Source organism: Aeromonas sp. HMWF015, from assembly GCF_963878965.1.
Classification (GTDB): Bacteria; Pseudomonadota; Gammaproteobacteria; order Enterobacterales; family Aeromonadaceae; genus Aeromonas; species Aeromonas veronii.
Window position 1 is genome coordinate 1 of record NZ_CAWNZT010000294.1, and the last position, 47,607, is coordinate 47,607.

47 protein-coding genes are annotated in these 47,607 nt (G+C 60.5%); 17 read left to right on the forward strand and 30 right to left on the reverse strand.

What is annotated here, in order from left to right; genetic code table 11:
• Positions 1-530 precede the first annotated feature (530 nt).
• The 9 genes from AACS18_RS15010 to AACS18_RS15050 all read right to left on the reverse strand — a co-directional run bounded on the left by AACS18_RS15010 (position 531) and on the right by AACS18_RS15050 (position 8,481).
• On the reverse strand, positions 531-2,168 hold the full coding sequence (locus tag AACS18_RS15010) for a methyl-accepting chemotaxis protein (RefSeq protein WP_108612618.1): 1,638 nt from the start codon (positions 2,166-2,168) through the stop codon (positions 531-533).
• Positions 2,169-2,444: 276 nt separating this feature from the next.
• Positions 2,445-3,305: a TIGR03899 family protein gene (locus tag AACS18_RS15015; protein ID WP_019444767.1), complete on the reverse strand. Its 861-nt coding sequence runs from the start codon at positions 3,303-3,305 to the stop codon at positions 2,445-2,447.
• Between the two features lie 104 nt (positions 3,306-3,409).
• Positions 3,410-3,883: a DUF3299 domain-containing protein gene (locus AACS18_RS15020; RefSeq protein ID WP_026034852.1), complete on the reverse strand. Its 474-nt coding sequence runs from the start codon at positions 3,881-3,883 to the stop codon at positions 3,410-3,412.
• 31 nt (positions 3,884-3,914) lie between these two features.
• Positions 3,915-5,162: an ABC transporter permease gene (locus AACS18_RS15025; RefSeq protein WP_108612588.1), complete on the reverse strand. Its 1,248-nt coding sequence runs from the start codon at positions 5,160-5,162 to the stop codon at positions 3,915-3,917.
• The gene (locus AACS18_RS15030; RefSeq protein WP_005335686.1) at positions 5,156-5,845 is read right to left on the reverse strand and encodes an ABC transporter ATP-binding protein; all 690 of its coding nucleotides are present in this window, start codon (positions 5,843-5,845) and stop codon (positions 5,156-5,158) included. Before AACS18_RS15030 ends, AACS18_RS15025 begins: the two co-directional genes overlap by 7 nt.
• Positions 5,846-5,849: 4 nt before the next feature.
• Positions 5,850-6,452 (reverse strand): DUF2796 domain-containing protein, encoded by a 603-nt coding sequence (locus tag AACS18_RS15035; protein WP_108612589.1) that lies wholly within the window; start codon positions 6,450-6,452, stop codon positions 5,850-5,852.
• A 31-nt stretch (positions 6,453-6,483) separates the two neighbouring features.
• Positions 6,484-6,783 (reverse strand): DUF2607 family protein, encoded by a 300-nt coding sequence (locus AACS18_RS15040; protein WP_108540380.1) that lies wholly within the window; start codon positions 6,781-6,783, stop codon positions 6,484-6,486.
• A 44-nt stretch (positions 6,784-6,827) separates the two neighbouring features.
• Positions 6,828-7,370 (reverse strand): YtfJ family protein, encoded by a 543-nt coding sequence (locus tag AACS18_RS15045; RefSeq protein ID WP_064335472.1) that lies wholly within the window; start codon positions 7,368-7,370, stop codon positions 6,828-6,830.
• A gap of 220 nt (positions 7,371-7,590) precedes the next feature.
• On the reverse strand, positions 7,591-8,481 hold the full coding sequence (locus AACS18_RS15050; RefSeq protein ID WP_005335678.1) for a hypothetical protein: 891 nt from the start codon (positions 8,479-8,481) through the stop codon (positions 7,591-7,593).
• A 139-nt stretch (positions 8,482-8,620) separates the two neighbouring features.
• Between AACS18_RS15050 and AACS18_RS15055 the strand changes: the two genes are divergently transcribed.
• On the forward strand, positions 8,621-8,968 hold the full coding sequence (locus AACS18_RS15055; protein WP_108612590.1) for a hypothetical protein: 348 nt from the start codon (positions 8,621-8,623) through the stop codon (positions 8,966-8,968).
• 29 nt (positions 8,969-8,997) lie between these two features.
• Here the strand turns inward: AACS18_RS15055 and ppa are convergent, their stop codons facing one another.
• The 3 genes from ppa to AACS18_RS15070 form a co-directional block, all read right to left on the reverse strand.
• The gene (gene ppa / locus AACS18_RS15060) at positions 8,998-9,528 is read right to left on the reverse strand and encodes an inorganic diphosphatase (RefSeq protein ID WP_005335667.1); all 531 of its coding nucleotides are present in this window, start codon (positions 9,526-9,528) and stop codon (positions 8,998-9,000) included.
• Positions 9,529-9,744: 216 nt separating this feature from the next.
• Entirely contained in the window at positions 9,745-11,325 is a 1,581-nt protein-coding gene (locus AACS18_RS15065) for a DUF3369 domain-containing protein (RefSeq protein WP_108612591.1), read from the reverse strand.
• Between the two features lie 109 nt (positions 11,326-11,434).
• Positions 11,435-12,316, reverse strand: a complete 882-nt coding sequence (locus AACS18_RS15070; protein ID WP_021229560.1) for a LysR family transcriptional regulator — start codon at positions 12,314-12,316, stop codon at positions 11,435-11,437.
• A 158-nt stretch (positions 12,317-12,474) separates the two neighbouring features.
• On the opposite strand from AACS18_RS15070, the gene AACS18_RS15075 reads away from it, so the two are divergent.
• Both AACS18_RS15075 and AACS18_RS15080 read left to right on the forward strand, forming a co-directional pair.
• Positions 12,475-12,861 carry a DMT family transporter gene (locus tag AACS18_RS15075; protein ID WP_108612592.1) on the forward strand — a complete coding sequence of 129 codons (387 nt, stop codon included), beginning with the start codon at positions 12,475-12,477 and terminating at the stop codon, positions 12,859-12,861.
• Positions 12,858-13,178, forward strand: coding sequence for an SMR family transporter (locus tag AACS18_RS15080; RefSeq protein WP_005335659.1), 321 nt, complete (start codon positions 12,858-12,860; stop codon positions 13,176-13,178). The genes AACS18_RS15075 and AACS18_RS15080 overlap by 4 nt, the downstream gene beginning before the upstream one ends.
• A 78-nt stretch (positions 13,179-13,256) precedes the next feature.
• On the opposite strand, the gene gloA2 is transcribed toward AACS18_RS15080, so the two are convergent.
• The 3 genes from gloA2 to hrpB all read right to left on the reverse strand — a co-directional run bounded on the left by gloA2 (position 13,257) and on the right by hrpB (position 18,556).
• Positions 13,257-13,658, reverse strand: coding sequence for an SMU1112c/YaeR family gloxylase I-like metalloprotein (gene gloA2 / locus AACS18_RS15085; RefSeq protein ID WP_108612593.1), 402 nt, complete (start codon positions 13,656-13,658; stop codon positions 13,257-13,259).
• A 58-nt stretch (positions 13,659-13,716) separates the two neighbouring features.
• Positions 13,717-16,035, reverse strand: a complete 2,319-nt coding sequence (mrcB, locus tag AACS18_RS15090; RefSeq protein WP_108612594.1) for a penicillin-binding protein 1B — start codon at positions 16,033-16,035, stop codon at positions 13,717-13,719.
• Positions 16,036-16,108: 73 nt separating this feature from the next.
• Complete coding sequence (gene hrpB, locus AACS18_RS15095; RefSeq protein ID WP_108612595.1) at positions 16,109-18,556, reverse strand: ATP-dependent helicase HrpB; 2,448 nt, start codon at positions 18,554-18,556, stop codon at positions 16,109-16,111.
• Between the two features lie 178 nt (positions 18,557-18,734).
• On the opposite strand from hrpB, the gene thpR reads away from it, so the two are divergent.
• The 10 genes from thpR to AACS18_RS15145 all read left to right on the forward strand — a co-directional run bounded on the left by thpR (position 18,735) and on the right by AACS18_RS15145 (position 27,483).
• The gene (gene thpR / locus AACS18_RS15100; protein ID WP_108612596.1) at positions 18,735-19,277 is read left to right on the forward strand and encodes an RNA 2',3'-cyclic phosphodiesterase; all 543 of its coding nucleotides are present in this window, start codon (positions 18,735-18,737) and stop codon (positions 19,275-19,277) included.
• A complete protein-coding gene (gene sfsA, locus AACS18_RS15105; protein ID WP_108612597.1) occupies positions 19,274-20,017 on the forward strand; it encodes a DNA/RNA nuclease SfsA in 744 nt (247 codons plus the stop codon). The genes thpR and sfsA overlap by 4 nt, the downstream gene beginning before the upstream one ends.
• Positions 20,018-20,136: 119 nt before the next feature.
• Entirely contained in the window at positions 20,137-20,586 is a 450-nt protein-coding gene (gene dksA / locus AACS18_RS15110; RefSeq protein WP_005335644.1) for an RNA polymerase-binding protein DksA, read from the forward strand.
• Between the two features lie 111 nt (positions 20,587-20,697).
• Positions 20,698-21,606 carry a tRNA glutamyl-Q(34) synthetase GluQRS gene (gene gluQRS / locus AACS18_RS15115; RefSeq protein WP_108612598.1) on the forward strand — a complete coding sequence of 303 codons (909 nt, stop codon included), beginning with the start codon at positions 20,698-20,700 and terminating at the stop codon, positions 21,604-21,606.
• 147 nt (positions 21,607-21,753) lie between these two features.
• On the forward strand, positions 21,754-23,220 hold the full coding sequence (gene pcnB / locus AACS18_RS15120; RefSeq protein ID WP_108612599.1) for a polynucleotide adenylyltransferase PcnB: 1,467 nt from the start codon (positions 21,754-21,756) through the stop codon (positions 23,218-23,220).
• Between the two features lie 11 nt (positions 23,221-23,231).
• Positions 23,232-23,741, forward strand: coding sequence for a 2-amino-4-hydroxy-6-hydroxymethyldihydropteridine diphosphokinase (folK, locus tag AACS18_RS15125; RefSeq protein ID WP_005354659.1), 510 nt, complete (start codon positions 23,232-23,234; stop codon positions 23,739-23,741).
• Entirely contained in the window at positions 23,738-24,532 is a 795-nt protein-coding gene (gene panB / locus AACS18_RS15130; protein WP_005335640.1) for a 3-methyl-2-oxobutanoate hydroxymethyltransferase, read from the forward strand. Before folK ends, panB begins: the two co-directional genes overlap by 4 nt.
• A 201-nt stretch (positions 24,533-24,733) precedes the next feature.
• Complete coding sequence (panC, locus tag AACS18_RS15135) at positions 24,734-25,591, forward strand: pantoate--beta-alanine ligase (RefSeq protein WP_108612600.1); 858 nt, start codon at positions 24,734-24,736, stop codon at positions 25,589-25,591.
• Between the two features lie 24 nt (positions 25,592-25,615).
• Positions 25,616-25,966 (forward strand): putative quinol monooxygenase, encoded by a 351-nt coding sequence (locus AACS18_RS15140; protein WP_108612601.1) that lies wholly within the window; start codon positions 25,616-25,618, stop codon positions 25,964-25,966.
• A gap of 149 nt (positions 25,967-26,115) precedes the next feature.
• Positions 26,116-27,483 (forward strand): cation:dicarboxylate symporter family transporter, encoded by a 1,368-nt coding sequence (locus tag AACS18_RS15145; protein WP_181363292.1) that lies wholly within the window; start codon positions 26,116-26,118, stop codon positions 27,481-27,483.
• 83 nt (positions 27,484-27,566) lie between these two features.
• Here the strand turns inward: AACS18_RS15145 and AACS18_RS15150 are convergent, their stop codons facing one another.
• The 3 genes from AACS18_RS15150 to AACS18_RS15160 form a co-directional block, all read right to left on the reverse strand.
• A complete protein-coding gene (locus AACS18_RS15150; RefSeq protein ID WP_108612603.1) occupies positions 27,567-28,094 on the reverse strand; it encodes a rhodanese-like domain-containing protein in 528 nt (175 codons plus the stop codon).
• Between the two features lie 4 nt (positions 28,095-28,098).
• Positions 28,099-28,518 carry a MauE/DoxX family redox-associated membrane protein gene (locus AACS18_RS15155; RefSeq protein WP_108612604.1) on the reverse strand — a complete coding sequence of 140 codons (420 nt, stop codon included), beginning with the start codon at positions 28,516-28,518 and terminating at the stop codon, positions 28,099-28,101.
• 119 nt (positions 28,519-28,637) lie between these two features.
• Positions 28,638-29,045 (reverse strand): hypothetical protein, encoded by a 408-nt coding sequence (locus AACS18_RS15160; RefSeq protein WP_108612605.1) that lies wholly within the window; start codon positions 29,043-29,045, stop codon positions 28,638-28,640.
• Between the two features lie 245 nt (positions 29,046-29,290).
• Between AACS18_RS15160 and AACS18_RS15165 the strand changes: the two genes are divergently transcribed.
• Complete coding sequence (locus AACS18_RS15165; RefSeq protein WP_108612606.1) at positions 29,291-31,393, forward strand: hypothetical protein; 2,103 nt, start codon at positions 29,291-29,293, stop codon at positions 31,391-31,393.
• Between the two features lie 59 nt (positions 31,394-31,452).
• Here the strand turns inward: AACS18_RS15165 and AACS18_RS15170 are convergent, their stop codons facing one another.
• From AACS18_RS15170 to hpt, 3 genes are all read right to left on the reverse strand, one after another.
• Complete coding sequence (locus tag AACS18_RS15170; protein WP_005362866.1) at positions 31,453-32,226, reverse strand: ABC transporter permease; 774 nt, start codon at positions 32,224-32,226, stop codon at positions 31,453-31,455.
• Positions 32,223-33,140, reverse strand: coding sequence for an ABC transporter ATP-binding protein (locus AACS18_RS15175; protein ID WP_005335620.1), 918 nt, complete (start codon positions 33,138-33,140; stop codon positions 32,223-32,225). The genes AACS18_RS15170 and AACS18_RS15175 overlap by 4 nt, the downstream gene beginning before the upstream one ends.
• A 111-nt stretch (positions 33,141-33,251) precedes the next feature.
• Positions 33,252-33,782: a hypoxanthine phosphoribosyltransferase gene (hpt, locus tag AACS18_RS15180; protein ID WP_005362861.1), complete on the reverse strand. Its 531-nt coding sequence runs from the start codon at positions 33,780-33,782 to the stop codon at positions 33,252-33,254.
• 201 nt (positions 33,783-33,983) lie between these two features.
• On the opposite strand from hpt, the gene AACS18_RS15185 reads away from it, so the two are divergent.
• Positions 33,984-34,598, forward strand: a complete 615-nt coding sequence (locus tag AACS18_RS15185) for a TetR/AcrR family transcriptional regulator (RefSeq protein ID WP_005335617.1) — start codon at positions 33,984-33,986, stop codon at positions 34,596-34,598.
• A 73-nt stretch (positions 34,599-34,671) separates the two neighbouring features.
• Here AACS18_RS15185 and AACS18_RS15190 read toward each other — a convergent pair whose 3' ends face one another.
• Together AACS18_RS15190 and mpl are read right to left on the reverse strand one after the other, a co-directional pair.
• Positions 34,672-35,283, reverse strand: coding sequence for a flavin prenyltransferase UbiX (locus AACS18_RS15190; protein ID WP_108612607.1), 612 nt, complete (start codon positions 35,281-35,283; stop codon positions 34,672-34,674).
• Positions 35,280-36,650, reverse strand: coding sequence for a UDP-N-acetylmuramate:L-alanyl-gamma-D-glutamyl-meso-diaminopimelate ligase (mpl, locus tag AACS18_RS15195; protein ID WP_108612608.1), 1,371 nt, complete (start codon positions 36,648-36,650; stop codon positions 35,280-35,282). Before mpl ends, AACS18_RS15190 begins: the two co-directional genes overlap by 4 nt.
• Before the next feature lie 258 nt (positions 36,651-36,908).
• On the opposite strand from mpl, the gene AACS18_RS15200 reads away from it, so the two are divergent.
• Positions 36,909-37,610 carry a phosphatase PAP2 family protein gene (locus tag AACS18_RS15200; RefSeq protein ID WP_108612609.1) on the forward strand — a complete coding sequence of 234 codons (702 nt, stop codon included), beginning with the start codon at positions 36,909-36,911 and terminating at the stop codon, positions 37,608-37,610.
• Between the two features lie 70 nt (positions 37,611-37,680).
• Here the strand turns inward: AACS18_RS15200 and galE are convergent, their stop codons facing one another.
• The 7 genes from galE to barA form a co-directional block, all read right to left on the reverse strand.
• Positions 37,681-38,694: a UDP-glucose 4-epimerase GalE gene (gene galE, locus AACS18_RS15205; RefSeq protein WP_108612610.1), complete on the reverse strand. Its 1,014-nt coding sequence runs from the start codon at positions 38,692-38,694 to the stop codon at positions 37,681-37,683.
• Between the two features lie 94 nt (positions 38,695-38,788).
• On the reverse strand, positions 38,789-39,778 hold the full coding sequence (locus AACS18_RS15210; RefSeq protein WP_108612611.1) for a hybrid-cluster NAD(P)-dependent oxidoreductase: 990 nt from the start codon (positions 39,776-39,778) through the stop codon (positions 38,789-38,791).
• A 111-nt stretch (positions 39,779-39,889) separates the two neighbouring features.
• A complete protein-coding gene (gene hcp, locus AACS18_RS15215) occupies positions 39,890-41,539 on the reverse strand; it encodes a hydroxylamine reductase (RefSeq protein WP_108612612.1) in 1,650 nt (549 codons plus the stop codon).
• A 289-nt stretch (positions 41,540-41,828) separates the two neighbouring features.
• Positions 41,829-42,296, reverse strand: a complete 468-nt coding sequence (locus tag AACS18_RS15220; protein ID WP_021229540.1) for a Dps family protein — start codon at positions 42,294-42,296, stop codon at positions 41,829-41,831.
• A gap of 155 nt (positions 42,297-42,451) precedes the next feature.
• Complete coding sequence (locus tag AACS18_RS15225) at positions 42,452-43,339, reverse strand: N-acetylmuramoyl-L-alanine amidase (protein ID WP_108612613.1); 888 nt, start codon at positions 43,337-43,339, stop codon at positions 42,452-42,454.
• 34 nt (positions 43,340-43,373) lie between these two features.
• On the reverse strand, positions 43,374-43,853 hold the full coding sequence (locus tag AACS18_RS15230; RefSeq protein WP_108612614.1) for a YehS family protein: 480 nt from the start codon (positions 43,851-43,853) through the stop codon (positions 43,374-43,376).
• Positions 43,854-43,942: 89 nt separating this feature from the next.
• Entirely contained in the window at positions 43,943-46,660 is a 2,718-nt protein-coding gene (gene barA, locus AACS18_RS15235; RefSeq protein WP_108612615.1) for a two-component sensor histidine kinase BarA, read from the reverse strand.
• A 153-nt stretch (positions 46,661-46,813) separates the two neighbouring features.
• On the opposite strand from barA, the gene AACS18_RS23525 reads away from it, so the two are divergent.
• A partial coding sequence (locus tag AACS18_RS23525) for a TRAM domain-containing protein (RefSeq protein ID WP_258228726.1) occupies positions 46,814-47,607 on the forward strand: 794 nt, incomplete at its 3' end.

The window sequence follows — 47,607 nt, forward strand, 5'->3', positions numbered from 1 at the left end:
TTTCATGTTTTGTATTGTCAACGTCTATGTGATAAAGAACACTGCTAATAATCCTTTTAATCTTTATCTTACTTTCATGTTCTAAAACTTCCATTTCGTTTCCTCAAATGACTATTAATAAATTGGAATTAGAATGTTCACTATTTTGTAGCAGCACGGATTGTGCAGCATTTGCATATTGACACCACCAGACAAGGCTACCGCCCCCTGAATCCCAGCCTCCAGTCTGCTGCTTTTTACCTGCGATTTGGCACTGGCTTGGCTCATGGCTGACTCCGACAAGAGGTTGCCAAGCGGCTATGTTACCGAACGGGGCTGGGGTGAAAAGCACAAGCGGGTCGTTTCCTGAGCAAGATCAATAAATTAATCATTAATGGGTTTAAATGTGGTCACTCAACCGCTTGGGCCCATCAGCGCAGATGGAAATCGGACAGTGAAATGGCAGTGTCGCCGTTTGTTGGCGGGCATTAAAAAACCCTATGGGCCCAAAGGCCCATAGGGTTTTTCTGCGGTGATTGTTGGTGTAGTGGTTATCTGGCTTGGCGTACCGGCACGGCGCGGGTGGTGGCCACTTCGTAGCGGCTCTGGCTTGTCGGAGCGCCCTTCTGGAACTGGCGTACCAGCCGGTCGAGATCGCTTAACTGATTTACCAGCTGGGTGATGCCGTGCACGGCGTGTTGGCTGCCGACGCTGGAGTCATCGGCCAGGGTCTTGATGCTGAGCACGTTGCGGTTGATCTCGGCGGTAACGTGGGACTGCTCCTGCACCGCCTGGGCAATCTGGCTACTGCCGGAGGCCACCTGCTGCAACATGTTGTTGATCTGCTGGAGTATGTTGCCGGTAGCGGTGGCCTTCTGCTGGCAACTGTCGGCAAGTTGGCAGCCCTTCTCCATCGCTTGCTCAGCCTCGCCAGAGCTGTTTTGCAGCTCGGTGATCATCTTCTGGATCTCGCTGGTCGAGGATTGGGTCTTGATGGCGAGGGTCCGGATCTCGTCGGCCACTACCGAGAAGCCGCGACCCGCTTCGCCAGCCCGGGCCGCTTCGATGGCGGCGTTAAGGGCCAGCAGGTTGGTCTGGTTGGCGATGTTGTTGATCACATCGAGGATGCCGTCGATATCGCGGCAGTGGCCGACCAGCGCACTGATCACGCTCTTGGAGGTGATCAGCTCGCTGTTCATGCCTGCCACGGCAGCTACGGTTTCGGCCACGCTACTGTTGCCGCTCTTGAACAGCACGGCCGTTTTATCCAGCAGGCTGGAGGAGTCAGTCGAGCTTTGTGACACCTCGCGAATGGATTCCGACATTTCGGTCACGGCAGTGGCTACCTGATTGGTTTCGGCCTGCTGCTGCTGCAGGTTGTCGGTGATGGATTCGGCGTTGCGCAGATCCCCCTCGGCGGCCTGCAGGATCTTGCTGCAAGTCTGCTGGGTGCGGGCCAGCACGGCGTTGAACTCGGCCTGATTCATTACCATCGAGAGTTCTATGGCGGCGATATTGTCCACCTTGTTGGTGTAGAGCAACTGCATCAGCGGGTTGTCAAAGCGGCTGCGGGCCATCTTGTTGAGCTTGCCGAGGCGACGGGAGAGGGCATTCAGGGTGATGGCCGCTATCGCCAGCGGCAGGGCGGCCAGCGCCAGTTGCCAGTTCATATCGTGGCTGTAGCCCAGGGCAAACATGGCGAGCAGGCTCAGCAGCAGACAGAGGTTGATAGCCAGGGTATGGGAGAAGGTGGGCAACTTGAGCGCCAGCGGCAGCTTGTTGTTGCGCAGGTCGGCATAGACCTTCTCGGCCCGCTGTTTGATCTCCTCGCTCGGGGCGGTGCGCACCGACTGATACTCCACCACCCGGCCGCTGGCATCCTTGATGGGGGTGACAAAGGCGCTGACCCAGTAGTGATCGCCATTCTTGCAGCGATTTTTCACCGGCCCCATCCAGCTCTTGCCATCCCTGATGTGACCCCACAGATCGGCAAAGGCCTGTTTCGGCATGTCAGGATGACGCACCAGATTGTGGTGCTCCCCCTTCAGCTCGTCGAGCGAGAAGCCTGCAATATCGCAGAACTCATCGTTGGCGTAGGTGATGCGGCTCTCCAGATCCGTGGTGGAGATCAGGCTCTGGTGGTCTGGATAGAGACGTTCTCTTTGGGTAACCGGTTGATTGATTCTCATGGCCTTGCTCCCGAGCTGTGGTGGTTGAATTTTGATCTGCATCAAGACATCTGCAAGGGGCGGGCCAGCTGGCAAAAAATAATGATTGATGTGTTATTAGCGAGGTTTGGAGAGGAAAAACGCGTGGTTGTTTGCAATATGCAACGGATCTGACGGAGTGTGCCTCTGCGGCATCTGCAATTTGCAACCTATTCTGGGCAAGCTCATAAGCTTGGAGCCAGCAGCTTGATGAGAAGGAACCATGAACCGACGGGGCATCCGCTGCCCCGCCAGAGATCAGGGGAGAGGGTCGGGAGCGGGTGAGGAGGGGGCGCTGACGAGCTGCATCACTTCAATCTGGATACCCTGCACCAGCACGGTTTTCAGATCCTGCAGGTACTCCTCCAGCGGCGACTCTTGCAGCAGTTGGGCGAGCTCGTTGCCCACCGGGGTGAGCCGGTAGTAGAGCAGGGTGATGTTGTTCTGCTTGCACTGCAGCCGCCAGCGCTGGTTGCCAAACTCCAGCTCGACCCCATCGGCGGGCAGCGGGCCGGACTCCAGCTCCGCGCGATGCAGCAGTCCCAGCTCAAACAGTTGCAGCAGGGCGTTGTAGGGCAGTCGGTATTTGCCAAGGCCAAGGCGCGTTGCCTTGGCGCGACTCAGCAGGGTGGCCCCCTTGTGCAGCCCCAGCAGCAGTCGCTGCTCGTCGCTGCCGGTGTAGTGGCAAGTCAGTGAACAGATGCGCTGAAACAGCTGGGCCTCGCGCTGGGTCATCTCTTTGAGGGTGGCGAGCGCCCGTATGGAGAAGCGGCCCGGGGTGGCGACTTCCAGCGCGAAGATCCGCCCCCATAGCTGCTGCATCGGCACCATGCTGATATCTTCCGCCAGTTGCAGGAAGCGGGTCAGCCAGTCGCTGTCCATCTCGCCGCCAGCAGCGGTCTCTTCGCAGTGGCGGGAGGCCATCACCATGATGGCTTCCAGATTGCGCTGGCGAGCGGCCTGATCCGCCAGATGGCGAAAGGTGGCGCGCTGTTCGAAGGTGCTGTCGCTGTTGCGGGTGAGCATGCCGTCGATGCCGCGACTGCGGGCCAGACGCAGGGTCTGCTCCTGGCTGCTCAGGATCGAACTCTCTTTTTTCGGGGGGGGGAGGTCTGCCATGCTGACTCCATTCGCACAGGTTCTGGAGCTGAATGTTACTCCAACCGGGATGCCAAGATAACAAAGCGGCCTCCGTGGAGGCCGCTTTTTTTGCAATGAGAGGATTACTCCTCGTAGACGCTCACCTCGACCGCTTCCATCGAATAGGAGGCGGTGGCCATCTCGTGGCTGGAGCTGACAGTGCGCATCTTGCCTTTCACCCAGATGGCATCCCACAGATCATCCACCGGTGCACCCTTGGGGTAGCTCACATAGATCACCTGATTGGTGGGGGGCGGCGGCACATGGATGCAGGCACCGAAGTAGGGCACCAGCAGGAAGGCGGTGATCTTCTTGGCGTCCCCTTCCAGCGGCACCACGAAGCCCGGAATGCGCACATCCTGGTTGTCCAGCTTCTTGTTTACCCCACCCACCGGTTGCGGCACCGACATGGGATCTTCGTGATTGACCTGGGGTGGTGGCAGCAGTTTCTCCCCTTCCGGGATGAGCACATCCCAGTCGATGGTCTTGTAATCGGCGGCCAGGGCGGGCAACACCAGCAGGCTGGCGAGCAGCGCCACAATTTTCCACTTCATCATCTGTCCTTCTGTTTCGATTTTGGGCGTCTCGCTAGACGCGAATGCTCATGCCATCGCTCAGGCTGTAGCGGTAAGCGCGGGCAGCAGGAAGCAGGCCGATCACCATGCCTGCCAGCCAGACTACCCCCAGCAACTGCCACTCGTAGGTGCTCGGCAGCCCCAGACTCAGTTGCAGGCCATAGTGGCTGAGCAGCCAGGGCGAGGCAAGCCCCTGCCCCAGATAGAGCACTGCGACCCCGAGAGCGATGCCAACCGTGGTCAGCGCCATCGCTTCCAGCGCCAGCAGCAGGAACAGATGGGCAGGGCCCGCACCGAGGGATCGCAAGATGGCGAGCTCCCGGCGCCGCTCGTTAAGCCCCGCCAGCAATGTGGTCAGCATGCCGATCAGGCCCGCCACCACCACGAAACCGGCGATCACCGACAGCGCGGTTTCCGCCACGCTCATCAGGCTCCACAGCTCCTGCAGGGCGGCCCCCGGCAGGAGCGCCATCAGCGGCTCTTTGGGATAGGTGTTGACGCTACGCTGCAGCTGGAACGCCAGGATCCGGTTGCTCAAGCCCACCATAAAGGCGGTGATGGTTTTCGGGGTGAGATCCTGCGCCAGCGCCTGCTCCGGCGTCACGTTCTTGCTGTGGCGGCCGGTATCCCAGCCCAGATGGATCGCCTCTATCCCCGCCAGCGGCACATGGATGGTGCGATCAATGGGCGTGCCGGTCGGCGCCAGAATGCCCACCACCTTGAACGGCAGGTTGTCGTGCTGGCTGAACGAGGTGTTGCCAGCGCCGTGGGCGATGACGATGGATTGGTCAAGGTGATAGCCGAGCTTCTCGGCCACCTGGGCGCCAAGCACGGCTTCAAACGGCGTCTCAAACGGCCGCCCCTCGCGCATTTGCAGCGACTGTTGCTGACCGTACTTCAGGTGAGTGAAGTAGTCCCCATTGGTGCCGAGCACCCGAAATCCCTTGTGGGAGTCGCCAAGGGAAAGCGGGATGGTCCAGGCGACGCCCGGTTTCTGTTTGATGGCCTGATAGGAGTCCCACCCCACGTTGTTGGTGGGGTTGCCGATGCGAAACACCGAGTAGAGCAGCAGGTTCACCTGACCGGAGCGGGCGCCGACGATGAGATCGGTCCCCGAGACGGTGTTGGAGAAACTTTCGCGGGCCTGGGTGCGCACCCGCTCCACCCCGAGTAGCAGGGTGACGCTGATGGCGACGGCCAGCAGGGTTAGCCCGGCGGTAAGGCGGCGGGCCCAGAGACTTTGCAGGGCGAGCTTTAGCATGATGCCCTCCGGTTGAGCTGTTGCAGGTTTTCGACCCGCGGGAACAGGGGTTCGAGATAAGGGTCGTGGCTGACGAAGATCAGGGTCGAACCCTGCTTGTCGCACTCCTCGAACAACAGCTTGATAAAGGCCGCCCGGTTGTCGGTGTCGAGGGCCGAGGTGGGCTCGTCGGCGATCACCAGTGGCGGCGAGCCGATCAGCGCCCGCGCGGCGGCAACCCGCTGCTGCTGGCCGATGCTGAGGGCATGGACGGGACGATGCAGCGCGTCGTCCGGCAGTTGCAGCTCCGCCAGCAGACGGCGCGCCTCCTGCTCCGGACTCCCTTGCAGGCGGGCCCGTTTGGCGGGCGAAAAGGTGAGGGCAGCGGTCACGTTGTCCTGCACCGAGAGAAAGGGCAGCAGATTGAACTGCTGGAAGATATAACCCAGATTGGCCGCCCGGAAGTGGTCACGGGCACGGCCAGAGAGCCGGGCCAATGGTTGGCCCAGCACCTCCAGGGTGCCGTGGTTGGCGGTCTGGATCCCGGCCAGCAACCCGAGCAGGGTCGACTTGCCGGAGCCCGATGGGCCCTTGATAAAGACCCGCTCACCCTCGCGGATGGTGAGGGCGGGCAGATCGAGTACAGCGTCGCCACCTGGCCAGGCAAAGGCCAGATCGCGGATCTCAACCACGGCTTTTTTCATGGCGTTACCAGCTCAGCTTGTTGGCGGATGGGGTCAGCTCGCCTGCGGTCTGGCCGGTGGGCAGGATCCCCTGCACGCTCAGCTTCTCAAGGCTCGGATAGACGCTGAACAGGGTCGCCTCAAGGCCGGTCAGTTTGGCCGGTGTGGCGCAGGTGTAGGTGTACATGGCGCCCATATCGGCGTGACCCGCTTCGTCATGATCATGGTGGTGTTCATGTTCGTCGCTGGCAGCCTTGTCATGGTCATGGTCATGGTCATGGTCATGGTCATGGTCGTGATCATGCTCTTCTTTGGCAGCTTGCAGCTCCTGCTGGGTCAGTTTGCAGCCAGCGGCCGGGTCGAAGCGGAACAGGGCATCAGGCTGCTGGAGGCGGGCGACCGCCTTGGCATACTGCGCCTTCTCTTCATCGCTCTTGGCGGCGTGCTCGAAGCCCACCAGATCGGCTGCAGGTGCCTGCAGCTCGATCATCAGTTGGTCACCATCGACCACCAGATTGAGGTGGCCGTGGCCATGCTCGTGGGCGCCGTGGCTGTGGCTCTCGTGTTCGTCGTGATTTGCGTGTGCGCCAAAGGCCGCTGCGGCCAGCAACAGAGTAACTGCTTTCATCTTTAATCCTTTTTCAAAATAAATAGCTAAATTAAACAAAGGGATAGAGAGAAGCAGAGGCGGGCGGCGCGCGGATGGCATAGCTGTGAAGCGTGGCGGTATCCGCCGAGCGTTGCATGGTTGCAATAACAGGCAGAACAGAGGTCGAACCGGGGAAACAATAGGGGGTAGCGGTGATGACCTGCTTGCCATCCAGATGGAGGGCGCAAATCAGGCAGTGATGGTCATCGTGGCCGGGCAGGGCGGATTCAAACTGGTGCCGGGCAAGGGCAGGCTGCAGCCATAACCAGCCCAGCAGCAAGATCCAGATTTTCAGCTTGATACGACCCATAGACCCTTATGGAAAGGGCGCCATCAGCGCCCTTTCTCTCTGACTTAGAGATGGGACTTGATGAGCCCCATCACGGTAGCAATGTTGTTGGCATCGAGCTGGCCATCTTTGGCAAACAGCACCTTGCCCTCTTTATCCAGCAGGATGATCGCCGAGCTTTCCGGCGTCAGATCCCAGGCGTTGCGCGCCATGCCCTTGGCATCCAGCACCATGGCGGACCAGGGGAACTCTTTCTTGCTGTCCTCGGCACTGCTCTTCACGAAGCCGGAGGTACCCCAGATGGCGTCATTGCTGTTGATGACGGTAACGGTCTGGTACTTGTCTTGCGGCAGCTTGGCGGCCTTGATCGCCTCGATCATCGGGGCGTTCAGCTCCTTGGCACTGGAGCGACCGGCAATATGCTGGATCAGGAACACCTTGCCGGTGAGCGAGGTGCTCTGCCACGGCTGGTAGCCGATATCCTTGCCGTTCAGTACCAGCTCACCCTTGTCGCTGATATTGACCAGCGGAACCGGGTTGCCATCCTTGAAGTTGTGAGCAAAGACCAGAGATGGCAGCAGCGCCAAAGTAAGTACGAGATGTTTCATCCTGATGACACTCCATTTGTTATGTTATAACGAGTTTCGGATTGAGGGAATGGGCGAGCTTCATCCTAAACTGATCGGATCTGTTTAAAAAGTGTTAAATAAGATCGCGATTCAGAAGCGTCGGCGCCCCGCCAGTCAGGGGGTTTGCTGGCAAGGGCGGCTAGGATGGCATGACATCGATAAAAATCAATGAATTGGCTGCTGGTCTGAGCTGTCTGCGTCAGTAGAGCGACTCGCTGATGAGGGGGATCTTGGCCATGGTCATCTGCTGGGCCAGCAGGGACGAGCCGGTCAGCAGCACATGGCGCTGATTGTTGATCACCACCACATCACCGGGTACGCCACTGTCTGCCGTAATGGCCAGCCAGGCAGGGGAGACGCTGCCGATGCTGATATCCGGATAGATGATGCTGAGCACATATTGCGGCGCCAGCTCCGCCAGCAGACTGGCCATCAGCAGCGCCTTCTCGTCGCTGTCGGCCTTGTTATCTTGCAGTGCCTGCAGCGGCGGCGCGAAGTGATCCAGCTGCTCCGGCTGGGTCGGGATGGCGTTCAGCCACTCCTGCAGCAGGCTGACGCTGGTGGCGAGATCCTTGGCGGCAAACTGCTGTGCCAGCGGCTTTAGATGCCCCTTGAAGTGGTAGAAGAGCTGGGAGTAATCGGGTCGCACGCAAGGCAGCTTGCGATTGGCCGGATGGACGCAGGGTATCACCCTCATCTGGTAGAAGGCATCCTCCTGATACTGCTGGTAGGCTTGCCAGAACAGCAGCGATTCCATGCTGTCGTCCCGCAGGGTGAAGGCCTGCTCCAGATTGCGAAACTTGGTGGCGGTTTCGGGGCTGCTCTGATTGATCAGGTTGATGCTGTTGTAGAGCCGCGGGCTGATGTAGGCGTAAAGGGTCTCCAGCGGATTGGTGAGAGAGGCCTTCAGCAGGCTCATCTCGTGGCGACTGGCGGCCATCACCTGATCGTCGGTGGTCAGCTGGAAGTGCTTGCGCTGGCCATCGGTGGATTGCCACTGCCAGCTCATGTTGATTTCGCTGGCGTTGCTTGTAGCACCAAGAGTGGTGCAGAGAGTGAGGCTGAGCAACAGCGCGGGGGTCAGCTTCATGGTGGTGCTTCCTGCCGTGGACGATAATTAACAACTAGGTGAGCCGGCACCACTTTGGTGATGTTTCGTTTTGTGATCTGGATAACAGATTGATGTGACTTTTAATTTAATTGTGAAATTAAGTCACTCTGGAGGAGTTATGAAGCCTTGGATCATAGTGCTGTCGGGGTTGCTCAGCCTGCCAGCCATGGCGGGTCAGGTGATTGTCAACAAGGGGATGTCCGTTGCGGATACCTTTGCCCTGCGCGATCAGTTGGCGCGCGAACACGAATGGCAGGAGTGGCTGCGCTACCAGCAGGCCATCAAGTGGCTGGAGGTATTGCCAGTCAACTGCGAGCTGATGAGCCAGCCGGGCGGCGGCTATCGCTGTGGCGGTCATTACTATCGTCCCTACCAGAAAGATGGCCGTGAAATATACATTCAGGGCAATCCTGCCGAAGATGCAGCCGGTCAGCTGCCGCAAACACCAACAAAAAAGGCGCCATAAGGCGCCTTTTTTTACAAACCGAGTGACGCTTACTTGGCAGCGTAACGCTCGGCAGAGGTCTTGATCTCGGCTTCGGCAGCGGCCTTGTCGCCCCAACCTTCCACCTTGACCCATTTGCCCGCTTCCAGCTCTTTGTAGCGCTCGAAGAAGTGCTGGATCTGGGCTTTCAGCAGTTCCGGCAGATCGTTCACATCCTGGATGTGGTCGTATTGCTTGGTCAGCTTGGAGTGCGGTACAGCAACGATCTTGGCATCTTCGCCAGATTCGTCGGTCATCTTCAGCACGCCAACCGGGCGGCAGCGAATGACGGAACCGGCCAGCAGCGGGTAGGGGGTCGGAACCAGTACGTCGACGGGGTCACCATCCAGAGAGAGGGTCGCGTTCACGTAGCCGTAGTTGCACGGATAGAACATCGGGGTAGACATGAAGCGATCGACGAAAATAGCACCGCTGTCCTTGTCGACTTCGTATTTGATCGGGTCGGCATTCTGCGGGATTTCGATGATGACATAGATATCGTCGGGCAGGCTCTTGCCAGCCGGTACCAGGTTCAGGCTCATGATAATTCCTTCGTTGTTAGTATCAGGTTTGCAGGCCGATATTATAGCGATGTGATGTTAAATGACCATATTTCAGCGGCTATCGCTAACAAAGAAGGGGGATGTTTCCGGTTTGCGGCGCTTTGATGTGTGCGGGATGCAACAAAACGGCTGTTTTGATGCCCTCCCGCTGACCTTGGTCACCGGCAGGGCATGTGGAGTTGCGAGCAAAGAGGGTCAGAGCGAGTAGGGGAGTCTCGACTCGTTGACCAGTCGCGACAGGGCTGTCACTACATGAGGGTCAAACTGGGTGCCGGAGCGGGACTGGATATACTCCATGGTCTGCGCCAGCGTCCAGGGCTCCTTGTAGGGGCGCTTGCTGAGCAGGGCATCGAATACATCGACTACCGCCACAATCCGCGCCGACAGCGGGATCTGCTGGCCAGCCAGCTGCTGCGGGTAGCCCTTGCCATCGAAGTGCTCATGGTGGCCCCGGGCGATCTCGGCGCCGAGAGAGAGGTAGCTGGTTCCCTCCACCATTTCACCCGCCTTGTGCAGGATATTGGCGCCGATGCCGGCATGCTGCTCCATGATGGCCCGCTCTTCCGGGTCGAAACGGCCGGGCTTGTGCAGGATATGATCCGGGGTGCCCACTTTGCCCACATCGTGCAGGATGGAGGCCATGCCGATCATCTCGACAAACTCCGGGGTCAGCTGCTCAGGATAGGCCGCCATCTTCTTCAATTCGGCCACGATGGCATCCGAGAGCTTCTGCACCCGCAAGACATGCTCGCCGGTGTCGGAGTCGCGAAACTCCGCCAGCGCCGCCAGCGCCACCACGGTGGCCTCCTGGGCGCGCAACAACTGGTTGTAGAGATAGAGGTTGTCGTAGGCCGCCGAGATGCGCTGGCAGAAGACATCCAGCAGATCGCACTCGAGGGGATCGAGAGGCTGGGTCGGGGTAAAACTCAGCACGAACTCGCGACCATTCTGGGCGGCGATATAGAGGGAGTCCTGCGGGTGTTCAAAGCTGTTGCAGCGCGCCGCCAGTGCCTTCATGACCGAGTCATTGAGGGTGGGAAAGTCGGTGATCTTGCCATCATCCAGCAGAGTCTCGTAGTCGCCGGTGGCGGCGAGGATCTCCAGCCCCTGTTCGCCGGGACGGCGCTCGGCGCAGATAGCCCCTTCGGTGCCCACATCGAGAATGGCGCTGATCTGTTTCAGCACGCCGGAGGCAAACTCCTTGAGTGAATGAAGATGGTAGAGATCGCCCGCCCCTTCCAGAATTTTGCCGAGCCCCTGCCGGCTCTTGTCGATGGCACTGAGGGTTTCGTATGAACGTAGGGATGCGATGACGGTGGTGTAAAGCTTTTGTACCGTCAGTTCGGTCTTGGTCTTGTAGTCATTGATGTCGTAATCGAGGATCACCCGTTGCTCGGGGGCTTGGCCGGGTTGGCCGGTACGCAGCACGATCCGCACCAGCGAGTTGTGCATTTCGTTGCGGATCCGGTGCACCAGCCGCAGACCTGCATCTTCGGTCTCCATCACCACATCGAGCAGGATCAGCGCAATCCTGGGATTGGCCTCCAGCATACGGCCAGCCTCGGCGCCGCTGTAGGCATTGAGCAGCTCCAGCGGGCGGGATTTGTAGTGAATGTTGGAGAGGGCCAGGCGGGTGGCATGATGGATATCCGGCTCATCATCCACGATCAGCACTTGCCATGGGTTGAGTGCCTTGGGGACCACGACCTCCTCATCATCGAGTTCGATGATGTCGTCGTCCAGCAAGATATCGTCCTTGTCTTGGGCACTGCTCATATCGGTTACGCCTCCGGCGCTCAATGAGTATGTGAACAGTATGCACGATCACATCCGCTAGGATCATCAGGATAAGCAGATATCGTGAGCTGGCTCGGCCTCTTTATCGCTACTCGAAAGGTTCCAGATATCCCTGGATCGACTTCTTCAACCAGGCCAACACCTTGCCGTGATAGGCGTTTTCCGCCAGATAGACCCCGTAATCCCGCCACTGCAGGCTGAACTTGTGTTTCAGGGTCAGCAGGGAGCCTTGTCGCAGCTGACTCTGGATCAGTGGCGAGGGGAGCACTGCCCAGCCCAGTCCGTCCAGCACCGCATTGCGCATCAACTCGAAGCTGGAGAGGCCGATATGCTGGCCTCCCACAGGTAGCAGGCTTTTTACCGAAAATTCATCTACATACGAGAGGGTGACCTGGGTGTGATCGGTCAGATCCTGCTGTTTGACCCGCTTCAGTCCGGCCAGCGGATGGCTGGGTGCCACCACCATCAGAGTGCGGATCGGGTTGAGCACGTCGATATTGAGGCCGCTGCGCTCCTGATCTTCGGTAATAAGGCCAAAGGCGGCATCGACGAATCCCTCTTCCACCAGCGCCGGCAGTTCGGGTGGGGAGGCGAGCACCAGCGAGATACTGGTGCCGGGAAACTGATTGTGCAGGCTGGCCAGCATCTCGCGCCACACCGGTTCGGGAATCGCGTCATCGCGGGCGACTCGCAGCGCCACTTCGGCCCCCGAGGCGTAATGTTTGCACTTCTGCTGCAGGCTGTTGGCTGCCTGTAGCAGGCGGGTGCAATCATCCAGCACCAGCTCGCCGATTTCGGTCAGGCGACTCTGATTGGCACCTCGTTCAAAAAGTTCGACGCCAAGCTCAACTTCCAGCGCCGCGATGGAGGTGCTGACGGCGCTGCGGCTTTTGCCGAGACGACGGGCGGTATTGGCAATAGAGCCGCTATTGGCTGACTCTACAAAGAGTTCTATCTGATATAGCTTCATGTTTTACAGGCTGTGGCGGAGTTTTTCACCATCACCTTAGCGTGCCGAACCAAGGCAAGGCAAACCTGTGGCGTCGGAATAATCGACGCTGAGCGATTGTCGCGAGTTGCTTCTCCCCGTTTACCATCTCTCTCGTCGAAGCAACAAAGGCATCTTATATGTTATTAAGTCGTATGTTTCTGGCCCGGCTGTTTTTGACCGGTGCCATCGTGACCGAGGTCGCCGGTACCTCCAGCATGGCCATGATCCCCGAGCAGGGAGCTGGCTGGATGAACTACATCCCGATGTGGCTGTTGATCGGTTTCTCGTACTGGTTGCTGGCGAAAGCCGCCAAAACAATCTCCATTGGTATTGCGTTTGCGCTCTGGGAGGGGCTCGGGATCACCCTGATCACCATAGTGTCGGTCATGTTCCTTGGTTACGATGTGACCGTTCAGGAGCTGATTGGCCTGGCTCTCGCGATAGTGGGGATTGTTATGGTGACCATAGGGGAGACCCATGATGAGCCCGCAGACAAGTCAGTAGAAGCGGAGGCCACAGCATGAGTCCGTTTGTGATTGTACTGGGGGCCGCACTGATCGATATCGGCGCCAACATGGCCATCAACCGCTCCAAGGGTTTTCGTTACAAGGGGTGGGGCTTCCTGGGGATCATGCTGGTACTCGGCGCCTTTACCCTGCTCTCGGAAGCGGTAAGTGGCGGCCAGATTGACCTGGCTGTTGCCTACGCCACCTGGGGGGCTATCGGCATCGTCGGTACGGCGCTGGGTGGTTTGCTCTTCTTCGGTGAGCGGCTCAAGCCCATCGGCTGGGCTGGCATGATGGTGATGGCGCTGGCTGTCGTTATGCTGACTACCGCCTGATAACCTGAAGCAATAAGAAAAGCCGCCCGGTAGCAACCGGGCGGCTTTTGTTTGGCTGATTGCTTGGTCGCTGCAGGCTCAGCGCAGCGCTTCGTAGAGCTCCAGCGGCAGGCCGTCGGGGTCGGCGAAGAAGGTAAAGCGTTTGCCGGTCAGCTCGTCCACCCGCACCGGCTCTACCTCGACCCGATGGGCCAGCAGGTGGGCGATGACCCGGTCAAGGTCGCAGACCCGAAAGGCGAGATGGCGCAGGCCGCACGCCTCGGGCCTGGAGGGGCGCTCGGGAGGCGAGGGGAAGCTGAACAGCTCCAGCTGGCTGCCGTCCGGCAGGGCCAGATCCAGTTTCCACGACTGGCGTGCCTCGCGCAGGGTCTCGGCGATGATGGGCAGCCCCAGCACCTCGTGGTAGAAGTGGCGTGAGCGTGGGTAATCGCTGGCGATGATGGCCACATGGTGGATGGCGTCAAACAGCGGAAAGGTCATGGTGTTTCCTTGTCAGCAGCATAGTGAACGGGCAGCCTGCACTGCCCGTGTCGTTGATCTAGTTGAAGAAACCGCCGAACCAGTCATCCAGCGCACTACGCGGCGATGCACTGCTGGCGCAACCGGCCGGGGAGCCCATGGTGGAGGCTTTGGCCGGCACCTGCAGGCTGCCCGGGCAGTCGCTGGTGACGCGGGTGCCGCTGGCGCGGGAGAAGTTGGCCCAGGTGACCCCTTCCGGCATCTTCAATCCCAGACTGTTGACGCCGCGCTGGCTCATGTAGCCGCTAAAGAGCTGCAGGGCACCGCTGGCACCGGTCAAACCCGCCGGGGTGTTGTCGTCGCGACCGACCCAGATACTGACCAGCTCGTTGTTGTCCATCCCGGCAAACCAGGAGTCGCGCAGCTCGTTGGTGGTGCCTGTCTTGGCCGCCATGGTGGCGCCGGGGAACTTGGCACTGAGCGCGCGGGCTGTGCCCTGACTCACCGTCTTGGTCATGGCGAACAGGGTCAGCCAGCTTGCTTGCTGGTCGGTGACCCGCTTGGCGGTCTGATCATGCTGATAGAGCAGGCTGCCATCACCGTTGATTACGGCGCGAATGGCCGACAGCGGCTGGGTCAGTCCCTGATTGGCGATGGGCAGATACATCTGGTTCACCTCCAGCGGGGAGAGGGCAACCGCCCCCAGCACCAGCGACGGATAGGGCTGGATCTCCTGCTGGACTCCCAGCTTGTGCAGGGTATCGACAACCTTCTCCAGCCCCACCTGCAGACCCAGATTGACGGTCGGCACGTTGAGGGAGCTGGCCAACGCATCCATCAGCGGCACGCTCTGGCGGAACTTGCGATCGTAGTTTTGCGGCGTCCAGACCTGACCATCCTGACCGCGAATACGGATCGGCTGATCTTTAAGCGGGGTCGCCAGCGTCAGGCCGTTGGAGAGGCCGGTGAGGTAGACCGCCGGTTTCACCAGCGAGCCGATCTGGCGGCGGGCATCCAGCGCCCGGTTGAACCCGGCGTAGCGGGGATCGCGACCGCCCACCAGCGCCACCACTTCGCCCTTATGCCAGTCGGAGACCACCATGGCCGCCTCCAGCTTCTTCTTGCCGCGCAGTTTTTCGATATCGGCGAGGCCCGATTCGACCGCCCGCTCGGCCGCATGCTGGGCGATGGGGTCGAGGCTGGTGAAGATCTTGAGGCCAGACTGCTTGAGCAGATCTGAGCCGAAGCGGCTCTGGATCTCCCGCTTGAGCAGTCCCATAAAGGCCGGGGTGCGACCATAGCTCATCTGGCCGCGGGCGATGATGCCGAGGGGCTGGCGGCTGGCCAGCTCATATTCGGCCTGAGTCAGGCTGCCGTGATCCATCAGCAGCTTCAGCACCAGATCACGGCGGGTTTTGGCACGCTCCGGGAAGCGCCAGGGATCGTAATAGGAGGGGCCTTTGACCAGACCGACCAGCAGGGCGACCTGATCGATATCCAGCTCGTTGACCGGAATGCCGAAGTAGAAGTAGGAGGCGAGGCCGAAACCGTAGACCCCTTGCGAGAAGTTCTGCCCCAGATAGACCTCGTTGAGGTAGGACTCCAGAATCTCGTCCTTGCTGTAGCGATAGTCGATCAGCACCGCCATATAGGCTTCCTGCAGTTTTCGCCACAGGCTGCGTTCACGGGTCAGGAAGAAGTTTTTGGCCAGCTGCTGGGTCAGGGTACTGCCCCCCTGCACGGTACGACCCGCGATCAGGTTGGCGAACATGGCGCGCATGATGGCCACCGGCGAGACGCCGCCATGCTGGTAGAAGTCGCGATCTTCGGTGGTGAGCAGGGTCACCAGCAGGCTGTCGGGCACTTCGGCGATACGTACCAGCAGGCGATCTTCCCGATCTTCGGTATTGAGGCGATCGAGCAGCACCGGGTCCATCTGGGCGTAACCGAGCTGGCGCTGGTTCTCCAGTGACTGGATCCCCTCAAGGCGCGGGCCGTTGAAGGTGAGGCGCAGGCCACGGGCTCCGTCGGCGCCGTCATAGAACTCGAACGGACGGCGAATCAGCTCGATGCGGTTGCCGTTGATGGTGTATTCACCCGGCGTGTGAGGCTGGCGCACCTGCTTGTAGCTCAGCATGTTGAGCTCGCGCAGCATCTGGTCCCGCGACAGGCGCTGGCTGGGGTAGAGCTCCAGCGGGCGGCTGTAGACCATCACCGGCAGCTGCCACTTCTCGCCATCGAAGCGCTCGCGCACCTTGGTATCGAGGTAGATGCCAAACACCACCATAAAGGCCGCCACCACCAGGGAGAGCTTGAAGCCAAGCCAGAACAGCTTGCGCCAGATGGTGCGTTTGGGCGCTGCCTTCTTGGGGGCACGCTTGCGTCGTTGGGTTGCCATAAATCCTCTTTGCTTTCCTTTCTACTTGTTATGTCGCATTCGCGAACGTTCGAGCGGGATTAACCCGTCGAACCTAGATGCCCATCTTCTTTTTGGTAACTTTGGTCGGCATCGCCTCCAGCGGATTATCCGGCCAGTAGTGGCGGGGATAGCGCCCCTTCATCTCTTTTTTCACCTGCTCGTAGGAGCCAGCCCAGAAGGCAGCCAGATCGGCGGTGATCTGCAGCGGCCGCTGGGCGGGGGAGAGCAGCTCCACCACCAGCGGCACCCGGCCATCGGCCACGCAGGGGGTCGAACCTTGCCCGAACATCTCCTGAATACGCACCGGGATCACCGGTGCCTGACCCGGCTGATAGCGGATCCGCACCCGGCTGCCAGTGGGCGCCGCAAAGTGGCTCGGCAGCGCCTCGTCCAGCCGCTTGGGCAACGGCCAGGGCAGGGATTGGCGCAGGATGTCGCCGAGGTTGAGCTTTTTCAACTGCTCCAGCCGGGTCATACCGCTCACCGCTGGCAGCAGCCACTGTTCCAGCGTGGTCAGCAAATTTTCCTCATCCATCGCGGGCCACTTCTCATTGGGCAGCCAGTCGCGGGCGCAGCGCAGACGGGCCAGCAGCCCTTCGCTGCTCTCGTCCCACGGCAGCACATGCAGCCCCTTGCGGCGAATGCCTTGCAGCAGGCAGCGCCCTTTCTGCTCGTCAGAGAGTTCGGTCTGCGGTCGCTGGCTCAGCACCAGTTCGCCGATCACCTGCTGGCGTTCGGCGCGCACCCGCTCTTCCCGTTCATCCCAGTCGAACCACTGCCGTTCGCTGACCAGTTCCGGCAGCAGGCGTACCAGCTCGTCCAGATCGACCGGTTCGGCGATAAAGATGCGGCTGCCGCGATCGTTCTGCCCCATTTCGATAGCGATAAGGGCTGCTTGTCCCTGACAGGGATGACCTTCTACCAGATCGCAGCTCACCCCACCACTGAGTTGATAGCGACTGCCGCTGCGCAGCTTGCCGATGCGATCCGGCCAGGTGAGGGCGCAGAGCAGCCCCAGCCACTGGCCCTGTGCATTGGCAGGGCGGGCGCCAAGCCGTTCAAACCAGCGGGCAGCGTTCTGGCGCAGGGCGTTTTGACGGCGGTGGAACAGCACAGAGAGGCGCTCCGATCCTCGCAGATCTTCTTCCTGCAACGCCACCAGATAAGCAGCATCGGCGACAATCCCTGTCAGACCCTCGGATTCCAGCTCGCGGGCGCGCAGCAGCATGCGGGCGAGGCGAGGGTGGGTACCGAAGGCGGCCATGGCGCGGCCAGCGGGAGTGAGTTGTTGCTCACCCTCCGGCTTCATGGCACCAAGGGCCACCAGCAGCCGCTGGGCACTGGCCACCGCAGCGGCGGGGGGCATGTCCAGCAGCGGCAGATCTTCCACCTTGGCCCCCCACTGGGCGGCGTCCAGCAGCAGACCGGTCAGCTCCTGAGTGAGAATATCTGGCGGGCTCTGCTCGGCGAGCCGCTCCTGCACCTCGCTGCTCCAGAGCCGGTAGCAGACGCCGGGGCCGAGACGACCGGCGCGACCGGCCCGCTGGGTGGCGGAGGATTTGGCTATCTGGCGGGTCTCCAGTCGGGTGACGCCGCTTTTCAGATCATAGGAGGCCCGTCGTTCCAGCCCGCTGTCGATCACCACCGAAATCCCCTCGATGGTGAGGGAGGTCTCCGCCACATTGGTGGTGAGCACCAGCTTACGGCGGCCCGCTGGTGCCGGTTCGATGGCCGCCTGCTGGGCCGCCATATCGAGGCGACCGTAGAGGGGGGCGAGGGTCACGTCGTCCGGCAGTTTGTCTGCCAACCACTGCGCCAACCGCTCGATCTCACCCTGTCCCGGCAGAAAGACCAGCAGGCTGCCATCTTGCTCGGCCAGCGCTTCGAGTACCACGGCGCCGACCTGCGGCTCCAGCCACTGCTGGCGGTTGGCTGGGCGGTAGTGGTAGTCGATGGGGAAACCGCGCCCTTCCGAGCGAACCACAGGGGCATCCGGCAACAAGGTCTCGAGTGCCATGCCATCAAGGGTTGCGGACATAATCAAAAGCTTGAGGTCATCGCGCAGCCCTTGCTGGCTCTCGATAGCGAAGGCCAGCGCGGTATCGGCGTGCAGACTGCGTTCGTGGAACTCATCGAAGATCACCAGCGAGACGTTAGTAAGCTCGGGATCCTGCTGCAACATCCGGGTCAGCACCCCTTCGGTGACGATCTCGAGCCGGGTCGCTGAGCTGGTGCGGCTCTCGCCACGCACCCGCAGGCCGATACGCTCGCCCACCTTCTCCCCCAGCTGGCGCGCCAGAAAAGTGGCGATATTGCGCGCAGCCAGGCGCCTTGGTTCCAGCATGATGATGCGGCAGGGCAGCCGGTTCTGGCGCACCAGCTCCAGCGGCAGCAGGGTCGATTTGCCCGCGCCGGGTGGCGCCTGCAGGATCACGCGGGTGTGGCTGTCGAGGGCGGCAAAGAGTTCGGGCAATACCGAAACGATGGGGAGCTGGGACAAAGCGATGAGCACCTTCTGTGGCAACCGGTAAAACGGCGCCTATTCTGCCACAGCCGCCCGCGCCACCGTGAGTGGATGTGCGGATATGGCCACTCGGGCGGGAGGCTGGCGAGACATGGCCGGATAGCTGCCATAGAATGGGCCCATCCAATGAGCGTGAAAAAGGCATTATCACCACATGGCCAAACTCTTCTTTGCCCTGCCCGTCAAGGAGCTCGCTCCCGAGCTCATCGCCTGGCGCGATCAGCTGCCCTGGCCCGGTCAGCCGGTGCCGCAAGCCAACCTTCATCTGACCCTCGCCTTTCTGGGGGAAGCGGACGAGTTGACCACCCGCCGCCTGATCGCCGCCGTGGAGCGTCAGCACTGTCCGCCGCTCTCCATCAGGCTGGATGAGACCGGCTGGTTCAGCCGGGCCAAGGCCGCCTGGATTGGCCCGAAGGAGTGGCCCAACGAGCTGACCGTGCTGGCGAAGGCGCTGCGCCGCCACGGTGAGAAGTTGCGTCTTGGCAATGGTGAGCAGGGTTATCGCCCCCACGTCACCCTGTCGCGCAAGGCGGGCGAGGCGCCTGCCATCCTGCCAGCCCCAAATTTTCTGCTGCAGGCCGATGAGTTCTGCCTCTATCAATCCATCTCGACTTCGGACGGGGTGCGCTATGAGCCGCTTGCCTGCTGGCCGCTGCGTGCCCGGGTAAAAGAAGACGCGCGGAGGGCTAACCCGTGATCTTTGATCCCCCCCTGCAATCGGGCCAGCTGGTGGCCCGCTACAAGCGCTTTCTGACCGATGTGCAACTCGATAACGGCGAGGTCATCACCATCCATTGTGCCAACACCGGTGCCATGACCGGTTGTGCCGATCCTGGCACCCGGGTCTGGTACTCCACCTCCGATAACCCCAAGCGCAAGCTGCCCAACAGCTGGGAGATCGCCGAGAGCCCGGCGGGCCATTTTATCTGCGTCAACACGGCGCGCGCCAACCAGATCGCCCGGGAGTTGATCGAGCAGGAGGCCATCGCTCCGCTGGCGGGGTACAGCCGGTTGCGCACCGAGGTGAGGTATGGCGAAGAGAACAGTCGCATCGATCTGTTGCTGGAAGATGACGAAAAGGGCAATTGTTACATCGAGGTAAAATCGGTCACCCTGCTCGACGAGCGGGAGGAGGCTGGCATGGGCTACTTCCCCGATGCGGTCACCGCCCGTGGTGCCAAGCATTTGCGTGAATTAATGGCCATGAAAGCGGCGGGCCACAGGGCCGTGCTGCTCTTTATGGTGTTGCACTCCGGAATAAGCCGGATGCGCCCTGCAACCCATATAGATCCGCACTATAGTCTGCTAATTGAGCAGGTAATCGCGGCGGGGGTTGAAATTTTATGCTATCGGCCCCATGTTGGGGTGCAAGGCATGGTGGCTCAAGGGTTTATCCCGTTTGAATCTGGTCACCTGTTACCCGAGGGGAGTGCATAAATATTGGAGTGGGTAACATTATTGGTACGGCTCGTTTGCTTACCCGTTACCCTTCTGCTATAGATGTCGCCCTCAATTTATGGATGGCACGGGTAGCGTGCTGAATTAGGAGACAGGGCATGCCAACAGGCGAAAACAGGAAATCTCTGGGCCCCCTGGCCATTGCGGGTGTCGCGCCTTACCAGGAAAAGCCGGGTGAGGAGTACATGAATGACCAACAAAAGGCGCATTTTCGCAAGATCCTGGGTGCCTGGCGCAACCAACTGATGCAGGAAGTTGATCGTACCGTCGACCATATGAAAGACGAGGCTGCCAACTTCCCGGATCCCGTGGATCGTGCCGCGCAAGAAGAAGAGTTCGCTCTTGAACTGCGTACCCGCGACCGTGAACGCAAGCTGATCAAGAAGATCGAGAAGACCTTGCAGCTGCTTGAAGACGATGATTTCGGTTACTGCGAACACTGCGGTATCGAGATCGGTATCCGTCGTCTGGAAGCCCGTCCGACTGCCGACCTCTGTGTCGATTGCAAGACGCTGGCCGAGATCAAGGAAAAACAGATGGCCGGTTGATCCCGACCCTCTGGTATATGAAAAAGGGAGCTCGCGGGCTCCCTTTTTTATTGAGCTTTTGGCTGTCGCGCCCCAGAATGCAGCCTCAATGAATCGCTTACCCGAACAGTCATGCCAGTGAATTCCCCATCCTCACCCCTTGCGCGCCCCTATGTCGGCCGCTTTGCTCCCTCACCCTCAGGCCCGCTTCATTTCGGTTCGCTGATCGCCGCCCTCGGCAGCTTTTTGCAGGCCAGAGCGCAGCAGGGACGTTGGTTGGTACGCATCGAAGATATCGATCCGCCGCGGGAAATGGCAGGGGCAGCGAACCTGATCCTCAAGACTCTTGAGGCATATGGCCTCGAGTGGGATGGGGAGGTGATGTTCCAGAGCGCGCGCCATGGCCGTTATGACGAGATCATCGACCAGCTCTATCGGGCGGGGGACCTCTACTGGTGCCGTTGTACCCGGCGCGAAATCATGGCCGCGGGCGGTCTCTACAGCGGTCACTGTCGCCCCCTCGGACTGGCGGCAGAGGGGTGTGCGGCCCGTCTGCGTCAGCACCATCCGGTCTACCACTTCGACGATCGCTTGCAGGGCCATATCGCGGTCCCTGCGGCGCTCGCCGAGGAGGATTTCATTATCCGCCGCCGCGACGGGCTCTACGCCTACAACCTGGCAGTGGTGGTGGATGACATGGACAGCAGCATCAGCGAGATAGTGCGCGGTGCCGATCTGCTGGAACCCACGGTGCGCCAGATTGCGCTCTACCAGACCCTGGGGGCGCCGGTGCCAGACTGGGTGCATCTGCCGCTGGCGGTGCTGGCCGATGGCAACAAGCTCTCCAAGCAGAACCATGCGCCGGCACTGGCCCTCGATGAGGTGCGACCGGCCCTGTGGCAGGCGCTGCACTTCCTCGGCCAGTGCCCGCCCCCCGAGCTGATGGCGAGCCGGATCGACGAGATCATCCGGTGGGGTATCGCTAACTGGCAGCTCGAACGGGTGCCCGCCAGCGAGAAGATCCCGCTCGCGGATTGCTGAGTCGACCAGGTGATTTTTGTTTGATTGACCGCTATTTTCGCTGGCAGACGGTTTCATGCGGGATCAATTGTCAGCACGGTTTTTCATTTGGTTAGGCGTGAGCTATCATAGGCCGCTATTTTTTGGCCTCCCGTCAATTTAGAAGTCATGAAGAGGTGTACCATTTTTTCCCAGATCGCAAACTTTTGCCGCAAGGTGCTCGGCAAGGAAGACGGCGAGCAGTCGGTGGAATCCCCCATTCCAGCCCGTGTCGCCGGTCAACGTCGTACCTTAAGCCGTGATCAGCACCCTATTTCGCGCAAAGAGATCAGCGAGAATGCACTCAAGGTGCTCTATCGCCTGAACAAAGGGGGCTATGAGGCCTACCTGGTCGGCGGCGGAGTCCGGGATCTGCTGCTCGGGAAGACGCCCAAGGATTTCGACATCGCAACCGATGCGACGCCGGAGCAGATCAAGGCGCTGTTCAGCAACTGCCGCCTGATTGGCCGTCGTTTCCGCCTGGCCCACATTGTCTTTGGTCGTGACGTGATCGAAGTGGCCACCTTCCGGGGTCACCACCATCAGGTCAATACCAGCAAACATGTGTCTGCCCAGTCTGATGAAGGCATGCTGCTGCGCGACAACGTCTACGGCACTATCGAAGAGGATGCCGAGCGCCGCGACTTTACCGTCAACGCCCTCTACTACAGCGCCAAAGATTTCACCCTGCACGATTTCGAAGGAGGTCTGGAAGATCTGGCCGAGCGCAAGCTTGAGCTGATCGGCGATCCCGAGACCCGTTATCGTGAAGATCCGGTGCGCATGCTGCGCGCTGTGCGCTTTGCCGCCAAGCTGGATATGACCATCAGTCAGCGTACCGCCGCCCCCATCAAGGAGCTGGCGCCACTGCTGCAAGACATCCCGGCTGCCCGCCTGTTTGAGGAGACCCTCAAGCTGTTCCTGGCTGGCGACGGTCTGGCGACCTACAAATTGCTGCGCGAGTATGGTCTGTTCCAGCAGCTCTTCCCGCAAGTGGCTGCGCTGTTTACCCCGCACGGCAACTCGCCCTACGAGCAGTTTATCGAGCAGGCGCTGATCGATACCGACACCCGCGTTCGTGAAGATAAGCGCGTCACTCCCGCCTTCCTCTACGCCACCCTGCTGTGGGGCTGCGTCGAGGCCCGTGGTCGGGTGCTGGAGAACGAGAGCGGCCTGCCCTGGTATGACGCCTTCATGCTGGCGATCAACGAGGTACTGGACAATCAGGTGCGGATCATCGCCGTTCCCCGCCGTTTCACCACAGATGTCCGCGACATCTGGGCACTGCAACAGCGGCTGACCCGTCGTCAGGGCAAGCACCCCGAGCGCGCCATGGAGCATCCCAAGTTCCGCGCGGCGTTCGACTTCCTGTTGCTGCGCAACCGGGTCGAGCGCGGTCTCGGCGAGCTGGCCAGCTGGTGGGAGCGCTATGTTGCCTCCAATCCGGATGTGCGCCCGCAATTGCAGCGTGAAGCGACCCGTCGCCCGGCCAGCGGTGAGCGCGGCGAGGCTCGCAGCCACGATGGCGAGAAGCGCAGCAGCAACAGCCGCAACCGTCGTCGCCCCCGTCGCCGCAAACCGAAAGTGGCCGAGTGACAACAGACGTGATGACCGAGGTCTTCATCGCCATTGGTTCCAACCTGTCTGATCCGCTGGGTCAGGCTCGTCGCGCCGTTGCCGCGTTGGCAAGGTTGCCGGAATCTGTGCTGGTGGAGGCCTCGTCGTTTTACAGCAGCCGCCCCATGGGGCCTGCTGACCAACCGGACTACGTCAATGCCGTGGCCCGGCTCAATACCCGGCTCGCGCCCCTTGCGCTGCTGGATCAATTACAAAAAATCGAGCTGGAACAGGGACGTGTGCGCAAAGATGAGCGGTGGGGGCCGAGAACTCTGGATCTCGATCTGCTGCTCTATGGGGATCAGGTGATCAACCATGAGCGCCTGATCGTACCCCACTACGGCATGAAGGAGCGGGAGTTCGTGCTGCTGCCCCTTGCCGAAATTGCGCCTGCTCTGGTGCTGCCCTGCGGCACCCCGCTCGCCCGACTGGTTGCCCGCTGCCCGCACAATGATTTGGCCATCATTGCTCCGCGTGCAGACGTACAGGAGCCTCTATGAGCAAGATCACCACCGCCAGCCTGCTGAAGATGAAGCAGGAAGGTCAAAAGTTCACCGCCATCACCGCCTATGATGCCACCTTTGCCAAGCTGTTCGACGACGAAGGGGCCCACGTGCTGCTCATCGGCGATTCACTGGGCATGGTGCTGCAAGGGGGGCAGGATACCCTGGCGGTCAACATGGATGAGATGGTCTATCACACCCGCTGTGTGGCGCGCGGTGCCAGCAAGGCACTGGTGGTCGCCGACATGCCGTTCATGAGCTACGCCACCCCCGAGCAGACTTACCAGAACGCTGCCCGCCTGATGGCGGCCGGTGCCCGCATGGTGAAGATGGAAGGGGGCGACTGGCTCTGTGACTCCATCCGCCACCTCACCCGCAACGGGGTGCCGGTGTGCGGTCACCTCGGCCTCACTCCGCAATCCGTTCATGTCTTTGGCGGCTTCAAGGTGCAGGGGCGCGATGAGTTTCAGGCGCAGGAGATCTACCGTCAGGCCCTCGAACTGCAAGCGGCCGGTATCCAGCTGCTGGTGCTCGAGTGTGTGCCCACTGCGCTGGCCGAGCGCATCACCAAGGCGCTTCGCATCCCGGTGATCGGCATTGGTGCCGGCCCCGCGACCGATGGTCAAATTTTGGTGATGCACGATGCCTTTGGCGTCACCTCCGGCTATGTGCCCAAGTTCACCAAGAACTTCCTGGCCGAGACCGGCGATGTGCGTGCCGCCATCCGCCTCTATGTCCAGCAGGTGAGCGAGGGGAGCTTCCCCGGCCCGGAGCACTGCTTCAACTGATCCTGGCGGTTGCATGATGGGGGCTGCGGCCCCTGTCTCTGCTTGTCAGCTTCGCACAGTTAATCTGTATAGCTAATCCGTATCTTATTGATTCATCTAAAGGTGAACTGCTGATAGCCATGTTCGTGCCCCATCCCGCCCGAGCGCTATCTGTGGATGCAACCCGTCTCTCTTTTTGATTTATCGGAAGGTGAACTGCTGATGTTGGTCGTAAACAATCCCGGCGTTCTGCGTGAGCAGATCAGCCAATGGCGCCGTGAAGGGCGTGCCATCGCATTCGTGCCCACCATGGGCAACCTGCATCAGGGCCACCTGACGCTGGTGAAAGAGGCGCACAGCCACGCCGAGAAGGTGGTGGTCAGCATCTTCGTCAACCCGATGCAGTTCGACAAGGCCGAGGATCTCGCCAACTACCCGCGCACTCTGGAGCAGGATTGCGCTGCGCTGGAAGCGGCTGGCGTCGACATGGTGTTCACCCCGACCCCGGAGATCATGTATCCGCAGGGGCTGGCCAGCCAGACCTTCGTCGAGGTGCCGGGTCTCTCCAATCTGCTGGAGGGGGCGCTGCGCCCGGGTCACTTCCGTGGGGTCAGTACCGTCGTCACCAAGCTGTTCAATCTGGTACAGCCGGATGTGGCCTGTTTTGGCCAGAAGGATTACCAGCAGCTGGCGCTTATTCGCAAGATGGTGGCCGACATGGCGATGCCCATCGAGATCGTCGGTGTGCCCACCGTGCGGGCCGAAGACGGGCTGGCGCTCTCCTCGCGCAACGGCTACCTGACGGCCGCCGAGCGGGCCATCGCCCCCGAGCTGGCGCGCACCATGAACTGGATCGCCGAGCAGATTGAAGCGGGTGACCACCATCTGCCCTCCCTGGTGGCGCAGGCCAGCCAGCGCCTCGACAACGCCGGTTTTCGTACCGATGCCATCGACATCGTCGATGCCGCCACCCTCGAATCCGCCACTGACAAGAGCGCACAGCTGGTGATCCTGATGGCCGCTTATCTTGGCAAGGCCCGCCTTATCGACAATCAAGTGGTCACGCTGCAGCAAGCCTGAGCCCGCCACAACCAGGAGGACTCCATGTCCAAGAAGGTTTACTGCATTGCCCAATTCCTGCCCAAACCCGGTCAGGAGCAAGCCCTGTTTCAGGTGCTGCAGGCGCTCGAGCCCAACACCCTGCGTGAGGATGGCTGCCTGCAATATCGGGTGACCCGCCACATCGCCAGCCCCTTTGCCGAGGGGGAGAGTTTCCCCACCGTGTTCAATGAGATTTGGCAAGATATGGCCTCTTTCGAGGCGCACTGCCAGCGCGCGGAGATCAAGGCTTTCTTCGAGCGTTACTGTCTGGCGGAAGATGGTTTGGCCGCCAAGTGGAATGTCTGCGTCTATAGCGACGAACCCGAACAGTACGACGCCCCCGTAAAGAAGTAATTCCCCCGATTGCCAGCGGACGCCCCCTCGGGCGTCCGCTGCTTTTTCACGCCTGCACTCTCCTGCATTCCGGCGTTTTGTTCTGCGGCCCAGCCCGCATCTCCCTTCGTTTCTATCCACTTTCGGCCTGATGGCCACTACAGGTATTCATGATGTTTGTCCTGATTGCATCGCTTGTTTTCTGTCTGCTCTGTTTTGCTCTCACCCGGTTGCCTACCGGTTTGCCGCTCTCGCGCAAGGTGCTTGCGGGTCTGCTGCTTGGCGCCCTGTTCGGGCTGGCGCTGCAACTGGGGTGGGGCGCCGATGATGCCGGCGTCCAGCAGACCCTGGAGTGGGTCAATATCGTCGGTGGCGGCTATGTCAGCCTGCTCAAGGTGGTGATGATGCCGCTGGTGTTCACCTCCATCCTCTCCGCCATCAACAAGCTGGAGCAGGCCCAGTCCCTCGGCAAGATCAGCTCCGTGCTGATCGGCTCCATGCTGACCCTGGTGATGATCGCCGGTGTGGTGGGGATGACCATCACCCACCTGAGCGGTCTCACCGCAGCCGGGTTGTTGAGTCACGGTAGCGACACGGCAGCCCTGCAACAGAGCATGAGCACCATCGACCGTGCCCAGACCTTGCCTGCCTTGCTGCTCTCGCTGGTGCCCACCAACTTTGCCGCCGATATGGCGGGTAGTCGCGGTCTCTCGGTGATCGGCGTGGTGATCTTCACCGTGTTGGCCGGGGTTGCCCTGCTGCAGTTGAAGGCGGAGCATCCACAGGCGGGTGCTCGCGCCGCCGTGGCCATCGACACCCTGCAACTGTGGGTGATGAAGATGGTGCGGGTGGTGATTGCACTCACCCCCTATGGCGTGATGGCGCTGATCGCCCGGGTGGTGGCTCACTATCCCCTGAGCGAGATCCTCAGCCTGCTCGGCTTTATCCTGGTCTGCTACGTCGCCATTCTGGCGATGTTTGCGGTGCACATGGTGATCCTGCTACTGATCGGTCAGAACCCGCTGCACTATCTGCGGGAAGTGTGGGGCGTGCTCACCTTCGCTTTTGTCTCTCGCAGCAGTGCCGCCTCCATCCCGCTCAGTATCGAGACCCAGCAGCGTCTTGGGGTGCCCGCCAGCATCGCCAACTTTGCCGCCTCGTTCGGTGCCAACCTCGGCCAGAACGGCTGCGCCGGCATCTATCCGGCCATGATGGTGGCGATGATTGCTCCCATGCTCGGTATCAACCCGTTTGATCCCCTGTTCTTGCTGACTCTGCTGCCGGTGATTGCGCTGGGCTCCATCGGGGTGGCCGGCGTCGGCGGTGGCGGCACCTTCGCCGCGCTGATCGTGCTCTCCACCCTCAACTTCCCCATCGCGTTGGTGGGGGTGATGATCGCCATCGAGCCGCTGGTGGATATGGGCCGCACAGCTCTCAACGTCAACGGCTCCATCATGGCGGCGATGATCACCAAGCGGTTGCTGGGCAAGCAGCCGCTGGCCCAAGCGGAGCAACCGCAGGAGCAGGCCGCCAGCTAACCCTGAGTGCCACGTAATATGAAAGAAGCCCGCAGTTGCGGGCTTCTTTCATATCGGCTGTGTTGCCTTGTGGGCAGACGCGGTTACTCGGCAGAGACGGGGTAACCGGCTCCTTTCCAGGCGAAGATGCCGCCCGGCACCCGATAGACCTGTTGATAGCCCTGATTGAGCGCCCAGGCGGCTGCGTTGTGGCTGCGGCCGCACTTGACGAAGCCGCAGTAGATCACTACAGGGCGGGACTTGTCTTCACCCAGCAGCGCCTGGAACTGCTCCGCCGTGCCGCTCCCTTCGACGATCTCGCTCCAGTTATCACCAGCCTTGGCCTCTTTCACAAATACGAAGTTCCTGGCGCCCGGGATGTGCTCCTTCTTGTAGGAGTCCTCATAGGGCATGGTGTCGATGATCACCAGCTCCTCGCCCTTGTCCATCCGGGTTTTCAGCTCGGCAACGGTCAGCAGCTGATAGCCCCCCTGCTGCGCCTCCTGTGCCAGCTGCACAGCCGATTGCTCAAGCTTCACCTCCTGCTCGAACTGGTTATCGCCACAGCCCGCGAGGGCAAAGCTGGCGGCGATCAGCGAGGCCACCAGAGTGCGGGATCGCAATGTCATCATGTCACTACTCCTTTGGAACGGGAAAAACGGGGCGGGAAGTTCGCAGCAGGGCGCCCGCAAGCGTCAGTAGCAGCAGATCCCGCACAATGGCCTCCGGCAACGAGCTGAGATCAGCCCTGCCCAGACAGCCGCAAGAGATGTCGAGCCCGATGGCAACGCCATAGCCCAACACCGGAATAAACAGGGCGAGCAGCCCGATCACCAGCCAGAGTCCCCAACGCCGGTTGGCGATGACTGCAAGCGCTGCGCAGAACTCAATGGCAATCAGCCCCCAGGCGGCGAACGGGATCAGCGGCGGCCAGATCAGGCCAAAGGCACCGATCTGCTCGATGAACAGGGCAGGGGATACCAGCTTGAACCCAGCGGAGGCGAGGAAGAATCCTCCCAGAGCCAGATTGGCCAGCATGCGCAACAACGCAGGCATGTTCTACCTCTTTATGGAGAGGGGTAAATTCTAACAATTCCCGATTGAGCCGCAATGACTAAACCCATGCCAAACAAGATAAATCTCGATTTTGCGAGACAGTGACCAGAATGGGGGCGCTAGACCCTGATGGTGGCGGTTGTGGAGGCGGGATGCTGTGGCTGTGTCAATTGCTCCCGGTCGTGCTGGTGGGTCAGCAGTTCGGCAGCCAGCTCAATGGCCCGCTCGAGCAGTAGCAGCAGACTGTCGACCGTCAGGTGATCGAGCCACTCGCGGGCCCAGATCAGGGTCTCTCCCTGTTCGGTCTGATCCAGCAGAAACACCGGCTCGTCGCCAAGGTGGTTGAGCAGGGGCGTGTTGGGCATGGCGTGGCCCGGTAGCAGCAGATAGATCACCAGATGGCCCTCATCCTCTGCCAGCGTCAGCACCAGCTCGTCGTTGATGGCGAGGGTGGTGGCTGTCTGTCCAGCTACCGGAAGCGGAAGTCCAAGTTGTGTGTACAGGGCGGTGATGAGAGAGTGATACATGGCCAAACCTCGGGCAGGGGGAGAGTGACACCCTATGCGGCTGATCGGTGGCTGCTTATCACTTATCGTCATTTTTTTAGCGTTTTTGGTCGGTGGGGCGGGTGATTGTGCCGAAATTGTGAGCTGACAGACATCTTTTACGGGTCAGTCCGAATCCTAAAAAAGCGGGACCATCGCTGACAGGGTGACAAGGGGGGGCGGCGTACGCTGAGGATCCCCTCTCTCATCAACGCAGGTTTCTTGTCATGAAAATTGCCTCCCCGGATATCGATGTAAGCCGTCATCAGCAGACAACCCCTGATGCTACACCTCCTGCTACTGCTCGCCTTGGCAACGCCAGACTACGGCTGCTGGATGCCGGTAGCCGGGAGTTCGAGAGGGGGATCCGCCGTGGTATTGGCCATCGGCAGAGCCCGGAACTCAAGGCGGTCAAGCAGGCGGTGCGGCACTACCAGGCCCAGCCAACGCCTTCACTGGCCGGGTTGGCGAAGATCGCACAGGCGCTGCAGTTCTGGATCGACTCGGGCAAGAACCGCTCCCGTCAGCAGGATCCCGTGTTGCAAAAACTGGTCGATGACATCGCTGTCCGCCGTCAGGCGTTGGCGCAGGGTGGCAAGCCTCTCTCATTTCAGCTGGCGTGGGTCTGCAACGAACAGGGGAGGGTCAATCAGCCTATCGAGAGTAACCAGCAGATCCGCCAGTGGTGCAGCGAGTTGGCTAGCCTGCAACAGGAGGGGGCCAACGACTTGTTCAAGCGGGAGCTGCAAGGGGGGCTCGATCTGATGTTCGGGGTGAGTGAGGGAATGATGGCGCGGCGGCTGGAGCGGGCGCCGACCCGTGAAGAGGTCGCAACGAGTCACGAGTGGCAGCTGTTTTGCGGGACCTTGCGTCAGGCTCTGCCCGCACTGGGTGAGCTCAAGCCGCAAGCCACTGCCGAGGAGAATGGTCGCGATATCCTGCTGACCCACAGTCAGTTGCTGGAGCTGGGCCACCTCAAGGAGGTTCTGGATCTCAGCATTCAGCAGCAGGTGAGCAAGCAGGGGGAGATTGGCCTGCTCAGGACCGAGCTGCTGACCGCGCTGGTGGATGGACTGAATGAGCCCTGGCTTGAGCGCGAGGCGCAGGAGAAGGCGCTCTGGCAGGGAGAGGCCGCATCAGGCAAGCACTATCAGAGTGGCGTGCGGGCCGAGATCAAGAGCCCTCTCTCGGCGGCCAGCAAGGAGCTTAAACCGGGTGAGCCCGTGAGCCAGAAGGCCTTTAGCGGGCTCGGGCTGGTCAGTGCCAGTGCGCTAGTGGAGGCTTTCGCCAAGATCGAGATTGGCAAGTGGGAGGGGCGTCGCGACACGCCGGTAGGAGAGTTTGCCGGCAAGGTGGCCCTGACTCAGGAGAACAAGGCGAGTGCCAAGGCCGAGCTGGTGATTGGCAAGGCGGAGGGCTCATTGGTGTTCAATCCCGTGAACAAGATCGTCAATGATACCGACGGGTCGCGTTACACCCCGGGGCCCCATGACCTTAGTCTGCTGCGCATCGGCGCCAGTGCCGAGCTGGTGAGCAGGCTGGGGCTGTCGGTGGAGGGGAGCTGGACTATCGGCAACCTGCTTAACGCCAAGCTGGCAGGCTCGGCCGAGGTGGTCGCCAATGCCAAGCTGGAGGCCGGTGCTGCGGCTATCATGACGCCCAATGGGCCAGTGGTCAGCGTGACGGCCAACGCCTCGGCCTTTGCTGGTATGAAAGCAGAGGGGAGTGCCCAGCTAAACCTGCTCAAGAGTCAGTATGCGGATGCCTATAGCCTTTCGGCCAAAGTACGCGCCTCCGCCAATCTGGGTGTCGGTGCATCGGCCGGTGCCACTGCGGCTTTCGGGCCGGAGGGAGTCAAGTTCCATACCACCCTTGGCGTGACACTGGGGGTGGGGTCAGATGTCGGTTGGGAGGGCGGAGTCAACGCCATGGCTACCAAGGCTTATGCACTGGAGCTGGCCGCTCGTGCGGTAAGCAACTTTGATCAGCGCAAAGGGGAGCAGCTAGATGGACTGGCGATGGCGGCAGGGAATGAAAACCGTCTCTTCGAACTGGCCCAGCGGGTCGATAACCGGATTGTCACTCTCGCCACCCAGTTGGATGAACTGCAGCTGGCGGCCAGCGAGAACCGGATCCGGATGCAGGAGAGCCTGATCGATCCCGATCTCGCGGCTGGTCGCACCGCCATGGCGCAGGCTATCGACGATGCTTTCGGTCAGGAGCGGGTCGATGAGCAGGGGGGCGTCACGGTTCCCGAGCGGGCCGCCGAGCGCAACGAGAAGCTTGAGCTCACCGCCCGGCTGCTAAAGGATCACGCTATCCGGGTCTAGGTCATCCCGAGGCTGGCAGGACAATGAAAACGGGCACCGCGAGGTGCCCGTTTTGGTTATTAGTGGCGCAGGCCGGTGCCGCGGGAGATAAGCCACCAGGCGATACCGTAGAGGGCCACGATAAAGCCGATGATGATGAGGTAGGCGGTGCCGAGTGGCACGTCGGAGATACCGAGGAAACCGTAACGGAACGCGTTCACCATGTAGATGATGGGGTTCACCTGGGAGACACCCTGCCAGAAGGGGGGCAGCAGGCTGATGGAGTAGAACACTCCGCCCAGATAGGTGAGGGGTGTCAGCACGAAGGTGGGGATGATGCTGATGTCGTCGAAGGTCTTGGCAAACACCGCGTTGATGAGGCCACCCAGCGAGAAGAGGATCGCGGTGAGCAGCACGGTCACGCAGACGCTGAACAGATGGTGGATCTGCAGCGGCACGAAGAACAGCGACACCAGGGTGACGATGAGGCCGACACAGAGGCCGCGTGCCACGCCCCCGCCCACGTAACCGGCGATGATGACGTAGTTGGGCACCGGCGCGACCAGCATCTCCTCGATATTGCGCTGGAATTTGGCGCTGAAGAAGGAGGAGGCGACGTTGGAGTAGGAGTTGGTGATCACCGACATCATGATGAGGCCGGGCACGATGAACTCCATGTAGGTGAAACCGCCCATGTCACCGATGCGCGAACCGATCAGGTTGCCGAAGATGACGAAGTAGAGGCTCATGGTGATGGCCGGTGGCACCAGGGTCTGGATCCAGATCCGGGTAAAGCGGCTTACCTCTTTGGCCAGAATGCTCTTGAAGGCGATGTAATAGATGGCCAGATTCATGCTTTTCTCCCCTCTTCGACCAGATTGACGAACAGCTCTTCCAGCCGGTTGGCCTTGTTGCGCATGCTCACGACCTGCACCTGCTGGCTCGACAGCTGCTCGAACAGGCTGTTGAGTGACTGGCTCTTGTCTAGATCCACCTCAAGGGTGCGCTCATCCGGCATGCGGCCGTTGAACTCTGGCACCTCGGGTACGGCAGAACCTGGCGCAAGGTCGAGCAGGAAGGTCTCGCGACCCAGCTTGCCCAGCAGATTCTTCATGCTGGTGTTCTCGATCAGACGACCCTTGTCGATGATGCCGATGTTGCGGCAGAGCATCTCCGCCTCTTCCAGATAGTGGGTGGTGAGAATAATGGTGACACCCTGTTCGTTGAGATCCTTGAGGAAGGTCCACATGGAGCGGCGGATCTCGATATCGACCCCGGCGGTCGGCTCATCGAGGATCAACAGCTTGGGCTCGTGCATCAGGGCGCGGGCGATCATCAGGCGGCGCTTCATGCCGCCGGAGAGGGTGCGGGCAGGCATGTCGCGCTTCTCCCACAGATCGAGTTGGCGCAGGTACTTCTCGGCGCGGATCTTGGCTTCCGCCTTGGGTACGCCGTAGAAACCGGCCTGATGGGTGACAATCTGGATCACCTTCTCGAACTGGCTGAAGTTGAACTCCTGCGGTACCAGTCCGAGCTGGGCCTTGGCCTGTTCGAGATCGCTGTCGATGTCGTAGCCAAACACCTTCACCTTGCCGGCGCTCTTGTTCACCAGCGAGCTGATGACGCCGATGGTGGTGGACTTGCCCGCGCCGTTCGGGCCGAGCAGGGCGAAGAAATCCCCCTGCCTGACGGTAAGATCGATGCCTTTAAGGGCTTCGACGCCCCCCTGATAGGTCTTTTTCAGGCCGCTGATTTCCAGTGCGTTCATTGCAACCTCTGTGATGGTTGAATCCGGCTCGATACAGAAAAGGCGGCCAAGGCCGCCTGCACAGAGTAAAGGGCACAAGGCCGCTTCACCCGTGATATTCCTGAACCTGGCTTACTCCTGGGGTACCACTTTGCCGATAAACGGCAGGTTGCGGTACTTCTGGGCGTAGTCGATGCCACAGCCGACCACGAATTCGTCCGGAATGGCGAAGCCAATCCAGTCGACCGGCACCTGCACTTCGCGGCGGGAGGGTTTGTCCAGCAGGGTGCAGATGGCCAGGGATTTCGGCTCGCGCAGGGAGAGGATCTCGCGCACCTTGTTGAGGGTGTAACCGGTGTCGATGATGTCTTCCACGATCACCACATCCTTGCCCTTGATGTCATCGTCCAGGTCTTTGAGGATGCGGACGTCACGGGTGCTGTGCATGCCGGAGCCGTAGCTGGAGGCGGTCATGAAGTCCAGGGTGATGGGCAGCTTGCACTGGCGGCAGAGGTCGGCCAGGAAGATGCAGGAACCGCGCAGCAGCGCAATCATCACGACTTCGTCAGAACCCTGATAGCGGGCGGTGATCTCTTCACCCAATTTGGCGATCCGGGCGGCTACTTCAGCCTCGGAGATCATCACCTCGACGGTGTGTTTCATCACTTACTCCCATAAGGCCAAAGGGGATTTGGCCGTTCATGAATATCAAAACCGATGATTCTACCACTCATGTTGAAGGGTGCTAGAGATACGTGGTGCTTTTATCGGCTTATTTTAATTGATAGAGTTAGCAGGCACTCAGGCATGATTAGTTAAAATACTATAAACACCATAATCAATAACTATTAGATGATAAAAACTATGGAACCACGCGCAGAAATAAGACGTCGTACCCGGCTGTCGCCGGAAGCTCGTCGCTCCCAATTGATGGAATGTGCCATCGAGGTGTTCTCCCGTCGCGGCATTGGCCGTGCAGGTCACGCCGAGATAGCCGAACAGGCCAAGGTCTCTGTGGCTACCGTCTTCAACTATTTCAACACCCGCGAGGAGTTGGTAGATGAGGTGCTGGCCGAGATCGAACGCTTTGTGAACCAGATGCTGTCGCAGGCATACGGTGACCAGGGCTCCATTTTCGACAAGATCCAGCGTCATGTACGCCTCTCTGTCGATGCCGCCTACGATCAACCGGATTATGCCGGTATCTGGCTGGAGTGGAGCTCATCGGTTCGGGAAGAGGTATGGCCCCGCTATACCCGGCTGCTCGATCAGTGCCTTGAGCTGATCGCCAGCGAGCTGCAAACCGCCATGGATGCAGGGGAGATCACCAGTGTGCTGTCGGCACAGGATCTGGCCCGCTCTCTGACCGGTTTTGGCTATGTGATGATGCAGATGATCAATCAACCTCAGCGCCCGGTGCGCCAAGAGGTGACTGATTTCCTGTTCAAGTACGTGACGGCGCCAATTCAGGCTCGCTAACACGGCTTAACGAAAATACGGCGTCACTCATTGAGTGGCGCCGTTTTTTTTATGGCCGGATGTGGCGGTCACCTCACTGGTGGCCATAGCCCCAGCGGTGGGTTAGCTCATGCTCGACACCCAGATGATCGAGGATGCGGGCGACCATAAAGTCCAGCAGATCGGCGATGCTTTTCGGCTCATGATAGAAACCGGGCGCAGCAGGCATGATGGTCACCCCGAGTCGCGCCAGTTTCAGCATGTTCTCCAGATGGATCGCCGAGAAAGGGGTTTCGCGGGGCACCAGGATCAGCTGGCCGCGCTCCTTGATCACCACATCCGCCGCCCGCTCCAGCAGGTTGTCGGAGGTGCCGTTGGCAATGGCCGAGACGGTGCCCATGGAGCAGGGGCAGACCACCATCTGCTTGGGCGCGGCCGAGCCCGAAGCCACCGGTGAGAACCACTCCTCCTTGCCGCAGGCGACAATCTGCCCCTCCTTGGCGCCATATTGGCGACAAAGATAGGCAGAGAGCTCTTTCGGTGAGCCGGGCCAATCCTGCTGCTGCTCGGTCTTGAGTACCACACGAGCTGCCGATGAGGCGAGCAGATAGACCCTATAGTCCGCCTGCACCAGACACTCCAGCAGGCGCAGGGCGTAGGGGGCGCCGGAGGCGCCGGTCAGCGCCAGGGTGATCGCTTTGTTCATAGTTCGCCGTGGTAATCCTTGAGGCGGGCGATCAGCTTGTCATGAATGCCACCGAAGCCGCCGTTGCTCATGATCAGAATATGGTCGCCATCGCGGCTCTCGGCCACCAACCGGTTGATCAAGGTCTCCAGATCGTTGAATACCTTGGCCGGTCGGGTCATATGGGCCGTCACCTCGCCGAGATCCCAGCCGATGTTGGGGGGCTGGAAGAAGAACACCTCGTCGGCACCATCGAAGCAGCCAGCCAGCTCCTCCTTGTGAACCCCCAGCTTCATGGTGTTGGAGCGTGGCTCCAGCACCGCCAGAATACGGGCTTCTCCTACCTTGGCGTGCAGGCCGCCGAGGGTGGTCTCGATGGCGGTGGGGTGGTGGGCAAAGTCGTCATAGACGCTGATGCCGGCCACCTCGCCCTTGAGCTCCATCCGCCGTTTGGGGGATTTGAACTGGCAGAGGGCGGCGATGCCATGCTCCACCATCACGCCAGCATGGCGGGCGGCAGCGATGGCCATCAGACCGTTGTTGACGTTGTGTTCGCCGATGCACTCCCAGTGCACTTCGCCCTGTTTCTCGCCATCCAGCCACACCTCGAAGGCGGAGCCGTCATCGGCCAGCTTGACCGCTTTCCACTTGGCGTCGTCCTGACCAACCAGCTCTACCTCGCTCCAGCAGCCCATCTTGCGCACGGCGGTGAGGTTGTCATCCGCTTGCGGGAACAGCACCCGGCCGTTGCTCGGCACGGTGCGCATCAGGTGGTGGAACTGGCGCTGGATCGCGGCGAGATCCGGGAAGATGTCCGCGTGGTCGAACTCCAGGTTGTTCATCACCAGGGTGCGCGGGTGGTAGTGGACGAACTTGGAGCGCTTGTCGAAGAAGGCGCAGTCATACTCGTCCGCTTCGATGACGAAGAAGGGGGCAGAGCCGAGACGGGCGGAGACCGGGAAGTTACCCGGCACCCCACCGATCAGGAAACCGGGTTCCAGCTTGGCGTATTCGAGCACCCAGGCCAGCATGCTGGCGGTGGTGGTCTTGCCGTGGGTGCCGGCGACGGCCAGTACCCAGCGATCCTGCAGCACATGCTCCAGCAGCCACTGGGGGCCGGAGATGTAGGGCAGATTGCGGTCCAGCACATATTCAACACAGGGGTTACCGCGGCTCATGGCGTTGCCGATCACCACCAGATCCGGCGCCGGATCGAGTTGGGAGGGGTCATAGCCTTCGGTCAGTTCGATGCCCTGTTGCTCGAGCTGGGTACTCATGGGGGGATAGACGTTGGCATCCGAACCGGTCACCCGGTAACCAAGCTGTTTTGCCAACACCGCCAGACCACCCATAAAGGTGCCGCAGATCCCGAGAATGTGAATATGCATACCGCTTCCTTTCGCAGTAAAGGGAAGTGCGCATTCTAGGGGGTGTTGCGGTGGTGGCACAAGCCGCACTCATGGTGAGAGGCCCACAGATACAGCACTGGAGGCAGAAATCTTGGCGTTGTTGGGATATGCGAGATTGGAATGGGCTAGCGGGCTTTATTTGAGGCTTGATGTTGTGTCGCACTTTCTTACAATTCTTCGGTTTTGTGACGCACTCTACAGTTTTACCATATCGCACTTTTCCAACGGAGAGTCTCCATGGGCAAGTTCCTGCTTTGCTATCTGGTCGGTGGTCTGGTGGCCATCAGTTGGGCTGCGCTGCCCGCTCATGGTCCCTGGGATCAGTGGGACCTCGCGATTTTTCATACCGTTAACGGCTGGCTCGGGCAGTCGGCTCTGTGGGCCGATCTGGTGGCCATCACCAATAACCGGCTGTTCGATCTGGCGGTGCTGGCCTGTATGGGGTTGATCCTGGCCCGCTGCTTCTTCGTCCGGGATTTGGCGGGTCGTCGCCAACTGGTGGCGATGGGCATAGTGATGCTGCTGAGTGCTCTGGTGATCAACCAGCTTGGTCACCGATTGCCGGTAGAGCGACCCAGCCCGACCTTGATGGTGGCCGATGCGCTGCGGGTGACCCAGATCAGCGCTATTCCGACCAAGGACTCTTCCGGTGATAGTTTCCCCGGGGATCACGCCCTGTTCCTGATGATCTTCGCCGGTTTTGCCTTGCGCTATCTGCCGCGCTGGGCGGGAGTCACCGCATTGCTGATGGTGCCGATCTTTTCCGCGCCGCGCATTCTGGCTGGCGCCCACTGGTTTACCGATGTCTACGTCGGCGCTCTGGGGCTGGCGACCCTCTGTCTGCCCTGGTTGCTGCTGACCCCGCTGGCGGATCGGCTGATAGACCGCATTGCTCCCCGATTGGCCCGTGTGCCTCTGCTACGCAGTCAGACCCACTGATTGAACGTCGCAAAATAAAACGCCCCGACATGAAAATGTCGGGGCGTTTTGTTATCAACCCGCTAGATCATCAGCCTTGATAGCCGTTCGGGTTGTTGCTTTGCCAGCGCCAGGTATCGACCATCATCTGCTCCAGACCGCGCTCTGCCTGCCAGCCCAGCTCGGCACGGGCCAGCGTCGGCTCTGCCCAGCACTCGGCGATGTCGCCCGGGCGACGGGGTTTGATCTGGTAGGGAATGGGTCGGCCGCTGGCCGCTTCAAACGCCTTGACCATCTCCAGTACCGAGTAGCCCTGACCTGTGCCCAGGTTGTAGGTGAAGACACCGGTGTCGCGCTTGATGCGCGCCAGTGCTTTCAGGTGGCCGATGGCCAGATCCACCACATGGATGTAGTCACGTACGCCGGTGCCATCCGGGGTCGGGTAGTCGTTGCCAAATACCCCCAGCTCCTTGAGCTTGCCGACACCCACCTGGCTGATATAGGGCAGCAGGTTGTTGGGGATGCCGTTGGGATCTTCACCAATCAGGCCGCTCTCGTGGGCGCCGACCGGGTTGAAGTAACGCAGCAGTACGATGGCCCAGCGGGGATCGGATTTGGCGAGATCACGGAGGATCTCCTCCACCATCAGCTTGGAGCGACCATAGGGGTTGGTGGCGCTGGTGGGGAAATCTTCCCGCAGCGGTACCGAGGCGGGATCGCCATAGACGGTGGCCGAGGAGCTGAATACCAAGCGGAAAACGCCAGCCTTGGCCATCTCTTCGCACAGCACCAGAGTGCCGCTGATGTTGTTCTGGTAGTAGGTGAGCGGGATCTGGCTCGACTCCCCGACCGCCTTGAGGCCGGCGAAGTGGATGACAGATTCGATCTGGTGGTTGGCGAACAGCTGCTGCAGGCAGGCCCGGTCCAGCACATCCCCTTCGACGAAGGTGACCGGCTTGCCGGTGATCTGCTCGACCCGCTTGAGTGACTCCGGTGAGGAGTTGGAGAGGTTGTCGAGTACCACGACCTGCTGCCCCGCGCCCAGCAGCTCAACCAAGGTATGGGAGCCGATATAGCCAGCGCCCCCTGTGACCAGTATTGTCATTTTTTATCCCGTGTTCTGGTGAAACTGGGGCAGAGTCTACCCGTCCTGCCCGCTCGGGAAAAGGTTGAGATACCAATGAAGCCCTTTGGGTATCTCAATAATCGAGACTGATATCCCCTTTCGCAGTGCAGGAACAGGCCAGAGCAACGCCGCTCTCCAGATCCTGCGCACTCAAGGTCATCAAGCTCTGGCGCTCGATGTCACCTGTGGTGGTGCAACGACAGCTGCCACATACCCCGGCGCGACAAGCCGCCATCATGGTTTCGCCCGCAGCTTCCAGCGCCGCCAGCAGGGTCTGACCCGGCAGGATTTTCACCTTTTTTCCGCTCTTTTTCAGGGTCAGCCAGAAGTGGTCGCTGGTGGTCGTGGCGGGCTCTGCGGGGGGAAGACCAAAGGACTCCTGATGCAACTGCTCCGGCGGCAATCCCAGCTCCGTCAGCATGGTCCTGACCGCCGCCATATAGGGGGCCGGGCCACAGAGATAGACATGGCGTTCGCGCAGATCCGGGGCCAGTTCGGCCAGCATGGCGGGGGTGAGTCGGCCAATCCAGGGGTGATCTGCTGGGGCATCTTCCAGAATCAGGGCATGCCGTACACCGGGATGCGCTTCGGCCAATGCCGCCAAGTTATCTGCGAAGATCACATCCTCCGGCGAGCGGGCGCTATGGATAAAGCGGATATCGGCATCCGGCCGTTTGGCGAGCTCGTCCCGCAGCATGGCCCACATGGGAGTAATGCCGGAACCAGCGCTCAAGAACAGTGGCCGTTTGCAAGGGAGGTTGGTCAGGTTGAAATCGCCAAAGGGACCATCCACCCGGATCTTGTCTCTCACTTGCAGGGTCTGGTGCAGATGGCGAGAGACCCGTCCCACATCCTTGATGGTGACCTGCCAGCAGGCATCCTGCGGGCTGGAGGAGAGGGTATAGGCGCGGCACTCCGGCTGGCCGTCGATCTCGGTGTGCAGGGTGATGCACTGGCCTGCCAGCACGGGAGGGAGGCTGCCGGAAAACGGCACCAGCTGCCAGCTCACGACGTCGTGGGTGTTCTGTTGGCGGCCAATGCAGGTGAGCGTGAGAGAGGTCATCACAAGGCTCCTTAGGTTTGAAACGGTTCGAAAAACGTCTGGTGAAAAAGCCTGGTCCAGAAAAAAGGCGAGCTGGGCGGCTCGCCAAACGCTTACAACATGAGGTACCGATCAGGCCGCCAGGATCTCGGCTAGGTCAGCCTCGGCCGTGGTGGTTCCTTTCAGGCCAAACTGCTCCTCCAGCACTTTGAGCAGAGCCGAGGTGAGGAAGGCGGGGGCGGTCGGGCCGGTACGAATGTCCTTCACCCCGAGGGAGAGCAGGGTGAGCAGAATAACGATGGCTTTTTGCTCGAACCAGGAGAGCACCAGCGTCAGCGGCAGATCGTTGACACCGCACTCGAACGCTTCGGAGAGCGCCAGCGCCAGCTGGATGGCGGAGTAGGCATCGTTGCACTGACCCACGTCCAGTAGGCGCGGAATGCCGCCGATGTCGCCAAAGTCGAGCTTGTTGAACTTGTATTTGCCGCAGCCCAGGGTGAGCAGCAGGCTGTCGCGCGGTGCCGCCTTGGCAAACTCGGTGAAGTAGGCGCGCTCGGCCTTGTCGCCGTCACAGCCACCTACCAGGAAGAAGTGGCTGATCTCTCCGGCTTTGACCTTCTCAATCACTGCGGGCGCAGCCTGCATCAGGGCGTTGCGGGCAAAGCCGATGGTGATGAAGTGCTCGAGCTCGGTGTGCTTGAAGCCTTCCAGCGCTTGCGCCTTGGCAATCACGGCGGAGAAATCATCCCCCTCCAGATGGGTGACGCCCGGCCAGCCGACGATGGAGCGGGTGAAGATGCGATCCGAGTAGTTGCCCACATTCGGGTCGATGATGCAGTTGGAGGTCATCACCACGGCGCCCGGGAAGTTGGCAAACTCCTTCTGCTGGTTCTGCCAGGCGGAGCCGTAGTTGCCCACCAGATGGGGGTACTGCTTGAAGAAGGGGTAGGCCAGCGCAGGCAGCATCTCGCCGTGGGTGTAGACATGAATGCCGGTCCCCTTGGTCTGCTCCAGAATGAGTTTGAGATCCATCATGTCGTGGCCGGAGACCAGAATGCACTTGCCGGGGATCGGGGTGACCCTGACCCGGGTCGGCTCCGGATGGCCGAAGGCGCTGGTTTCACCCAGATCCAGCATCTCCATGATTTTGAAGTTGAGCTGGCCGATCTCCATGGCGCAGCTGAACAGCCGACCCATTTCGCTCGGGTCTGTGCTGAGCCAGCTCATGATGCGGTGGAATTCGGTGGCCACCTCGTCATTCTGCTGATCCAGCACCCGGGCGTGCTCCATATATGCGGCGGCGCCCTTGAGGCCGTAGAGACAGAGCAGACGCAGCCCCATGATGTCTTCGTTCACTTCGTTCTTGCCCCGATTGGGGGCGGCTGGCGCGGCATGGGCAAGTTGCTCCAGCAGCTCGGCGCCGGGATCGAAGTGGGCGGAGTGTGGCAAGTCGTTGACCTGCACCGCCATGGCGGTCAGACGATCGGCCAACTGCTGGCGATAGGCGAGGGCCTGATTGACGTAAGCCACGATGCGATTCGAGTCGAAGTTGACGTTGGTGAGGGTGGCGAAGAAGGCCTTGGGCACGAAGGCATCGATCTCGCGGTCGATGATGCCCTGCTCGCGGGCGGCCAGCGCCCAGGCGCTGAGCCCCTGCAGGGTGTAGATCAGCACATCTTGCAGATCCGAGGTTTCCGCCGTCTTGCCGCACATACCTTGTGCGTAGGCACAGCCGTTGCCAGCCGGGGTACGAATTGTCTGTTCACATTGCACACAAAACATCATGCCTCTCCTAATTGGACATTTCAGTTGTCTGTTTTGTGGCGATTCTATTCCTCTCGCGAAAAACTTAATAGGCATTCAATTTGCCAATTAAGATTCCCTTGATGCAGATCAAAAACAAAAAAAGCCGCCCAAACAGGGCGGCAAGCGGGTGGATAAAAGGAGAGACAACTCAGGTTTGCAACAGAACATAACAATCAGACGGATTGGGCCGTGGTCTGGTCAGGAGCTTTAGGCCCGGTACTTACTCAAGCCAGCATACGTACGCTGTAGTCAGCTTGGTTCACTATCAGGCCAGATAAGCGCGCAGCATCCAAACCAGTTTTTCCTGCTGCTGCACATAGTCGGAGAGGATGGAGGCAGTGCCCTCATCACCAGCTTCGGCTGCTTGACCCAGAATACGGCGCTGGGCGACCAGCAGTTCGCGGAAGCTCTCCAGCAGGGATTCGACACAGGCGCGGCCATCGTGCAGCCCTTTTTGCTCCGGGATGGCAGAGACTTTCAGATAGTCGCTGAAGCTGTGCATCGGCACGCCATCCAGGGTCAGGATTCGCTCGGCCAGTGCATCGACTTTCAACAGCAGGTCGTTGTAAATCTCTTCAAATTTCAGGTGCAGTTCGAAGAACTGGTTGCCACGGATATTCCAGTGGAAGCCGCGCACGTTCATGTAGAGGATCTGGTAGCTGGCCAGCAATTTGTTCAACTCGGCTGCCAGGGCTTGTGATTGAGCAGTATCAAGACCAATCGGGCTTTTCATCATTCACCTCCAGATTTGGAAATCGGTTTGAAATTTTCTTTCGGAACGCAGTCAGAATAACGCCTTGCAAAATGCAGGGACAATTGCTTGTGCCTAACTGTTTGATAGCTAACGGCTATCAAACAGTACGGAGCAACGGGGGCAATGGATGAGTATTAGGGGAAGTATTTTTCGAGCAGCGCCATCAGGATGGCCTGGCACTCGCGGTCCGGTTTGCTATCGACCTTGCTGGCGCGAAAGTGGAGCTGAAAGGCGCCCATGACGGCGCGGCTCTGCTCATCCCACTGGCCGCTCCGGGGCAGGCCATAGCCATAGCGGGCCAGCTGCTGCTGCCACATGGCAGCATCCCAGTGGGGCAAGGGACTGGCCAGCAACTCGGCCACCCGACCTTCATCTGGCCAGGCGCCGACCCCGTACGTCAGATAGAGCTGGCGCCAGGGGAAGTGTGGGCCGGGATCCTGCTTGCGCTCGGGGGCGACATCGCTGTGGCCCAGCACCTGGGTCGGTGTAATCTGGTAGCGGGCGACCAGCTCCCGGCTGAGGGCGCCGACGGCGGCAATCTGCTGCGGGGTATAGGGTTGCCAGCGGCGGGCATCGGGGGCCAGCGGCTCATCTTCCGCTGGATAGCCGAGGTTGACGATCTCGATGCCAAGGGAACTGGCATTGAGCCCGGCATATTGGTGCCAGCGGCTGCGTCCCGCATGCCAGGCGCGCGCGCTGTCAGGCACCAGCTGATAGACCGGTAGCGGTGTCTCGCGACTATCGCGGGGGATCAGGTAGTGGGCGCTCACCTTGTGCTCCGGCTCGGTCAGCAGGCGCAGGGAGTTGGCATCGTCTTCGTCGGTGTAGTGGAGGATCAGAAAGGCGATCCGCTCGTTCTGGTTAGCGCTCTGATAGCGGGTCGAGAGCCGGTACTCGGACGGTGTGCAGGCGCCCAGCAGCAGAACCAGTGGCAGAAAGAACAGGGGAAGAAGACAGCGCCAGCGCCATCCCCCTGCTGCAGCCAGGTTGCTGAGCGTGGGAGGAGTGAGTCGCTGGCACATGTCGAAGGCTCTGTCTGGTCAGTCGCGCGGCTGGTTAGCCGCGGTATTTGGCCGTGAGACCGATCAGGAAGTTGCGCAGGATCTGATCCCCGCAATCCTGATAGTGCTTGTGATCCTTGGAGCGGAACAGGGCACTGAGCTCGGACTTGGAGAGGTTGAAGTCGGCGAGCTTGAGGGTGCCGAGCATATCCTCTTCCTTGAAGTTGAGACCAATGCGCAGCTTGCGCAGGATCATGTTGTTGTTGATCCGGTTCGGGATCACCTGGGCCGGTGCATCTTCCCGCACGCCGCGGCGGGCGATGATGAAACCGTCGAGGAACTGGCTCAGGGCCGAGTCGGGACAGGCGACATAGCCTGCCTCTTGCTCTTCACCTTCCGCCGCCTCTTTCATCAACCAGCTGTGCAGCTGGGCGTGAGTGACCGTCAGGTTGCCCTTGGCAAACATCTCGACCATCTGGTCGTTGTTGATGGTGAGGGCGTAGCGCAGACGGCGCAGAATATCGTTGTTGGTCATGCTGACTCCTGTGTAAACGGCGCAACTTTACCATCTGGCGGCCCTCGCGTCAGAAAAAGCGGGGGCCGATACAGTTCAGAGCAAGCTCATCAAGCTTTGCCGAGATAGCGGGGCGCCTCCTGGCGCACCAGTTCCAGTGCATCTTGCAGCTCCAGCAGCTCGGGTTCCAGCTCGCTGACCGGCACGCCGTCACGCAGCTGTTGCTCCAGCTGGGAGAGCAGCCGCTGCAGCCCCGGAACCCCGGAATAGGCACAGCCGCCGTTGAGGCGATGGAGCTGGGCCAGCACCTCGCTATCTTCAATTTCGCCAGCCAGCGCGCTATCCAGCACCGGTTCGACCTCGTCAAAACTGGCCAACAGCATGGTCAGCATCTCTCTGGCGAGATGCTCTTTCCCCGCCGCCTGCCGCACCGCCAGTGTCCAGTCGATCTGTTGGGCACCATTATTCTGGTGACGGCGATGGGCAAAGTCGGTGATGAGCTGGGCCAGCATGCTCTCGTCGATGGGCTTGGCCAGATAGTCGTCCATCCCCTGGCGGATCAGCCGCTCCCGCTCTCCGGGGATGGCGTGGGCGGTCACCGCCACGATCGGGGTGGTGGTGTTGAGGGACTGGTTGCGGATCGCCTGGGTGGCACTGATGCCATCCATGACCGGCATCTGGATATCCATGAAGATGATGTCGAACGGCTGGCTCTGGGCCTGCTTGACCGCCTCCTTGCCGTTTTTGCACACCACAACCTGACTCACCATCTCCTTGAGCATGGCGGCGATCAGCTTGAGGTTGGCGGCGTTGTCATCCACCGCCAGCACCTTGATTGGCTGCAACTGGCGCGGCGCAGGTTGCGCAGGCAGCTTCTGGCGGCTCGATTCCGGCGAGAGCAGGGCGTGCAGCAGCTTGCGGTGGTTGACCGGTTTGGAGAGACAGTGCTGGGCGCCATGGGCCAGCATCGCTTCATAGAGCGCCGGCTCGTGGCTGCTGAGCAGCACTATGGTGTTCTGCTGCTGGCCGTTCAGTCTGTCGAGACGGCCGATCACTTGCTGCGGCGTATGCAGGGTGCTGCTGCCGATGATCACCATCTCCTGCTCGCTCATCTCGGGCCAGGGGTCATCGCTGGTCAGTGGGTGCACGTCGAGGTGCCACTCCGCCAGCAGGGCGAGCAGAGAGGCTTGCGCGAAGGGATCCGGTTCCAGCAGCCAGAGCCGTTTGCCACGGATCCGATCCAGCGGCAGTTGATCGGTCTGGGGCAGGGGGGATACCTCCACATCCAGACTGAAGGAGAAGATGGAGCCCTTGCCGAGCTCTGATTCAAAGCGGATCTGGCCGCCCATCTGCTGCACCAGCTTCTGGGTGATGACGAGGCCCAGGCCCGTGCCGCCATAACGGCGGGAGATGGAGGAGTCGGCCTGATTGAAGGCCTGGAACAGCTGATGTTGCTGCTCTTGGGAGATGCCGATGCCGGTATCACGGATCTGGACGTTGAGCCTCACCTTGTGGTTGCCACTGCCGGTCTGCTCGATATGGACATCCACGTTGCCCTGTTCGGTGAACTTGATGGCGTTGCCGGTGAGGTTGGTCAGCACCTGTTGCAGACGCATGGGGTCGCCGGTGAGGTAGTCCGGCACATCGGCATCCACCCGCAGGGAGAGCTCCAGCTGCTTGTCGTGGGCGCTGGGGCCGAGCAGGTGCATGGTCTCGTTGAGAGTGTCGCGCAGGCTGAACGGGATATGCTCCAGCTGCAGCTTGCCCGCTTCCAGCTTCGAGAAGTCGAGGATATCGTTGATGATGCCAAGCAGGTTGCGCGCCGACTTCTCGATGGTCTGCATGTAGTCGGTCTGGCTCGGGGTCAGGCTGGTTTTCAGCAACTGGCGGGTAAAACCGATGACCCCGTTGAGCGGGGTACGCAATTCGTGGGACATGTTGGCCAAAAACTCCGACTTGACCCGTGCCGCCTCCTGCGCCCGTTTCTTGGCCATGTCGAGCTCGACGTTCTGGATCTCGATCTGCTCCAGGGTTTCGCGCAGGTCAGAGGTGGCCTGATCGATATTCTGCTGCATCTCTTCGTGATATTCGGAGAGCGCCTTGGCCATGGCGTTGATGCCGTTTTTCAGCATATCCAGCTCGCCGGTGAGCTGGCCGCTGACCCGGGTATCGAGCCGCCCCTCCCTGATCTTGTGCACCGCCTGCACCATGTTGGTGATGGGCTGGGTCACGCTCTTGACCAGACGGAAGCCAAACAGGGTACTGAAGGCGACCCCGATGAGCACCATGATCACCGCAAAGAAGGTGTCGCGGTACTGCAGCAGCATGGCCCGATCGGTCGCCATCTGCATCGAGATGTAGCCGATCATCGGGGGTTCCACATCACTGGGCAGCGGGAAGCCATCCAGACTGGTTTCAGCCTGGATCGGGGTGCGCAAAATGATGTCATCCCCCTGAAACGTCACGCTGGTCAGATCCGGAATTGGCTCGCCATCGGGCAGCCTGAGCCGGGTGAAATCCCGGTGGTAGTTCGAGGTGACGAACAGCTGGTTGTCCTGGGTGAAAACCGCGATGGACTTGATGAAGGGGGAGTTCTTGCGATGGGTCAGGCCAATCAGCCGCTTGAGGGATTCGCGACTGTGCTGGGTCATCCCGTATTCACTGGCGATCGCCAGCGGTTCGATGATGTTGATCCCCTGATCAATGAGGTTGTTTTCCAGCTGCTGGTAGCGGTGGAAGGTGAAGTAACCGGCCATCAGGCCACCGATGATCAGGGTCGGCAGGATGGTGAAGGCGAGAACGCGTGCTCTCAGGCCATATTTGGTCATACGAACAGGCCACCAGTGAACAGGGTTGGCGATAGGGTTGCTGGTAATGCACGGGCTCTGTGGCCGTATTTGGTCATACTATTATTCTTGTGGGACAATACCCGGCAGCAGATTCCACAATCATGACATAGCCACCTATAGGCACCAAGTTTTATGGCCCAGTTTTTCAAGCCCCAAAAGAAGTCCACCCAGCTCCAACGCATTGAATTTACGATAGACACCCTCGATCACCACTGCGTCGGTATCGGTCGCCATCAGGGCAAGGCGATCTTCGTCGAAGGGGCGCTGCCCGGCGAGACCGTCAAGGCACGCATCACCGAAGAAAAAAAACAGTATGGTCACGCCGCCTTGCAACAGGTGGTGACCCCGGCGGCCAATCGTATCGCTCCCTTTTGCGGCCACTATCGCGAGTGCGGCGGTTGCAGTGCACAGCACATGTCGGTTGCAGATCAGCAAGCCGCCAAGGCGGCCGGACTGGTCAGCCTGTTCGAGCGGTTGGGCAACATCAAGGCGCCGGCGCTGGAGCCGGTACTGACCGGTGAAGATCGTGCCTACCGCCGGGTCTGTCGTCTGGCCATCAAATTTGACAAGAACGGTCGCTGCACCCGGGTTGGTTTCCGCCGTCGCAACAGCAACGATCTGGTGGAAATCGAAGGGTGCCCGGTACTGGCCGAGCCGCTCTCTGCGCTGATTGCCCCGCTGCGTGAGTGCCTCAATCGCTTGAAGAGCCAGCGCGAGCTGGGCCATGCGGAGCTTATCCAGGCCGAGCAGGGGATCATGATGCTGCTGCGCCACACCGGCCGCCCCAATGAGGCGGATCGTGCCCTGCTGGTGGAGTTTGCAAAAGCGCAGGGGATCGACCTCTATCTGCAGGCGGCCGATGATCGCATCGAAGCGCTGCAGCAACAATTTTCCCCATCCTACTCGCTGGATGGCCTGTCTCTTGC

What these genes read in the sequence shown, in the direction of transcription:
- AACS18_RS15190 (WP_108612607.1), bottom strand. Translation starts at nt 35,283, where the DNA reads ATGAACAAAGCGATCACCCTGGCGCTGACCGGCGCCTCCGGCGCCCCC.
- AACS18_RS15010 (WP_108612618.1), bottom strand. Translation starts at nt 2,168, where the DNA reads ATGAGAATCAATCAACCGGTTACCCAAAGAGAACGTCTCTATCCAGAC.
- AACS18_RS15170 (WP_005362866.1), bottom strand. Translation starts at nt 32,226, where the DNA reads ATGAATCTGGCCATCTATTACATCGCCTTCAAGAGCATTCTGGCCAAA.
- ppa (WP_005335667.1), bottom strand. Translation starts at nt 9,528, where the DNA reads ATGAGCCTGAACCTGGTACCGGCTGGCAAGAGCCTGCCCGACGATATC.
- AACS18_RS15175 (WP_005335620.1), bottom strand. Translation starts at nt 33,140, where the DNA reads ATGAACGCACTGGAAATCAGCGGCCTGAAAAAGACCTATCAGGGGGGC.
- AACS18_RS15145 (WP_181363292.1), top strand. Translation starts at nt 26,116, where the DNA reads ATGATGTTTGTCCTGATTGCATCGCTTGTTTTCTGTCTGCTCTGTTTT.
- AACS18_RS15200 (WP_108612609.1), top strand. Translation starts at nt 36,909, where the DNA reads ATGGGCAAGTTCCTGCTTTGCTATCTGGTCGGTGGTCTGGTGGCCATC.
- mpl (WP_108612608.1), bottom strand. Translation starts at nt 36,650, where the DNA reads ATGCATATTCACATTCTCGGGATCTGCGGCACCTTTATGGGTGGTCTG.
- pcnB (WP_108612599.1), top strand. Translation starts at nt 21,754, where the DNA reads ATGAAGAGGTGTACCATTTTTTCCCAGATCGCAAACTTTTGCCGCAAG.
- AACS18_RS15020 (WP_026034852.1), bottom strand. Translation starts at nt 3,883, where the DNA reads ATGATGAAGTGGAAAATTGTGGCGCTGCTCGCCAGCCTGCTGGTGTTG.
- AACS18_RS15185 (WP_005335617.1), top strand. Translation starts at nt 33,984, where the DNA reads ATGGAACCACGCGCAGAAATAAGACGTCGTACCCGGCTGTCGCCGGAA.
- AACS18_RS15155 (WP_108612604.1), bottom strand. Translation starts at nt 28,518, where the DNA reads ATGCCTGCGTTGTTGCGCATGCTGGCCAATCTGGCTCTGGGAGGATTC.
- hpt (WP_005362861.1), bottom strand. Translation starts at nt 33,782, where the DNA reads ATGAAACACACCGTCGAGGTGATGATCTCCGAGGCTGAAGTAGCCGCC.
- AACS18_RS15075 (WP_108612592.1), top strand. Translation starts at nt 12,475, where the DNA reads ATGTTATTAAGTCGTATGTTTCTGGCCCGGCTGTTTTTGACCGGTGCC.
- barA (WP_108612615.1), bottom strand. Translation starts at nt 46,660, where the DNA reads ATGACCAAATATGGCCTGAGAGCACGCGTTCTCGCCTTCACCATCCTG.
- AACS18_RS15045 (WP_064335472.1), bottom strand. Translation starts at nt 7,370, where the DNA reads ATGAAACATCTCGTACTTACTTTGGCGCTGCTGCCATCTCTGGTCTTT.
- AACS18_RS15025 (WP_108612588.1), bottom strand. Translation starts at nt 5,162, where the DNA reads ATGCTAAAGCTCGCCCTGCAAAGTCTCTGGGCCCGCCGCCTTACCGCC.
- AACS18_RS15065 (WP_108612591.1), bottom strand. Translation starts at nt 11,325, where the DNA reads ATGAGCAGTGCCCAAGACAAGGACGATATCTTGCTGGACGACGACATC.
- AACS18_RS15150 (WP_108612603.1), bottom strand. Translation starts at nt 28,094, where the DNA reads ATGATGACATTGCGATCCCGCACTCTGGTGGCCTCGCTGATCGCCGCC.
- AACS18_RS15015 (WP_019444767.1), bottom strand. Translation starts at nt 3,305, where the DNA reads ATGGCAGACCTCCCCCCCCCGAAAAAAGAGAGTTCGATCCTGAGCAGC.
- thpR (WP_108612596.1), top strand. Translation starts at nt 18,735, where the DNA reads ATGGCCAAACTCTTCTTTGCCCTGCCCGTCAAGGAGCTCGCTCCCGAG.
- gluQRS (WP_108612598.1), top strand. Translation starts at nt 20,698, where the DNA reads ATGCCAGTGAATTCCCCATCCTCACCCCTTGCGCGCCCCTATGTCGGC.
- AACS18_RS15220 (WP_021229540.1), bottom strand. Translation starts at nt 42,296, where the DNA reads ATGAAAAGCCCGATTGGTCTTGATACTGCTCAATCACAAGCCCTGGCA.
- AACS18_RS15080 (WP_005335659.1), top strand. Translation starts at nt 12,858, where the DNA reads ATGAGTCCGTTTGTGATTGTACTGGGGGCCGCACTGATCGATATCGGC.
- folK (WP_005354659.1), top strand. Translation starts at nt 23,232, where the DNA reads ATGACCGAGGTCTTCATCGCCATTGGTTCCAACCTGTCTGATCCGCTG.
- dksA (WP_005335644.1), top strand. Translation starts at nt 20,137, where the DNA reads ATGCCAACAGGCGAAAACAGGAAATCTCTGGGCCCCCTGGCCATTGCG.
- AACS18_RS15225 (WP_108612613.1), bottom strand. Translation starts at nt 43,339, where the DNA reads ATGTGCCAGCGACTCACTCCTCCCACGCTCAGCAACCTGGCTGCAGCA.
- gloA2 (WP_108612593.1), bottom strand. Translation starts at nt 13,658, where the DNA reads ATGACCTTTCCGCTGTTTGACGCCATCCACCATGTGGCCATCATCGCC.
- panB (WP_005335640.1), top strand. Translation starts at nt 23,738, where the DNA reads ATGAGCAAGATCACCACCGCCAGCCTGCTGAAGATGAAGCAGGAAGGT.
- AACS18_RS15140 (WP_108612601.1), top strand. Translation starts at nt 25,616, where the DNA reads ATGTCCAAGAAGGTTTACTGCATTGCCCAATTCCTGCCCAAACCCGGT.
- AACS18_RS15055 (WP_108612590.1), top strand. Translation starts at nt 8,621, where the DNA reads ATGAAGCCTTGGATCATAGTGCTGTCGGGGTTGCTCAGCCTGCCAGCC.
- AACS18_RS15040 (WP_108540380.1), bottom strand. Translation starts at nt 6,783, where the DNA reads ATGGGTCGTATCAAGCTGAAAATCTGGATCTTGCTGCTGGGCTGGTTA.
- AACS18_RS15070 (WP_021229560.1), bottom strand. Translation starts at nt 12,316, where the DNA reads ATGAAGCTATATCAGATAGAACTCTTTGTAGAGTCAGCCAATAGCGGC.
- panC (WP_108612600.1), top strand. Translation starts at nt 24,734, where the DNA reads ATGTTGGTCGTAAACAATCCCGGCGTTCTGCGTGAGCAGATCAGCCAA.
- AACS18_RS15050 (WP_005335678.1), bottom strand. Translation starts at nt 8,481, where the DNA reads ATGAAGCTGACCCCCGCGCTGTTGCTCAGCCTCACTCTCTGCACCACT.
- AACS18_RS15160 (WP_108612605.1), bottom strand. Translation starts at nt 29,045, where the DNA reads ATGTATCACTCTCTCATCACCGCCCTGTACACACAACTTGGACTTCCG.
- AACS18_RS15165 (WP_108612606.1), top strand. Translation starts at nt 29,291, where the DNA reads ATGAAAATTGCCTCCCCGGATATCGATGTAAGCCGTCATCAGCAGACA.
- mrcB (WP_108612594.1), bottom strand. Translation starts at nt 16,035, where the DNA reads ATGGCAACCCAACGACGCAAGCGTGCCCCCAAGAAGGCAGCGCCCAAA.
- AACS18_RS15030 (WP_005335686.1), bottom strand. Translation starts at nt 5,845, where the DNA reads ATGAAAAAAGCCGTGGTTGAGATCCGCGATCTGGCCTTTGCCTGGCCA.
- AACS18_RS15210 (WP_108612611.1), bottom strand. Translation starts at nt 39,778, where the DNA reads ATGACCTCTCTCACGCTCACCTGCATTGGCCGCCAACAGAACACCCAC.
- AACS18_RS15035 (WP_108612589.1), bottom strand. Translation starts at nt 6,452, where the DNA reads ATGAAAGCAGTTACTCTGTTGCTGGCCGCAGCGGCCTTTGGCGCACAC.
- AACS18_RS15230 (WP_108612614.1), bottom strand. Translation starts at nt 43,853, where the DNA reads ATGACCAACAACGATATTCTGCGCCGTCTGCGCTACGCCCTCACCATC.
- galE (WP_108612610.1), bottom strand. Translation starts at nt 38,694, where the DNA reads ATGACAATACTGGTCACAGGGGGCGCTGGCTATATCGGCTCCCATACC.
- hcp (WP_108612612.1), bottom strand. Translation starts at nt 41,539, where the DNA reads ATGTTTTGTGTGCAATGTGAACAGACAATTCGTACCCCGGCTGGCAAC.